This window comes from Amycolatopsis sp. NPDC049688 (assembly GCF_040674975.1).
GTDB lineage: Bacteria > Actinomycetota > Actinomycetes > Mycobacteriales > Pseudonocardiaceae > Amycolatopsis.
This window is the reverse complement of the sequence record NZ_JBFANY010000011.1, coordinates 163,557-220,683: the sequence shown is the minus strand read 5'-3', so window position 1 is coordinate 220,683 and position 57,127 is coordinate 163,557. Positions and strand designations below refer to the sequence as shown.

Here is a 57,127-nt window from a genome sequence, read left to right as displayed (position 1 = left end):
TGTCTTCCGTGACCTGCGGGCCGAACCCCTCCGGGCCGTCGATCGTGACGCGGTAGGTGATCCGCGTGCCGCCGTCGACGTCGGTCAGCTCGTGCTCGAACCGCAGGTGCACGTCCGGCAGCACGGTCTCGTCGGTGAAGCTCCGGCCCTCGGTGACCTCGGTCAGGGTGAACGGGATCGGCGGCATGCCGTCCATCGTCATGGTGCCGCTGGTGCCGACGGCGAACGGACCGTCGATGACGACCGACCGGACGCCGGCGTCCCACTCCGGCCAGCGGCTCGTGTCGGCCCAGAGCGGCCAGATCGCGGCGGCGGGGGCGGCGGACGTCTCGCTGTGCTCGTACTCGTAAAGTGCCATGCGAGCAGACTATATGCGCGCTTACTAAAAGCGCAAGCGGCCTGGCGGCCGGAGGGTGGTCAGTTCGCCGAGCGCAGCTTGTCGTAGTAGGCGACGCAGTCCGCGTACACCGGGAGCAGCCCCTGGTCGACGGCTTCGGCGAGGGTCGGCGCGTTCCGGTCCTTGTCGGACAGGATCGGCTCGACGTCGGTGGGCCAAGGCAGGTCCAGCGCGGGATCGAGCGGCGTGATGCCGTGCTCGCCGGTGGGGTTGTACGGCTCCGAGCAGAAGTACGACATCACGGTGTCGTCTTCCAGGGCGGCGAAGCCGTGCCCGAGACCCTCCGCGAGGTACATCGCGCGGAACTCGCGCGAGTCGAGCACGACCGCGTCCCACTGCCCGAAGGTCGGCGAGCCGACGCGGAGGTCGACGACGATGTCGAGCAGCGAGCCGCGCGGGCAGTAGATGTACTTGGCCTGGCCGGGCGGGGTGTCGGCGAAGTGGAGGCCGCGGATCGTGCCGCGCCGGGACACGCTGTGGTTCGCCTGGCCGAGCCGCAGCGGGTGGCCGGCCGCCGCGCGGAAGACGTCGTCCTGGAACGGGGCGACGAACAGGCCCCGGTCGTCGGGGAACGCCCGGGGGGAGAACTCGTAGGCGTCCGGGACGCGCAGCCGGCGGAATTGCATGGCGTCACCTTATCGGGCGCCCTACAAAACCGGACGGACGTCTTGGGAATTGCCGGGGAAACGGCGCCGGTGTGACATCAACCGCACCGAGGGGTCACCCGCGGCACGGGACCTGTCACAATGGCGGGACCGCCGCGTCCGCGGCCATCGCCAGACCCACGGCACCGATGGCCGACGTGACGCCTCGCCGACAGGCCGGCGCTACCGCGCTGGGCTGCCGTGCCGGGATTCCCCCACGGTTTCCCCCTTGAGGACCGTGGTCCCAGCCCGCATGCCCAGGAGAAATTCCAGTGACCCACGTCCGAACCGCGAGTTCCGTCATTCCCACTGGACGAATGACGGAAACGACGACAGGAAACCCCATGACCGACCCCACCGGCACTGTCGCGCCGGTCACCGACGAAGAGATCTTCACCGGGCACGAGGGCGGCAAGCTCTCGGTGGCGGCCACCCGCCCCATTTCCAGCCCGCGTGACCTTTCGATCGCGTACACCCCGGGTGTGGCGAAGGTGAGCCGCGCGATCGCCGAAGACGCGGCCAAGGCCAAGCGCTACACGTGGGCGGACCGGCTGGTCGTCGTGGTCAGCGACGGGACGGCGGTGCTCGGCCTCGGCGACATCGGCGCGAGCGCGTCGCTGCCGGTCATGGAGGGCAAGTCGGTCCTCTTCAAGACCTTCGGCGGGCTCGACTCGATCCCGCTGGTGCTGGACACCACCGACGTCGACGAGATCGTCGAGACGCTGGTGCGGCTGCGGCCGTCGTTCGGCGCGGTCAACCTGGAGGACGTCTCCGCGCCGCGGTGCTTCGAGCTGGAGGACAAGCTCAAGGAGGCGCTCGACTGCCCGGTCATGCACGACGACCAGCACGGCACGGCGATCGTCACGCTGGCCGCGCTGCGCGGGGCGAACCTGGTCCTCGACCGGGCCATCGCCGACCAGCGGGTCGTGGTCTCCGGCGCCGGTGCGGCCGGCGTGGCCTGCGCGAAGATCCTCCAGGAGGCGGGCATCGGGGACGTCACCGTCCTCGACTCCCGCGGCATCATCCACCCGGGCCGGGACGGCCTGAACCCGGTCAAGCAGCGGCTGGCGGCGACGACGAACAAGGCCGGGCTCCGCGGCGGCCTGGCCGAGGCGCTGGAAGGCGCCGACGTGTTCCTCGGCCTGTCCGGCGCGACCATCGACGAGTCCCTGCTGGGCCGGATGGCGGGCGGCGGCATCGTGTTCGCACTGTCCAACCCGGACCCGGAAGTTCACCCGGAGGTGGCGGCCCGCTACGCGTCGATCGTGGCGACCGGGCGGAGCGACTTCCCGAACCAGATCAACAACGTGCTGGCGTTCCCGGGCGTCTTCCGCGGCGCGCTCGACTCGGGCGCGCGGGCGATCACGGAGAACATGAAGCTGGCCGCGGCCGAGGCGATCGTCTCGGTGGCCATGGACGACCTGGGCCCGGACCGGATCGTCCCGTCGCCGCTCGACCCGCGCGTGGCCCCCGAGGTCGCGGCCGCGGTGGCCAAGGCCGCCGAAGCCGACGGCGTCACGGCCTGACTGCCCTGCCGCGGCCGGTCGTGAGTGGTCAGGCGAGTTCTAACTCGTCTGAACACTCACGAGGGCCGCGGCAGGCTCAGGGACGCAGCAGGTCGGGCAGGCGGTGGCGGGGGACGTCGACCAGGCGCAGGTCCGTCAGGTCCTCGGGGACGTCGAGGGCGACGTTCGCCAGGCGGGCGTGGGCGCGGGTGAGGATCTCGTCCTGGTGCTCCACCGCGTCCGCCACCACCACCGCGTGGCGGTTGTCCGGTGTGCTTCGCAGGTAGCGCAGCGTGTACTTACTCCGGATGAGGTCCGCGAGGGCCGTCTGCGACCGCTCGTCCGCGAGGTCCGGGTGCGCGTTGGGGACCAGCAGCGCCAGGCGCCGGGCGTTCGTGCCCAGCAGCGTCCGCAGCAGCCACGGGCCGGGGTCGCCCGAGAGGTCCATCGCGATCGCGTCGCCCTCGGGGCCGGAGATCGACCAGTCCACCGGCCGCGACTCCAGCGCCAGCCCGCCGGAAACCGCGATCTCCTTCAGCTTCTCCAGCAGCGCCGGTTTCGTCCCGGCCGCCTCCACCGACTGCGGCCCGTGCGTGTAGATCGCCTTGCCGCCGCGCATCTTCTTGGCCTTCGCCGTCGGCTGGCAGACGTACAGGTCCGCCGCGCTGCCGATCGCCTGCGCGCCGAAGTAGCGGTTGAAGCCCGGCAGGATCGCCTCGAACGTCAGCCCCAGCGTGGCCAGCGAGCGCTGCACCTGCGCGCCCAGCGCCGGGTGGCGCGGGCTGTAGCCGTAGGCCAGCAGCAGCCGTCCTTCGCTCGGCTCGCGCAGCGCCTGCACCCCGCGCGCCGCGAACAGCCCCATGCCTTCGGGCGTGTACGGCGGATCGCTGAACACCAGGTCGAACCGGCCCGCGAAGGCCGGTGGGAGGCCGACGCGCAGGTCCGCGTGCGCCGTCGCGATCCCGCGCTCGCCGCGGTCGTCCAGGTAGGCGAGCACGCGCTCGTCGAGGTCGACGACGGTCAGCGACGCCGCCGGGCAGACCGCCCGCACCGCCAGCGACGTCAGGTCGTGGTCGCCGAGGAACAGCAGCCGCGCCGAGGCGAGGTCGTACTGCGCGTCGAGCCACAGGGCCCGGCGCAGCACGGTCTCCGGCGTCGCCTGCACGTGGTCGAGCGCGGCCAGCGGCGACGGCACCTCGGCCACCCACTCGGCGACCTTCGGCAGCAGCTCGTGCGCCGCGACGGCTTCGTCCAGCGGGTCGGCGTAGCGGGGCGCGCGGTACTGCAGGTACGACGCCGCGACGCCGGGGGCGATGCGCAGGCGGTCGCCGCTGCGGTCCAGGTCGTCGCCGAGGGCGGTGAGGACGGCCTCCACGCTGCGCCGCGGGGCCGTCGACAGCCGGACCAGCTCACCGAGGTCGTGGTCGCCGGTGCGCAGCAGGTCGAGGACGCGGTACAGCGGGCGGACGCCGACGCCGTGGGCGGCGAGGACGTCGTCGAGGGCGTTCACGGACTCCGAGCCTAGTGGTCACCTGCCGGAACAGCGTGCCAACCACCGCGTACTCGGCTACGGTCGAACCGACCGGGACATGGGGAGTGGCAGTGACCATCGAATTCCGCGACGTGACCAAGCAGTATCCGGATGGGACGGTCGCCGTCGACAAGCTGAACCTGACGGTCGAGGACGGCACGATCACCGTGTTCGTCGGCCCGTCCGGCTGCGGCAAGACGACGTCGCTGCGGATGATCAACCGGATGGTCGAGCCGACCGGCGGGCAGGTGCTGCTGGACGGCAAGGACGTCGCCGAGGGCGACCCGGCGCTGCTGCGCCGCGGCATCGGTTACGTCATCCAGCACGCCGGGCTCTTCCCTCACCGGACGGTGCTGGACAACATCGCCACCGTGCCGCTGCTTTCGGGCTGGGACAAGGGAAAGGCGCGCAAGCGGGCCGCCGAGCTGCTGGAGATCATCGGCCTGCCGCTCGAGCTCGGCAAGCGGTACCCGGCGCAGCTTTCGGGTGGCCAGCAGCAGCGCGTCGGCGTCGCCCGTGCGCTCGCCGCGGACTCGCCGGTGCTGCTGATGGACGAGCCGTTCTCCGCGGTCGACCCGGTGGTGCGCGAGGGCCTGCAGGACGAGCTGCTGCGGCTGCAGTCGCAGCTGGGCAAGACGATCGTGTTCGTCACCCACGACATCGACGAGGCCGTCCGGCTCGGCGACAAGGTGGCGGTGATGCGCGTCGGCGGCAGGCTGGCCCAGTACGGCACGCCCGCCGACGTCCTGCGTCACCCGGTGGACGACTTCGTCGCCTCCTTCGTCGGCCGGGACCGCGGCTACCGCGGGCTTTCGTTCCTCTCCGCCGAAGGCGTCGAGGTCAAGGAACTGGAGCTGGTCGAGATCGGCGCCGCGGTGTCCGCGAGCGACGGCTGGCGGCTCGCCGTCAACGCCGACAAGCACCCCCGCGGCTGGCTGCCGCCGAACTCCACTGTGGACGGCCCGCTCGCCGAAGACGACCTCGTGGCCGGCGGTTCACTGTGGATCCGGGGCACGCCGATCCGCGGTGCGCTCGACGCGGCGCTGTCGTCGCCCGCCAGCCTCGGCGTCGTCGTCGACGACGACCACCGCGTGCTCGGTGCCGTGGTCGCGCGGCAGGTCCTGGACGTGATCGAGGCGACCCCGCAGGCGTCATGAGCTTCTTCGACGAGCTCGGGCGGTACCTGAGCAGCGCGAACACGCGCGCCGAGATCCTCGGTGACCTGGGCGACCACGTGTACCTCGCGCTGCTTCCGCTGGTGCTCGGCATCGTCCTGGCCATCGCCGCGGGCTGGCTCGGCCACCGCTGGCCGCCCGCCCGCCAGGCGCTGACGGTACTGGCGAACCTGCTCTACACGATTCCGTCGCTCGCGCTGTTCGTCGTCATCCCCGGCCTGATCGGGTCGAAGATCCTCGACAGCGTCAACGTCGTCGTCGCGCTGACCATCTACACGACGGCGCTGCTGGTCCGCCCGGTGCTCGACGCCCTCGACGCGGTGCCGCCGCCGGTGATCGCCGCCGCGACCGCCGTCGGGTACAAGCCGCTGCGCCGGTTCTTCGCCGTCGAGCTGCCGCTGTCGGTGCCGGTGCTGGCGGCCGGCGTGCGGGTCGCGTCGGTCAGCAACATCAGCCTGGTCAGCGTGGGCGCGCTGATCGGCACCGGCGGCCTCGGCGTGCTGTTCACCGACGGCTTCCAGCGCGAGTACTTCTCGCCGATCGTGGCCGGCATCGTACTGACGCTGCTGCTGGCGCTGGTCGTCGACCTCGTCCTGGTCGGCATCCGGAACCTCCTGACACCGTGGGAACGGGTGAGCGCCGCATGATCACCGATCTCCTGCACTGGTTCGGCGACCCGGCGCACTGGTCCGGGCCCGACGGCATCCCGCAGCGGCTGCTGGAACACCTGGGCTACACCGCACTGTCGCTGGTGATCGCGCTGGTCGTCGCGGTCCCCTTGGGACTGTTCGTCGGCCACACGGGACGCGGTGGCGTCGCGCTGGTCAGCGTGGGCAACGCCATCCGCGCGCTGCCGACGCTGGGGCTCGTCACGTTCCTGTTCCTGCTCTTCACCGAAAGCGTCACCTCGACGATCATCGGGCTCGTCGTGCTGGCCGTGCCGCCGATCCTGGCCGGGACGTACGCCGGGCTGCAGGCGACCGACCACGGCGTGGTCGACGCCGCCGAGGGCGTCGGGATGACCGGCTGGCAGCGGCTGTGGCAGGTCGAGGTGCCGATCTCGCTGCCGCTGGTGCTGGGCGGCATCCGCAACGCCGTGCTCCAGCTCGTGGCGACCGCCGCGGTGGCCGCCTACGTCGGACTCGGTGGCCTGGGCCGGTTCCTGCTCGACGGACTGGCCATTTTGGACTACGCCGAGGTCGTCGCGGGCGCGTTGCTGACGACGTTGCTGGCCGTCGTCCTGGACCTGCTGTTCGCGGGGCTGAACCGCGCCCTGGTGCCGCGGGGCGTGCGGCTCGCCGCAGCGGCGAAGAAGGTGACCGCGTGAAACGGCTGGTCCTCCTGGTGGTTCTGGTGCTGGCGGCCGGGTGTGGCAACCCGCTCGCGGGTGGCGGTGAGGGCGGCGCGACCGGCGACATCATCATCGGCGCGTCCGACGTCGGGGAAAGCCTGCTGCTGGCCCAGATCTACGCCGGCGCGCTGCGGGACGCCGGTGCCGCGAACGTGACCGTGCGGCCGCCGGTGGGCAGCCGCGAGGTCGTCGTCAAGGCGCTGCAGGACAAGTCGCTGTCGGTGGTGCCGGACTACAGCGGGAACCTGTTGCGGTACTTCGACAAGGACACCACGGCGACGAAGCCGCAGGACGTCTACGCGCAGCTGCGGCAGAAGCTCCCCGCCGGCTTCGAGGTGCTGGACCAGGCGCCGGCCGAGGACAAGGACCTGCTCGTCGTCGGCCCGCAGCTGGCGGCTTCCGGCGTGAAGACGTTCTCGGACCTGGGCCCGCGCTGTCGCGAGCTGGTGTTCGGCGGTCCGGGGCAGTGGAGCAGCCGCTGGAAGGACAAGATCAAGGCGCTGTACGGCTGCGAGTTCAAGGAGATCCGCACGACCGACACCGGCGGCCCGGTGACGGTGGCCGCGCTGAAGTCCGGGGACGTGCAGGTGGCCGACCTGTTCAGCACGTCGTCGACGATCGCCGCGAACGGGTTCGTGCCGCTGGTCGACGACAAGAACATGTTCCCGGCGCAGAACATCGTGCCGCTGGTGGCCCGCGGGACGCTGTCGCCCGCCGAAACGGCCGCGTTGAACCGCGTTTCGGCGGCGCTGACCACCGAGCAGCTCACGCGGCTCAACGTCGAATTCACCGAGGAGAAGCGGAACCCCCTCGACATCGCCGAGGACTTCCTCGCCCGCAACCACCTCAAGTCCTAGGCTCGTACCGGTCGAACACCGTCTCCAGCACCCCCTCGCCGCGGGTGAGCCCCGGCAGGCGCCGCTGTAGGCCGTGCACTTCGGCGGCCGGGAGGTCGCCTTCGATGCGCGCCTCCGGTCCGTCCAAATTGGTCTGTTTCGGGATCCCGCGCACGCGGGCGACGGCCTGGGTGACGGCGCTGATCGTGTCGGCCGGGACGTCGAGGGTGAACCGGTGGATCGGTTCGCACTCCACCGTCCCGGCCCGGTCCAGGGCTTCCCGGAGCACGATCGGCGTCAGGTCGCGGAAGTCGCCGGCGGTGCTCGACATGCTCTTGTCGAACGTGCCGTGGGAGTGGCTTTGCCTGGCGTAGTAACCCGAGTGCGTCATGGTGACCGCGCACGCCGGGATCGACCAGCTCGCCAGCGTCGCCCGCACGGTCTCTTCGACGGCGCGGAAGAACGCCGCCGGCATGGAGCCCGGCTCGACCGCCAGCCCGAACGTGACGCCGCTGTCGGCCGGTTCGACGCGGAGGCCGACGGTGGCGAGGAAGGGGTCCGCGTCCTCGCCGATCAGCCGGACGGATTCGCCGGTGCCGGTCACCCGCTGGACGTGGATCGTGGTCGTTTCGCCGAACTCGACGTCGACGCCGTATTCGTCGGCGAGCGTCGCCTGGATGACCTCTTTCTGGACTTCGCCGTACAGGGAAAGGAGGATTTCCGAGCCGTCGACCTGCAGCCCGATCAGCGGGTCCTGTTCGGCGAGCTGGGCGAGCGCCGCGTGGAGCGCACCCTTGTCGCCGCCGGTCGTCACGACGGTCCGGAGCGTCGGCGGCGCGAACTGCCGCCCGGCCGACGCCGGGGGCTCGCCGATCGCGTCGCCGATCCGGGCGTCGAGGCCGGTGACGCGGGCGATCCGGCCGGCGGTGACCCGGTCGCGCCGGACGGCCTTGCCCTGCTCGAAGACGTGGATCGCGGTGACCTTGCCCGCCGGGAGCTTCTGCCGGACGCGCAGTGTGCCGGAGAACACGCGGACCAGCACCGCTTTCCGCTTGTCCACTTTGAACACCGTGCCGGACAGCGGGCCGCCGGAGTCCTCTTCGGACTTCGGCAGCAGGTCCACGACGGCCGCGCGGAGTTCGTCGACACCGTCGCCGGTGAGCGCCGAACCCTCGAACACGGGAGCGGGCGGCAGTTTGCGGGCGATCTCGGCCCGGACACGGCCGGGGTCGGCGCCGCGGCGGTCGGTCTTGTTGACGAAGACGACCGCCGGGATGCCGAGCCGGTCCAGTGCCCTGGCGAGCACGCGCGTCTGCGCCTGGACGCCTTCGACGGCCGAGACGACGAGCACGGCGCCGTCGAGCACGCTGAGCACCCGTTCCACCTCGGCGATGAAGTCCGGGTGGCCGGGGGTGTCGATGAGGTTGACGGTGGTGGCGCCGATCGCGAACGAGACGACGGCGGACTTGATGGTGATCCCGCGGGCGCGTTCGAGCGCGAGCGTGTCGGTCTGCGTGGTGCCGTCGTCGACGCGGCCCAGCCGGTCGATCACGCCGGCGGCCAGCAGCAGCCGCTCGGTGAGGGTGGTCTTACCGGCGTCGACGTGCGCGAGAATACCCAGGTTGAGTGTCGGCAACGAGCTTCATGTCCTCGGTGTAGGCGGTTTCGGCCAACGGGAAGAACACGAAAGCTCGGCGCATGATCACTCCAGGGGGTCGGGTCGGTTTCAAGTGAAGCAGACACCGGCACATGCGGCAACCGGTTAACGATCCACGGCCAGGCGGACGCCGAGGCCGATGAAGATGCCCCCGGTGGCGACCTCGATCCGGCGCTGGTTCTTCTTCCGCCGGACCCACCCGCCGACGCGGCCGGCCAGGACGCCGACCGCGCCGTCGACAAGGAACTCGAAAACGATCATGATCGCGCCGAGGACGGCGAACTGCAGCCAGACGTGCCCCCGCGCGGGGTCGACGAACTGCGGGAGGAAGGCGATGGTGAAGGTGACCATCTTCGGGTTGAGCAGGTTGGTGAGCAGGCCGCTGAGGTAGGCGCGGTCACTCCGGCGTTCGACGAGCGGCTTGCGGTTGCGGATGGCCTGGATGCCCAGATAAATGAGGTAGGCGGCGCCGACGATCCGCACGACGGTGAAGGCGACAGGGACGGCGGCGAAGAGCGCGGCGAGCCCGGCCGCGGCGACGGCGACGTGGATCGCTTCGCTGGTGGCGACTCCGGCCGTGGCGAGCAGGCCGGCCTTCGGGCCCCCGCGCATGCCGCAGCCGAGGATGAAGAGCATGTCCGGCCCCGGCGTGACCATCGCGACGGCGGTGGTCACGAGGAAGGCCAGGAGGAGGTGCTGGTCGACCGGCATGGCCCGATCCTCACACGCCGGCCGCGCCGCACGAACTCCTTTTCCGCCCTCAGCCCCGCACGGCCGCCGCGACGCGGGCCGCGTCCTCGATGCCCCGCTCCGGCGGCTCCTCCGGCAGGGGCAGCAGCACCACCGAGCCGCTGCCGGCTTCGTGCAGGGAACGGACCGCGGCCGCGCAGGTGTCCAGGTCGCCGCAGACGGCCAGGCGGTCGATCCACTCCGGGCGCAGGCCGGCCGCCAGCTCGTCCACTGTGGACGTCGAATCCATCAGGGCGAGCAGGTCCGCGGCGAACGGCAGGCCTTCCACCTGGACGCGCGAGCCCGGGTTCAGGGACTCCGCGACGGTGGTGCGGGCCCGCTCGCGGTCACCGAGGGCCAGCCAGTTGTAGGTGACCAGGGCGTGCGGGCCGGTGGCCGCGATGCCCGCCAGCGCCGTCCGGACGAACTCGGGCGGGGACGGCTCGGCCAGGATCGTCCCGTCCGCCGAGGTCCCGGCCACCGCCAGTGACTTCGGCCGGCGGACCCCGGCCAGGACCGGGGGCACGGTCTTCGGCGGGAACACGAGCTCGACCGCGTCCAGCTCGACGTGCCGGCCGCGCATCGAGACCCGGTCGCCGGCCAGGAGCCGGCGGACCGCCACCAGCGTCTCGTCCAGCGCCGCCAGCGGGGACGCCGGGTACGCCCCGATCTGCCGCATCCACGACGCGACGCCGTGGCCGAGCCCGCCGATCAGCCGGCCCGGGTGCAGTTCCGCGAGGGCGGCCAGCTCCATCGCCGCGATCGCCGGGTTGCGCGCCACCGCCGGCAGGACGCCGATGCCGACCTTGATGGTCGAGGTCACCGCCAGTGCGGTCGCGACGGTGGCGATGCCCGCGGCCCAGAAGCAGTCCTCGACCAGCCAGACTTCGTCGAGACCGGCGTCTTCGGCCTGTCGTGCCAGCTCGATCAGCTTGGCCGGCGGCTGCTCGCGGTTGATCCGGACACCCACGGACGAGGTCGGTGCGTACACGCGCGGCTCCTGTTTCAGATCCGGGAGAACGCGGGCGCGTACTCGAAGGCGCCCGCCTGGGTGGACTGGTACGCGGCGAGCGTCCGCGCCTGGAAGTGCGGGCCCCACGCCGGGTCCGGTGCGGTGATCGACAGGTCCGACGCCGTGACGAAGCCGAACCGTGAGTAGTAGGCGGGGTTGCCGAGGAGGACGACCAGGCCGTGGCCGAGCGCATCCGCGGCGCCGAGTACGGCGTGCATCAGCGCGGAGCCGACGCCGTCGCGTTGGTGCGCCGGAAGCACTCCGAGCGGCCCGAGGCCGACGGCGGTGGTGGTGTCCTCGCCGAGGCGGGCCCGGCTGCAGCAGACGTGCCCGACGACTTCGCTGTCGCGGACGGCGACGAGGGAGAGGGCGTTGATGAGGTCGCCGTCGGCGCGGAGTTCGTCGACGAGCGGGGCTTCGACCGGAGGGTCGTTTCCGTCGCGGCGGAAGGCTTCGCTGTGGACGGCGTGGATCGCGGCCTGGTCGGCGGGGGTCTCCCGGCGGATCAGCATGATCGTCACCTTGCCCCGAACCGGCGGGCGGGGGCAATCGGGTTTGGGCTGCGCCCCCGGTTCCACGCTACCGGAGGGCACCGACAGTTTCGGGCCCGGAACGGCGAAGGCCCCCGCACCAGGAGCGCGGGGGCCTTCGCCGTGGTCAAGCGATCAGTCGAACGCCTTCGCGATCAGGGCCTTCTGCTCCACCTCGTGCACCTTCGACGAACCCGCCGACGGGGCCGCCATCGGGCGGCGGGAGACGACCTGCAGGCCCGAGAGGACCTCCGGGAACTTCCGGGGCAGGTTCAGGCCGAAGAACGGCCACGCGCCCTGGTTCTCCGGCTCCTCCTGGACCCACGCGACCTGCGACGCGTTCGTGTAGCGCTCCAGGGCGGCCAGCAGCTTCTTCTTCGGCAGCGGGTAGTACTGCTCGATCCGGACGATCGCGACGTCGTCGGCCTCGCGCTTCGCCCGCTCCGCCACCAGCTCCCAGTACAGCTTCCCGGAGGTCAGCAGGACCTTGCGGATCTTCGCCGGGTCCGGCGTGACGTCGTCGATGACCGACATGAAGCGGCTTTCGCCGGTGAAGTCGGCGACCGCCGAGGTCGCGGCCTTGTTGCGCAGCATCGACTTCGGCGTGAAGACCACCAGCGGGCGCTGGATGCCGTCGAGGGCGTGGCGGCGCAGCAGGTGGAAGTAGTTCGCCGGGGTGGACGGGACCGCCACCGTCATCGAGCCCTCCGCGCACAGCGAGAGGAACCGCTCGATGCGGCCGGACGTGTGGTCCGGGCCCTGGCCCTCGTGGCCGTGCGGCAGCAGCAGCACGACGTCCGAACGCTGGCCCCACTTGGCCTCGCCCGAGGAGATGTACTCGTCGATGACCGTCTGGGCACCGTTGACGAAGTCGCCGAACTGCGCTTCCCACATCACCAGCGCCTCGGAGTTCGCCACCGAGTAGCCGTACTCGAAGCCGACGGCCGCGTACTCCGACAGCGCCGAGTCGTAGATCATCACGCGGCCCTGGCCGTCGGCCAGGTTCTGCAGCGGGGCGTACTCCTGGCCGGTCTTGCGGTCGATGAACACCGAGTGCCGCTGGGTGAACGTGCCGCGGCGGGAGTCCTGGCCGGACAGCCGGACCAGCCGGCCCTCCATCGCCAGCGACCCGAAGGCCAGCAGCTCGCCGAACGCCCAGTCGATGTCGCCCTCGCGGGACATCTTGTGGCGGCGCTCCATCACCGGCTTGACGCGCGGGTGCGGCGTGAAGCCGTCGGGCACCTGGACGAACGCGTCGCCGATGCGCTCGATGACCTCGGTGGCGACCGACGTCTTGACCTTGGCCGGCACCTGCTGCTCCTCCTCGACGGAGGGGCTGGCCTTCGCCGGGTGCTTCTCCAGCTCGCGGACCTCGTTGAAGACGTGCTCCAGCTGGCTGGAGAAGTCGCGCAGCGCGGCCTCGGCCTCCTCGACGGAGATGTCGCCGCGGCCGATCAGCGACTCGGTGTAGGTCTTCCGGACCGAGCGCTTCGTGTCGATGATGTCGTACATCGCCGGCTGCGTCATCGACGGGTCGTCGCCCTCGTTGTGCCCGCGGCGGCGGTAGCAGATGAGGTCGATGACGACGTCCTTGTGGAACGCCTGCCGGTACTCGACGGCCAGCTTGGCCACCCAGTGCGCGGCCTCGGGGTCGTCGCCGTTCACGTGGAAGATCGGCGAGCCGATCATCTTCGCGACGTCGGTGGCGTACTGGCTCGAGCGGGAGTGCTCCGGCGCGGTCGTGAAGCCGACCTGGTTGTTGACGATGACGTGCACGGTGCCGCCGGTGCGGTACCCGCGCAGCAGCGCCAGGTTCAGCGTCTCGGCCACGACGCCCTGGCCCGCGAAGGCCGCGTCGCCGTGCATCAGGACCGGCAGCACGGTGTAGCCCTCGCCGCCCTTGTCGAGGATGTCCTGCTTCGCGCGGACGATGCCCTCGAGCACCGGGTCGACCGTCTCCAGGTGGGACGGGTTCGCGGTCAGCGACACCTTCGTCTCGCCGTCGCCGAACATCCGGAAGTACTTGCCCTCGGCGCCGAGGTGGTACTTCACGTCACCGGAGCCGTGCGCCTGACCCGGGTCGAGGTTGCCCTCGAACTCCTGGAAGATCTGGCTGATCGGCTTGCCGACGATGTTGGCCAGCACGTTGAGGCGGCCACGGTGCGGCATGCCGATGACGACCTCGTCGAGCTCGTGCTCGGCCGCCTTGTCGAGGATGGTGTCGAGCAGCGGGATCGCCGTCTCGCCGCCTTCGAGGGAGAACCGCTTCTGGCCGACGTACTTGGTCTGCAGGAACGTCTCGAACGCCTCGGCGGCGTTCAGCTTCGAGAGCACGTACTTCTGGACCGCGGGGTCCGGCTTCTCGTGCGGGATCTCGACGCGCTCCTGGATCCAGCGGCGCTCCTCGGGGTCGAGGATGTGGGTGTACTCGATGCCGACCGTGCGGCAGTAGGAGTTGCGCAGCACGCCCAGGATGTCGCGCAGCTTCATCCGCTCCTGGCCGGCGAAGCCGCCGACCGGGAACTCGCGGTCGAGGTCCCAGAGCGTCAGGCCGTGGGACAGGACGTCCAGGTCGGCGTGGCTGCGCTGGCGGTAGTTCAGCGGGTCGGTGTCGGCCATCAGGTGGCCGCGCATCCGGAACGCGTCGATCAGCTCGATCACGCGGGCGGTCTTGTCGACCGGGCCGTCCGGGATGTCGGCGACCCAGCGGATCGGCTCGTACGGCAGGCGCAGGCTGGTGAAGACGTCGTCGTAGAAGCCGTCCTCGCCGAGCAGCAGCTGGTGGATGCGCTTGAGGAACTCGCCGGACTCCGCGCCCTGGATGATGCGGTGGTCGTAGGTCGAGGTCAGCGTCATGATCTTGCTGATGCCGAGGTCGACCAGGGTCTTCTCGCTGGTGCCCTCGAACGCGGCCGGGTACTGCATGGCGCCGACGCCGATGATGGCGCCCTGGCCGGCCTGCAGCCGCGGCACCGAGTGGTTGGTGCCGATGCCGCCCGGGTTGGTCAGCGAGATCGTGGTGCCGGAGAAGTCGTCGGCGGTCAGCTTGTTGTTGCGGGCCTTCTTGACGATGTCCTCGTAGGCCTGCCAGAACTGCAGGAACGTCATGTCCTCGACGTTCTTGACCGAGGCCACGACGAGGTTGCGCGACCCGTCCTTGCCCTTCATGTCGATGGCGAGCCCGAAGTTGACGTGCTCCGGCGTGATCGCGAACGGCTTGCCGTCGATCTGCTGGTAGTGCCGGTTCATGTTCGGGTAGTCCTTCAGCGCCCGCACCATGGCGTAGCCGATGAGGTGCGTGAAGGAGATCTTGCCGCCGCGGGTGCGCTTGAGGTGGTTGTTGATGACGATGCGGTTGTCCGCCATCAGCTTCGCCGGGACCGCGCGCACGCTGGTCGCGGTGGGGACGCTCAGCGAGGCGTCCATGTTCTTGGCGATGGCCGCCGCGGCGCCGCGCAGCTGCTTCGACTCCGGCTCTTCCTTCTTCGCCTCGGCCTTGGGCTCGGCCTTCGCGGCCGCCGGCTTCGGCGCGGCCTTGGCCGGCGCCTTGGCGGCGGGGGCCGGCTTGGCGGGCGCGGCCTGCTTGGCCGCCGACTCCGCGTTCTGCACGGCCTTGGCCGACGGCTGCGTCGCCTGGCCGTTGGTGGCCGGCTTGGCGTCGGCCTGCTGCTGCCGAGCGTTGTCCGCCTTGGCCTGCGCGTTCTGCGTCGGCTTGAAGTCCGCGAAGAAGTCGTGCCAGGCGGCATCGACTGAGGAAGGGTCGGCGAGGAACTGGTCGTACATCTCTTCGACCAGCCACTCGTTGGGGCCGAACTGTGACGCAGGGCTGCTGCTGGACACGGCTGGGGCTCGCCTCTATCCGTCTCGATCTCGATCTTGAATCCGCTGATGCGCCTACCAGGCTAACCCCCTCGGTGACCGCGATGTGATGGAACCGGCCTGTGTGAGGCGTGGCGCACTAGGGTATCGGTCACTGACTCGATCAAGATGTGCTAAGGGAACCTTAAGCGCTGGACCCGGTACAGCGTTCCCGGGCTCTTCCGGCCGCCTTCGTCCGCCGGCCGCCGGGCGTTCACCGCGGCGGGTTCCACTGGACGCCATGTGGCTGGTCGAATGTCCTTCGTACTGGGACCAGGGCCTGGTCAGGCCGCTGGTCACCGAGTCCGGCGCGGTCGTCCTGCGGTGTGACTCCTGCTCCGCCGTCTGGCCGACGCTGGCCGACTTCGAAGAGATGGAATGGGTCGAGCCCGACGAGCCGGACTGGCTGGTCGGGGCGGGGGTCCACGTCCGGCCGGGGACGGTCCGGTGGGCGTCCCGGCCCGACGTCGAGGCGGCCGGGATGGGCTCCCTGAAGTGGCGGGCGCTGCCTTAGCCGAACTCGTACGGCGGTTCGTGGGGGACGAGCTTGACGGCCAGGTGGAGCCGGTCGGTGGCCAGCAGCCCGGCGATGTCGCGCATCACCGGTGTGACGTCGGTGATGCCGGAGATCCACTCGCCGGCGAGGTCGCCGGCGAGCCGGACCGCCTGGAAGTTCAGCGCCGTGTGGTCGAGATCTCGCTCCGGGACCCACTCGGTGTCCGCCGCGAGCATCCGCTCGAAACCCTCGCGGGTGATGTCGACGGCCAGGATGCGCTCGTGCCCCGGCTTGCGGCCGTTGCCGCTTTCCCAGGCCGCGAGGCGGAACGACGGTGTGAGCCACTTGGCCGCGGCCGGTTCGAAGGTCTGCTTCTCGAGCGCGGCATCGGCGACGGCGGGCGAGCAGGCCAGATAGACCCGGACGGTCGTCTCGGTCTGCGCCGCCCGGACCTGCCGGTCGGGAACGCGCTTCTCCTCGAACATGCCCGCCATGCTCCCAGTGCGGCCTGCGCCTGGCCACGAACTTTCGGTGGTCAGCCCAAGGCCCACAACCTCGCGTAGTGGCCGTCGGCGGCCAAGAGTTCCTCGTGGGTTCCCGTTTCCACGATGCGGCCGTGGTCCAGCACCACGATGCGGTCCGCGCGGGCCGCCGTGGCGAGGCGGTGGGCGACCACGAACGTCGTGCGGCGGCGGGCGACCGTCTCCGTGGCGCGCAGGACCGCTGCCTCCGTCGACGGGTCCAGGGCCGCCGTGGCCTCGTCGAGCAGCAGCACGTCCGGGTCCACCAGCTCCGCCCTGGCCAGCGCCACCAGCTGCCGCTGGCCCGCCGACAGCGACCGGCCGCGTTCACCCACCGGCTGCAGGAAACCCGACGGCAGGGCCGCGACGCCGTCGAGCGCGCCCACCGCCCGGACCGCCGCCTCGACCTCCGCGTCCGACGCCGACGGGCGGCCGTAGCGGACGTTGTCGGCCACCGTGCCCGAGAACAGGTGCGCCTCCTGCGGCACCACACCCATCCGGCGCCGCATCCCGGCCAGCTCGTACTCGCGGACGTCCGTGCCGTCGATCCGGACCTCGCCGCCGGTGACGTCGTAGTAGCGCGCCACCAGCTTCACCGCCGTCGACTTCCCGGCCCCGGTCGCGCCGACCAGCGCGATCGTCTCGCCGGCCGCGACGTCCAGCGAGAACTCCGCCAGCGCCGGCGTCTCGGCACCGGCGTAGGCGAAGTCGACGTCCTTGAACGACACTTCGCCGCGGAGCCGGGAAGGCACCTCGACCGGCTTCTCCGCCGCCGGCACCGACGTCGGCGTCCGCAGCAGGTCGCCGATCCGGTTCAGGCCGACGCTCGCCTGCTGGTAGCCGTCGAACACCGCCGACAGCTGCTGGATCGGCGAGAAGAACTGCTGCAGGTACAGCAGGAACGCGAGCAGCACACCGGCCGACAGCGTGCCCGCCGAGACGCGGTTCGCGCCCGCCACCAGCACCGTCGTCGTCGCCAGGTCCGACAGCAGCGCCACCAGCGGGAAGTACGTCGCCACGTACCGCTGGGCCCGCAGCCGCGAGCGCCGGTAGTCGTCGCTGCGCGAAGCGAACGCTTCCGCGGAGCGGTCTTCGCGCGTGTACGCCTGCGCGACGCGCAACCCGCTGACGTTCTCCTGCATGTCGGCGTTCACGACGCTGACCCGCTCGCGGGCCTCGTTGTACGCCTTCGACGCCGACCGCCGGAAGATCACCGTGGCCACCGCCAGCACCGGCACCATCGCCAGCGCGTACAGCGCCAGCCCGGCGTCGGTGACCAGCAGCGCGCCGGTGATCCCGGCCAGGGTCAGCGCGCTGACCACCGCGGTGGCCAGCCCGGTCTGCAGGAACGTCGAGAGCGCGTCGACGTCCGTCGTCATCCGGGTCATGATCTTCCCGGACAGCTCCCGCTCGTAGTAGTCGAGCCCGAGCCGCTGCAGGTGCGCGTAGCTGCGGACGCGCAGCGCGTACAGCACGGTCTCACCCACCCGGGAAGTCAGCCGCGTCTGCGCGAACACCACCAGCCAGTCGGCCGCGATGACCGCGGCGCCGATCCCGGCGGCCAGCCAGATCATCCACTCGACACCCGCGCGGACGCCGTGGTCGACGCCGAACTGGTACAGCCCCGGCAGCGCGATCGACGCCAGCGCGTCCGCCGCCACCAGCGCGATCACCAGGGCCAGGGGCCCGCGGACCGGCCGCAGCAGCCCGCCCAGCCGGAACTTCGGGTCCGGCGCGGTGACGTCCACGCCGGGCAGGCGCGGCTCGTCGACGGCCGGCGGGAGCCTGCGCACGCCCTCGATCAGCTCCGGCGTCGGCGGCACGTCCAAGCCGCCGCCTCCGCCGACGAACCCGCTGCTGTTCGGGTCGCCGCTGCGCATCCGCGCGGCGTCGGCCAGTGCGTCGACCTCGTCCCGGCTCTCGTCCCGCGGCCACAGCGACGACGTGACCCCGTCCTGGCCGCAGTCGAGGCCCTCGCAGCGGTGCTTCTCTTCGACGTCGTCGCCCGGGCCCGCCACCAGCTCGCGGAACAGCGGGCAGCGCGCCATCAGCTCGGCCTCGGTGCCGACGTCGACGACGCGGCCTTCGTCCAGCACCGCGATCCGGTCGGCCAGCGCCAGGGTCGACCGCCGGTGCGCGATCAGCAGGGTGGTCCGGCTCTCGGTGACCGACCGCAGCGTGTCGTGGATCGCTGCCTCGGTGACGGTGTCGATGGCCGAGGTCGCGTCGTCGAGGACGAGGATGCGCGGGTCGGTGATCAGCGCCCTGGCCAGCCCGAGCCGCTGCCGCTGCCCGCCCGAGAGCGTGAGCCCGCGCTCGCCGACCAGCGTGTCGTAACCCTCGGGCAGCGCGCGGATGAAGCCGTCCGCCTCCGCGGCCCTGGCGGCGGCGACGATTTCCTCCTCGCTCGCGTCCGGGCGGCCGTAGGCGATGTTCTCCCGGATCGACGAGGAGAACAGGAACGCCTCTTCGAACACGACCCCGATCGCCTGCCGCAGCTGCCGCAGCGGGACGTCCCGGACGTCGAGGCCGCCGACCCGCACCGCGCCCGCGTGCACGTCGTAGAACCGGGGGAGCAGCAGCGAGATCGTCGACTTCCCGGAGCCGGCGGTGCCGACCAGCGCCAGGGTCTCGCCCGGGTGCGCGGTGACCGAAAGGCCGTCCAGCACCGGCTCGGTGCGGGTGTAGCCGAACCGGACGCCGTCGAGCTCGACCCCGAGCGGCCCGTCCGGCAGCGGCCGCGCGTCCGGCGCGTCGACGACCTCCGGCTGTGCGTCGATCAGCTCGTACACGCGCTCGGCGCCGGCGCGGGTCAGCTGGGCCTGCACGACCAGGCCGGACAGCATCCGCGCCGGGCCGATCAGCGTCGCCAGGTAGGTCGCGAAGGCGAGGAAGGTGCCGAGGGTGATGGACCCGTTCAGCGCCAGGACACCGCCGATGCCGAGCACGGCCACCTGGCCAGCGGCCGGCAGGGCGGCGGTGGTCGCCGCCGGGACCGCGGACAGCTTCGCCGCGCGAAGCCGCTCGCCGAACAGCTTGCGCGCGGTCGCCTCCAGCTTCGAGACTTCCCGCGTCTCCTGGCCGAAGCCCTTGACCACGCGGACGCCGGTGACGGTCTCTTCGACCTGCTGCGCGACATCGGCCGCGCGCTGCTGCGCCGACCACGTCGCCGGGAAGAGGCGCTTGCGGCTGCGCGTCACGATGATGCCGACCGCGGGCGTGACGACCAGCGCGATCAACGTCAGCACCGGCGACAGCCACAGCATCGCGCCGAACGACAGCAGCGCGAAGACCACCGAGCCGAACGACAACGGGACCTGCATCAGGATGCCGGTCACCAGCTGCAGGTCGGAGATCGCGCGCGAGGCGACCTGGCCCGTGCGCAGCGCGTCCTGCTTGCCGCCGTCCAGCCGCGAAACGGCGTTGAAGACCCGCTGGCGCAGGTCGTGCTGGACGTCGAGGGCGAGTTTCCCGCCCAGGTACCGGCGCGCGAACGCGGTGCCGAACGCGACCAGCTGCAGCGTCACCAGGAACACGGCGATCCCGGGCAGCCCGCCGGTCCGCCCCGCCACCGCGTCGTCCACCGCCGAGCGCACCAGCAGCGGGCTCGCGGCCTGCACGCCGACGCCGAGCGCGGCGGCCAGCAGCGACAGCACGACGAGCACGCGGTGCTCCCACGCCGCGGCGGACAGCCGGCGGATCCAGCCGGCCGTCTCGGCGGGTGGGAGCTCTTGACGGGAGCGGGGCGGAGCGATGGTCACGTTGTCACACTAAGCGCCACCACCGACAAAATATTTCCCCGAATGCGGAGAAGGCCACCTCGAGCTGCTCGAGGTGGCCTTCGACGACAGCGGGACTACGTGATGTCGCGCTTCTGGTTGCCCGCCCAGCCGAGCCCGAAGAACAGCATCGTCCACGCGAAGAAGATCAGCGCCGACGCCCACCACGAGATCACGCCCGGCGCACCCGCCGCGAGCTGCAGGCCGAGCGCCGACCAGTGGTCGACCCCGCCGGGCAGGTTCAGCGAGTTGATCCCGAACGCGTCCGCCGCGATCCCGCCCACGATCCCGTTGGCGGTGCCGTTCGGCAGGATCCCGCCCAGGATGTCGGCGGGCCCCCAGAGGGCGATGACCAGCACGTTCTCCACGATCAGGAACCACACCAGGAACAGCACCACGGCCAGCGGCACGTTGCGCAGCACCGCGCCGAACCCGATGCCGAACAACGTCACCAGCACCGACGCCAGCACCGTCCCGCCGAGCGCGGCCAGCCACTGCCCGGCCGACGGCCAGCGCCCGGAGTCGACCGACGCCATCACCGCGATCGCCGAGACACCGAAGCTCACCAGGCCGTAGATGGCGCCCCACGCCACGTAGGTGAGCATCTTCGCGGTCAGCGCCGCGATCCGGTTCGGCGCGGTCAGGAACGTCGTCGTGATCGTCTTGCTGCGGTACTCACCCGCCAGCGCGAACACCCCGAACAGGCCGGGGATCAGCTGCGCGATGTTCACGCCGTGCGCGAACGCCAGCAACCCGACCGGCAGCTTGCTCGCGTCCAGGCCCACCGCACCCGCGACCTCACGGGCGTCGCTCGACCCGATGAAGTCCGCGAAGTCGTTCGTGATCTTGCCCCACACGAACGTCAGCCAGAACGCCACCAGCGCCAGCGGGATCAGCAGCACCCACCACGTGTTCAGCGAAAGCGTCTTGCGGAACTCCGCCTTGACCAGATTCCCCATCACCGCTGCGGCCCTCCCCAGTACTGCTGTTGCTGCTGCGGACCCGACGGCGGGTACTGCTGCGGCGGATACCCGGGTGGCGGCCCCTGGTACTGCTGCGGCGGCGGATACCCGGGCGGGCCACCGGCGTACTGACCCTGCGTCAGCTGGAAGAACATCCGCTCCAGATCCGCGTGCTCCTCCTGCATCCCGTACACCGCGATCCCGGCCTTGGCGGCCAGGTCACCGATCTGCTGCACACTCGACCCGGCGACCGCCACCCGGCCGTCCGGCGTGGGCGACACCTGCTGGATCCCCTGCTCCTGCAACGCCTTCACCAGCGCCGCCGGATCCGCCGGCTGCACCAGCACCCGCGACTGCTGGCCCCGCCGCAGCTGCTCCAGCGGACCGTAGTACCGCGTCACACCCTGGCTGATGATCACCACCTGGTCGATCAGCTGCTCGACCTCGTTCAGCAGGTGACTCGACACCAGCACCGTCCGCCGCTGCTCCCGCGCGTAGGAGCGCAGGAAGTTCCGCAGCCACAGGATGCCCTCGGGATCGAGACCGTTCGTCGGCTCGTCCAGCACCAGCACCTGCGGGTCGCCCAGCAACGCCGTCGCCAGCGCCAGCCGCTGCCGCATGCCCAACGAGAAGCCGCCCGCCTTCCGGTCCGCGGCACTGCCCAGCCCCACCAGGCCCAGCACCTCGTCCGCCCGCCGGTCCGGCACCCCGATCGCCGCGGCGTACACCCGCAGGTGGTTGCGCGCCGTCCGGCCCGGGTGGAAGCCCTCGTTCTCCAGCACCGACCCCACCACCCGCGCCGGGTTCCCCAGCTGCGAGTGCGGCCGCCCGTTGATCGTCGCCACGCCCGACGTCGGCGTCACCAACCCCAGCAACATCCGCAACGTCGTCGTCTTGCCGGCGCCGTTCGGCCCCAGGAACCCCGTCACCGAACCCGGTTCGACCGTGAAGCTCAGATCCTGCACGGCGTTCACTGCGCCGAACCGCTTGCTCAGGTTCTGCACCACAATCCGGCCACTGCCGTCGTGCATACCATCCCCTAACGTTCCCGCTGATGGGGCGTCATCCTGCCCTACCCGCCCCGCCCGCGCGCACGGAACGCCCGAACCCGCCGAGAGCGACCTTCGTCACGTTCCGCTACCGGCGAGTACCGGCGCCGGCGTCCTGACCAGAGGGTTCAGCGGCGGCCGCAGATCAACTCGGTAAAGAATTCGTGCGACTTGCCCACCCGGTGGAGCAAACTCCGCCGATCCCCTCTAAGCTAGGACCCGGCGGCCCGCTCCCAGTGACCCCCAGGCTGGTTGAGCGGGTCGCCCCTTTTCGTCCCGGTGTCCCGCGGTTCGCCGACATCTTCGACCCATTGCTGTGCTTTCCCTGTGGCGTGGACGTTCGCCCCAAAAGAGGAGAGCGGGCCCCTGCCGCGTCGCGACAGGAGCCCGCTCGGGGAAAGTGGCTTCTCTGGTCAGGCCAGAACCGTGGCCAGGTCGGTGTGGGGGAGGTCGTGGGCGACCGCCACCGGCGCGTTCGTCAGGGCTCCCGCGTGCGTGTTGAGGCCCTTCGCCAGAGCTGCGTCGTTCTGCAGCGCTGCCTTCCAGCCGTGCTCCGCCAGCTGGACCGCGTACGGGAGCGTGACGTTGGTGAGGCCGTACGTCGACGTGCGCGGGACCGCTCCCGGCATGTTCGCCACGCAGTAGAAGACCGACTCGTGGACCGTGTACGTCGGGTCGTCGTGCGTGGTGGGGCGCGAGTCCGCGAAGCAGCCGCCCTGGTCGATCGCGATGTCCACCAGGACACTGCCCGGCTTCATGCGGGCCACCAGTTCGTTCGAGACCAGCTTGGGGGCCTTGGCGCCCGGGACCAGCACCGCGCCGATCACCAGGTCCGCCTGCAGCACCGCTTCCTCCACCGACAGGCGGTTCGACGTCACCGTGCGGATGCGGCCGCCGAAGTCGTGGTCGATCTGGCGGAGGCGGTCCACGTTCGTGTCCAGGATCTCGACGTCCGAGCCCAGGCCCAGCGCCACCCGGGCGGCGTTGAGGCCCGCCACGCCGCCGCCGATGACGACCACCCGCGCCGGGTGCACGCCGGGGATGCCGCCGGGCAGCACGCCACGGCCACCGCTCGGCTTCATCAGCGAGAACGCGCCCACCTGCGGGGCCAGCCGGCCCGCCACCTCGGACATCGGGGCGAGCAGCGGCAACGCACCGGACGCCGTCTGCACCGTCTCGTAGGCGATCGCCGTGGTGCCGGCGGCCAGCAGCGCGTCGGTCAGCGGACGGTCGGCGGCGATGTGCAGGTAGGTGAACAGCACCTGGTCGGCGCGCAGCCGGGGGTACTCCTCGGCGATCGGCTCCTTCACCTTGAGGACGAGCTCGCCCTCGGCCCACGTCTCGTCGGCGGTCGCGAGGATCTTCGCGCCGGCGGCGACGTACTCCTCGTCGGTGATCGACGAGCCCACCCCGGCGCCGGTCTCGACGAAGACGTCGTGCCCGCGGCCGACCAGCTCGTGGACCCCGGCCGGGGTCAGCGCGACCCGGTATTCGTGCTTCTTGATTTCACGGGGAACGGCGATACGCACGGTCGGCCTCCTGGGTCGGTCTGCGTCCGGACTTCACAGCGGTGCTGGCCCTCACGGTGAACCACCCGGACGGCGGTGTCATCGTGCTGCCCGGACAGATCTTTGCGGGATTCGTGGTGCTCGGCGGACAAAACCCTTGACCTCGACTGCACTTGAAGTAGCACGGTCGGCGCATGCGTGCAGTGTGGTTGCGGGAGTTCGGTGGTCCGGAAGTGCTCGTCCCGGGGGAGGCGCCGGACCCGGTCGCCGGGCCGGGCCAGGTGGTGGTGGAGGTCGCGTTCGCGAACACCACGTTCGTCGAGACGCAGTTCCGGGCGGGCGCGCCGGGGCCGTTCCGGGCCGCGCTGCCGGTGATCCCGGGCAACGGCGTCGGCGGGGTGATCAGCGCGGTCGGCGCGGGGGTGGACCCGGGGCTGGCGGGACAGCGCGTGGTCACGGCGACCGGCGGGTCCGGCGGCTACGCCGAGCGCGTCGCGGTGGACGCGGCGGCGGTGTTCCCGGTGCCGCCCGCGCTGGACCTCGACGCGGCGGTGGCGGTGCTCGCGGACGGCCGGACCGCGACCGGCTTGGTGCATGCCACCAGCGTGCGCCCGGGTGATCGAGTCCTGGTCGAAGCGGCGGCGGGCGGCGTCGGCGGTCTGCTGGTCCAGCTGGCGAAGGCGGCGGGCGCGACGGTGATCGGCGCGGCGGGCGGCCCGGCGAAGGTGGCTCGGGTGCAGGGCGCCGACTCGGTCGTCGACTACCTGCAGCCGGACTGGCCGTCGGCGGTCGGCGAGCTGGACGTCGTGTTCGACGGCGTCGGCGGCGCGATCGGCACGGCGGCGTTCGGCCTGCTGCGCCCGGGTGGCCGGATGGCGGTCTACGGCCTGGCCGGCGGATCGTGGGCCGAAGTGTCCGAAGAGGACGCCGCGGCGCGGGACATCACGCTGGTGCGGTCGATCGGCAGCCCGGAGCGGATGCGCGCGTTCACGGAGTCGGCGCTGGCGGAGGCGGCGGCGGGCCGCCTGGTGCCCCTGATCGGCCAGCGGTTCCCCCTGGAGAAGGCCGCCGACGCCCACGCGGCGATCGAGTCCCGCACCACGGTGGGCAAGACGCTGCTGGTCCCATGATCGAGGTGGCGGAGTTCCTCGCCCGGCCACTGGTGGCGCGGGTGGCCACGGACGGCCCGACGGTCCGCCCCACGTGGTACCTCTGGGAGGACGGCGCGTTCTGGATCCTCAGCGGCCCCTGGTCCCGCCTCCCGGACCGGATCCGCGCCCGCCCACGGATCGCGCTCACGGTGGACGTGTGCGAACTCGACACGGGGGTGGTCCAGCAGATCGTGGCGAGCGGCAACGCAACCCTGCGCCCGTTCGATGTCGAGCGCGGGCGGCGGAAGCTGGTGCGGTACCTGGGGGCGGACGAGCAGCGGTGGGACCCGCGGTTCCGCGAGTATCTGCGCGGAAATCCGGGAACGGTGTGGGTGCACTTGCGACCGTCCCGGCTCGTCGCGACTGACCTCAGCTACCGGGTGCGGTGAAGGCCCGCGGCGAGGGTTTTCGGGCGCCGGCCCCGCATCACCGCGCCCCACCCATCCCTGGGGGACGAGCCCCGCTCAGTCTATCGGTGATCGCCGACAATTCCGGCGATCCGAGGGGCGCGGGGCCGGATTCATCCACAATCTCCGAGGGGTGTGGACAACCGGGGGTGCGCGGACGGAAAGGGGGGGAAGTGCGCAGGAATTCGCTGCTGGGGAAGGGGGCAGGGATGGCGCGCCGGGGGAGCTGCTCGGGAGGTTGGGCTGGGGAAACTGCGCAGGAAGGTCGCGCGGAGAAGTTGGGCAGGAAGGTCGCCTGGGGAAGCTGCGCAGAAGGTCGCCCGGCGAAGCCTCGCAGCGATGTCGCGCGGGAAACCGCACAGAAACGACAACCCGACATCCGGCAGGACTGCAGCCCGCCGCACGCCCTTCGACAGCCCGCAAACACAAAAGCCGTGAAGGCCACCTCGAAACCGAGATGGCCTTCACGGACTTCGCCGCGGGAGCGGGCGTCAGGCGCGGTACGCCGTCCAGGAGTTCTGCATCCGCGTGGCCTGGCCCGCGGTGAACTCGTACATGCAGCTGTCGTAGCTGTAGTCCATGAAGTTGTGCACCGGGTCCTTGCCCGTCGACGTGCAGGTGTCCTTGTTCGTCGGGCACCCGGACGTCGCCGTCGCTTCGGCCGGGGTGTCCGACACGTAGTCGCCCGAACCGGAGCAGCCGCCCTGGAACGTGTGGTAGAGGCCCATCCAGTGGCCGACCTCGTGGGTGGCCGTGTCGCCCTCGTTGTAGTTCGTCGCCGACCGGCCGGGCAGTGACTCGTCGAGGATGACCACGCCGTCCAGCTTCGGCTGGGAGCTGTAGTTCGACGGGAACGTCGCCCAGCCGAGCAGGTCGTCGCCGAGGTTGGCGGTGTAGATGTTCAGCGCGTTCTTGCCGCCCTTGCGCAGCGCGTTCTTCATGTTGCGCTCGGCCGACGTGCCGTCGGTGATGCCGTTGTACCAGGTGGAGTTGTTCGTGTAGTCGGTGCTGACGAGCGAGAAGCTGAAGCCGCTCGACGCGTACGCGTTGTTCAGGACCGAGATCTGCTTGCTGATGGTCGATGCCGGCAGGTTGCCGGTCGAGCCGCTGGTGATCACGTGGAAGTACACCGGGATCGAGACCGCGGCGGCCTGGGCGGTGCGGGCCGTGCGCTTGCCGGCGAGCTTGCTCTGCATGTCCGCCTCGATGCGGGCCGCCTCGGCCGGGGACACCGTGTCGGCGTGGCCGTCCTTGCCGCGGTCCGCGGCGTGGGCGGGGGTGAAGCAGTCGCCGCTCGGCGCCGCGACGGCGCTCCCGGCTCCTGCGGCCGGGACGACCAGCGCGACCAGGGAGAGCGCGGACACCGCACCCAGCTTGACGGCCCGACCGAACCGCTCCGAACTGCTCATGGGCGAACTCCTCTTGCAACGACCCGGCTACCCGGGGTGGTGAGGAGAAAAATGCGCCACGCGATCTTCGGAATCCACCGTCTTTCGGCGGGAAAAGACACTCCGGACGATCGGCGCGATCCATGCGGAGTAACGCATAGTTCGCGGACTGGGCCGAATGGCCCATCAGCTCCAGCGCACGGCGACGAGCTGGGTGAGCAGGGCCAGCCGGACGTCGGGGTCGTCGAGGTCCAGCGGCACCAGTTCGAGGAGCTTCCGCATCCGGTACCGCAGGGTGTTCGGGTGGATCCGCAGCTCCCGCGCCGCCGCCCTCGGGTCGCCGGGATGCCGCAGCCACTCGTACAGCGTCTCGACGTAGCCGGCCCGGCCCGTCTCGTCGTGCGCGCGCAACGCGCTCAGCGGGCCGAGGTCGGTGACCCTCGCCGCGGCCGCCGCCGTCGCGCCGCGGTGCAGCGTCAACGCCGTCCAGGCTTCGTCGAAGGCGATCACGCGCTCGTCGAGGAGTTCGGCGCGCAGCAGGCCGAGGGCTTCGTCGGCCTGGGTGCGCGACACCGAGAGGTCGCCGATCTCGCCGGGAGCGCCCGCCGCGGCGCGCAGAGCGCCGGTGCGACGGGACGGTCCCGTCCCGACGAGAGCGTCCCGAAGTTCCGCCCAGCCGCCGGGGCCCGGCCGGTCCGGCACCACGGCGTAGAGCAGCCCGGCGAGCTCGGTCGCCACCGGCCGGCGGCCGATGCCCTGGGAGATCCGTTCGAGCATGGCCAGCCGCAGCCCCTCGGCGTCGCGCCCGTCGCCGCCGGTGACCTCGATGACGACCACGCGGTGCGGCTCGTCGGACAGGTCCAGCTCCGCCATCGCCTTGCGCGGGTTCGCCCGGCCTTCGAGCACGGCGCGCAGCAGCTCGGCCGACGCGCGGCGCTGCGCGTCGGTGTGCGCGCGGCGCCGCAGCAGGTGCAGCGCGACGACCGGGGCCGCGTCGGCGAACGCGGCCGCGCGCTCGTCGGACACCGGCCCGGCGACCACCGCCCACATCGACCCGAGCAGCTCGCCGCCCATCCGGATCGGCACGATCAGCCGCGGCAGCGTGCCGTCGCGCTGGGCCGGAACGAAGATCGTCTGCCGCCCGCGGGACAGTTCGCGGAACACCCCGCGCGACCGGAACCGCGCGAGGACGTCGTCGGGGATGCGCCGGCCCATGATCGTGGCGACGCGCGCGGGGTCGGTCAGGTCCTGGCGCGCGGAGTAGGCGAGCACGCGCGAGTTGGTGTCCTCGATGGTCACCGGCGCGTCGACGACGCTCGCGACGGCGTCGGCCAGCCGGAACAGGTCGCCGGAGCCGGGGTCGAGGTCCTCCGACTCGTCGGCGAGGGCGTCCAGGACGGTCCGCAGCAGCCAGACGAGCTGCGCCCACGACGTCGCCGCATGCACCTGGATCAGCGCGACGCCGCTGGCCTTCGCGGCTCGTTTGACCGCCGGCTTCGCGGCCAGCGGCGGCTTGAACAGCACGGCGGCGGCGCCCTGCCCGGCGCTCTGCTTCACCAGCTCGGCGGCGTCTTCGGGACTGGTCGTCGCGACGCCCAGCACGAGGTCGCCGGCGGCCAGGGTGATCGCCCCGCCGGGTTCGGCGATGACGACGTCGGCGACGGCGGGCGAGTCTTCGGGCAGCTGGAGCGCGTGGAGCAGCGTCGGCCCGACCCGGTCGACCACGCTGCGCACCGAAACCACTCGCTCATTGTCGCCGAGGAACGGGTCGGCGGCTCGGTAGGGTGGCGGCGTGAGCGACGCCCGGCGGATCGTGGAAAGCGGTTACGACCGCGTGGCGGAGCGGTACCTCGAATGGAGCGCGCGGATCCCCGACGATCCGCGGCTGCGGTTCCTGGCCGAGCTGACCGGGCGCCTCGACGGCGGCGCCCGCGTCCTCGACCTCGGCTGCGGCGCCGGAGTGCCGTGCACCGCGGCGCTCGCCGGGGAGCACGACGTCCTCGGCGTCGACGTCTCGGCGGCGCAACTGGACCTGGCGCGGCGCAACGTCCCCGGCGCGCGGTTCGAGCGGGCCGACATGACCGGACTGTCCTTTCCGGACGGCAGCTTCGACGCGGTGACGGCGTTCTACTCGGTGCTGCACGTGCCGCGGGAGGAACAGGGCGCGCTCTTCACGCGGATCGCCGCCTGGCTGCGCCCCGGCGGCTGGTTCCTGGCCGCGCTCGGGTGCAGCGGGGCGGACGGCGTCGAGGCGGCGTGGCTGGGCGCGCCGATGTTCTTCAGCAGCCACGCCCCGGCGGAGAACCGGCGGCTGCTCACCGCGGCCGGGTTCACGCTCGAAGTGGACGAGCCGGTGACGATGCAGGAACCGGAAGGGCCGGCGACCTTCCACTGGGTGCTCGGCCGGCGCTGAGGGGCGGGGCCTGCCGGGGCGGCGGCGGGCGGACGGGCTGCCCCGGCAGGCGTTCAGGGGGCGGAGCTCCCGGCTCTCGACCGCCCGGCGCCCCTGGCGAGTGAAGGCCGGGATCGGATATCGCTCACTGCGCTCCTGGGTATCGGGAAATGCCGGACCCGATGATCGGTTGCGGGTCCGGAGAGGGGCCGACTCTATGACATCCGTGCGGGGGTTCCCAGCCCGTTCCCCCATTTTCCGCAATAGTGGAAAACTCTTGCCGTGGACGCCGGGGAACCGAAAACAAACCGTCCGGTGGGCCATCCCGGAACAGCGCGGGGTCGCAGTTTCCCTTGTCGGGCCCGGTGTCGGCGGGGCCGGGGCGTATGGCATCCTCTCGCGACCGACCGGATGGGTATCGCCGGGGAAAGTGCGAGGTGGCCGGCTTGTGCGGACGTGACGTGGCGGAATGGCAGAAGATGATCGAGGCGGGCAAGGCGATTCTGATCGCCCGCGCGGTCGCGGACCGGACGGCTTCCTACGGCGAATTCGCCGCCGCGTTGTGCCGGCGCACCGGGGCCGCCGGATTCGACTTCACCACCGGCGCGGGCCGGGCGAGCATGGCCTGCCTGGTCGACCGCATCTCCGAAGCCGGGTTCGAGGAATCGGGCGGCCGGCTGCTCGGTGCGCTCGTCCGGAACCTCGGCGCCGACGACGCCGGACCCGGCTTCTACCGGCTGGCGAGCAGCCGGGGCTTCGCGGTGCCGCGCACCCGCGGCGGGCGCCGGCTGTTCTGGGCCCAGCACGTGCGGGAGCTGCACGAGCACTTCGCCGGGAGCGGCCGGCGCTCCGCGACGGGATGAGCGAGCCGGCGCGGCAGGCATGCCGCGCCGGCTCCGGGGTGCAGAGCTAGCGGGACAGCACCGCCGTCAGGACTCGCGTCAGCTCACCGGCCGGGTCTTCGACCGGTTCCCGCGCGCGCCACGCGACGATCCCGTCGGGACGGACCAGTACCGTCCCGCCCGTCGAGAGGCCGTACCGCGCGGCGAACACGGCGTCGTCGAGCACGTGGCAGTCGAGGTGGACGCCCAGCTCCGCCGCGACGTCCTCGGCGGCGGGCCGCCACCGCGTCCCGTCGGCGGCGCACAGCAGCACCCACGAACGCCCGAGCAGGTCCACGGTGGATTCCAGCCCGGGCGCGCGGAACCCAGGCCGCCCGGTCGGCGCGTGCACGTCCTCGACGCGCTCGCCGTCGTCCGGGTCTTCCGCGAGCACCGCCGTCGAGCGGTAGCGGAACGCCAGCAGGATGCCCAGCGGGTCCTCGGGCTTCGACAGTCCCGAGACGTCGAGCTCGGGGTGCATCCGCGCCTTCATGTTGTGCAGCGAGGTGTCGATGACCATCTGCGCGATCGGCCGGCGCTCGGCTTCGTAGGTGTCGAGCAGTCCTTCGCCCGCCTCGCCGCGCAGGACTGCGGCGAGTTTCCACGCGATGTCCGCGGCGTCGCCGATGGCGGTGTTGCCGCCCATCCCGCCGGTCGGCGGCGTCACCTTCGCCGCGTCGCCGACCAGGAAGACCCGCCCGGACCGGAACCGGTCGGCGAGCCGGGCGGCGATCTCCCACGAGCCGGTCCAGACGATCTCCGGCGTCAGTTCGGGCAGGTCGGTGGCGGCGCGGATCATCGCGACCAGCCGCTCCGGCGGGAAGTCGGCCGGCCGTTCGCCGCGTTCCGGGTGGTAGTCCGGCGCGAAGACGTACCGGTGGGGTACGTCGGTGTTGACCAGCGCGGCGGTGAAGTCCGGGTGCTGCAGGTAGAAGAGGTCGGTGACGCCCGCGAGGACGCGGTCGCCGAGGTCGGCGTCGAACACGACGCCGAGGCAGTGGCTCAGCGCGTCCGGTCCCGTGGTCCCGATGCCGAGCCGTTGCCGGATGCCGCTGCGGCCGCCGTCGGCGGCGACGACGTAGTCCGCGCGCACCACCGTCTCCTCGCCGGAGTCGCGGTGGCGCAGCGTCGCGGTGACGCCGTCGCCGTCCTGGGCCAGGCCGGTCAGTTCGGTCCGGAACCGCACCCGCGCCCCCGCTTTTTCCGCGTGCGCCAGCAGGATCGGCTCCACGACGTCCTGGCCGGCCATGCCGGCGGGCAGTGTCGTCGCGGCCGAGACGTCGAACTCGCTGCCGTCCTCGACGATCCGGTGCAGCACCCGCCCGGCCAGGCTGGTCGCGACGGTGATCCGCAGCCCCTGCGACGCGCGCGTGCTCGCCGCCCGCACCTCGTGGTCGATTCCCGCCCAGTGGAACAACTCCATCGTGCGCCAGTTCTGCCCGGCGGCGCGCGAGTGGACCGACGTCCCGGCGTGCCGCTCGACGGTCAGCACGTCCACTCCCGCTTGCGCCAGGAACAACGACGCCGACAACCCGCCCAGCCCGGCCCCGACGATCAATACCTGTACCCGCTCGGTCACGACTACCTCCCTGCCTGTGAATCTCCCCATATAAATATCTTAGACACAGAGAGATTTCCTTGGCAAGGCGAGGGGTATCCCAGGACGTGGGAGCTGTTGGGTGGGCCGTTCGGCGCAAGTAGCTTCGGCCGGGCAGACCCTCCATGAAACCCCTTGAGCCGCAAGGAGAACCGATGAGCGCGGACGACACCTCGGCGTGGTCCTTCGAGACCAGGCAGATCCACGCGGGCGCCGCGCCGGACCCGGCCACGGGTGCTCGCGCGACGCCGATCTACCAGACGACGTCGTACGTCTTCCGCGACAGCCAGCACGGCGCCGACCTGTTCAGCCTCGCCGAGCCCGGCAACATCTACACGCGGATCATGAACCCCACCCAGGACGTGCTGGAGCAGCGCGTCGCCGCGCTGGAAGGCGGCGTCGCGGCGCTGGCGTTCGCGTCCGGCTCGGCCGCGACCACGGCGGCGATCCTGAACCTGGCCGGCGCGGGCGACCACTTCGTCTCGAGCCCGTCGCTCTACGGCGGGACCTACAACCTGTTCCACTACACGCTGCCGAAGCTCGGCATCGAGGTCACGTTCATCGACGACCAGGACGACCTCGACCAGTGGCGCGCCGCCGTGCGGCCGAACACGAAGTTCTTCTTCGGCGAGACGCTCGCCAACCCCGGCAGCAACGTCCTCGACATCCGCGCGGTCGCTGACGTCGCGCACGAAGCCGGCGTCCCGCTGCTGGTCGACAACACCATCCCGACGCCGTACCTGGTGCGCCCGATCGAGCATGGCGCGGACGTCGTCATCCATTCGGCGACGAAGTACCTCGGCGGCCACGGCACGACCATCGCCGGCGTGCTGGTCGACGGCGGCACGTTCGACTTCGGCCAGGACCCCGCGAAGTTCCCGGGCTTCAACGAGCCGGACCCCAGCTACCACGGCCTCAAGTACTGGGAGGCGCTCGGCCCGGGCGCGTTCGCCGCGAAAGCACGCGTCCAGCTGCTACGCGACACCGGCGCGGCGATCGCGCCGCTGAACAGCTTCCTGATCCTGCAGGGCATCGAGACGCTGTCGCTGCGCATCGAGCGGCACGTGCAGAACGCGCAGGCGCTGGCCGAGTGGCTCGAGCAGCGCGACGAGGTCGAAAAGGTGTACTACGCCGGCCTGCCGTCGGGCCCGTTCCACGCGGCGGCGCAGAAGTACCTGCCGCGCGGCGCGGGCGCGGTGCTGTCGTTCGACCTGCGCGGCGGCGTAGAGGCGGGCCGGAAGTTCGTCGACGGCACCGAGCTGCACAGCCAGCTGGTGAACCTCGGCGACGTCCGCAGCCTGATCGTGCACCCGGCGTCGACCACGCACAGCCAGCTCACGCCGGAAGAGCAGCTGGCCAGCGGCGTCACGCCGGGACTGGTCCGGCTCGCCGTCGGGCTGGAAGGGATCGAGGACCTCAAGGCCGACCTGGAAGCCGGATTCCGGGCGGCCAAGGCGGAACTGTGACGGCTGCGCCCGTCACCGGCGCCTGGCGGATCGGGGATCCGCCGGGCCGCCGGAAGTTCGTCACCGGCCCCGGCGCGTTCGCGCTGGAGGCCGGTGGCGTCCTGCCGGAGTTAACGATCGCTTACGAAACTTGGGGGTCACTGAACTCCGGTGCGTCCAACGCGGTCCTCGTCGAGCACGCGCTGACCGGCGACAGCCACGCGGCCGGCCCCGCCGAGCCGGGCCACCCCGGCGCGGGCTGGTGGGACGGGCTGATCGGGCCGGGCAAGGCTCTGGACACGAACGAGTACTTCGTCGTGGTCCCGAACGTGCTGGGCGGCTGCCAGGGGTCGACCGGGCCGTCGTCGCCGGACCCGGACGGGACGCCGTGGGGCAGCCGCTTCCCGGTGGTGACGGTGCGGGACCAGGTCGCCGCCGAGGCGCTGCTGGCGGACGCGCTGGGTATCTCGCGCTGGGCGGCCGTCCTCGGCGGCTCCATGGGCGGGATGCGCGCGCTGGAGTGGGCGGTGTCGCTGCCCTCGCGGGTGGCTGCGGTGCTGGTGCTGGCGTCGGCCGCGCGGGCGTCGGCCGAGCAGATCGCGTGGGCGTCGCCGCAGCTGCACGCGATCCGCAGCGACCCGTCCTTCCACGGTGGTGACTACTACGCAGCCTCGGAAGGCCCCTTCCGGGGGCTCGGCGTCGCGCGGCGGATCGCGCACGTCACCTACCGCAGCGAGCCCGAGCTGGCCCAGCGTTTCGGCCGGGCCCACCAGGGCACGGAGGACCCGCTGCGCGGCGGCCGGTTCGCCGTCGAGTCCTATTTGGACCACCACGCGGAGAAGCTGGCGCGCCGCTTCGACGCGAACAGCTACCTGGTGCTGACGGAGTCGATGAACACCCACGACGTCGGCCGCGGCCGCGGTGGCGTTGCTGCGGCGCTGGGCCGGGTGACCGCTCGATCAGTGATAGGGGGCGTCGACAGCGACCGGCTCTACCCGCTGTACCAGTCGGCGGAGATCGCGGCCGGGATCGCGGGGGCGCCGGAGCCGTCGGTGGTGACGTCGCCGTACGGCCACGATTCGTTCCTGATCGAAACCGGGCAGATCGCGGCCCTGGTGAAGCAGCTGCTGGGCTGATTGCCGCGATCGGGCGGTTCAGGGGCCCCTAGTCGGAGACGGCTTCGGAGATCCAGGGCGCCACCGGCAGGTCGCGGTCCAGGCACTCCACCGAAAGGCGGATCGTCCAGCGCAGCGCCTGCAGGACGAGGCTGTCGACCTCGTCCGGTGCCGCGTTCGCGAGGGCGATCTCGACCTGCTCCTGGGCGGCTTCGGTGTTGCCGTGCACTTCCGCGAGCAGCGTGCGGACCGCGGTCCGCACCGGCGGGTCGGCCTGGTCGATCGAGACCTCTTCGCCGTCTTCGTCGAAGACCTGGACCTTCACCGGGGCGCTGCCGCCGTCGCCGAGGGTGGACACCATCGCGCTGCACTCGCCGAAGAGCAGCAGCATGAGGGCCTTCGTCTCGTCCGCGCGGGCCTGCGGCTCGGCGGCCGACGGGGCGACCTCGCCCAGCGCTTCGGCGTCGTCGCCGAGGCTCAGCGCGGTCAACGCGCGCTGGGCCTTCTCGACGAGCCGGCGCTCCTGCTCGCTCCAATCCGGGTCCACGTGCCCCATCAAACACCAGCGACGGCCCTCGTGGGGATACCTTGATCCGCGGGTGGTCATCCCGCCGCGCGGAGGGCACCCAGCGCGAGCCGGCAGAGCAGTTCGGCGAGTTCACCGTCACCGAGATGGCGGTTGTACGGCGTCGAGTTGATCAACCCGAACACGGCGTGTGCCGCCGACCGCGCCTCCAGTTCTCCCAGCTCCGGAAGCGCTTCGCGGATCACGCGCACCCACACCTCGACGTACTGCCGCTGCAGCGCGCGTACCTGCTTGCGGTCGGCGTCGGTGAGGTTCGCGAGGTTGCGCTCCTGAACGGTGATCAGGGACGGGTGCGCGAGCGCGAAGCCGACGTGGAAGGCCACGAGCCCGGCCAGCGTGTCGTCCGGATCGACCGGCCGGCTCGCCCACGCGGTACCGCCGTCGAGCAGGTAGCGGCTGATCGAGTTCAGCATCTCGCCGAGGATCGCGTCCTTGCTGCGGAAGTGCCGGTAGAGAGCGGGCCCGGAGATGCCGACGGCGGCCCCGATGTCGTCGATGCCGACACCGTGGAAGCCGTGGTGGGCGAACAGTTCGGCAGCCGCGGCCAGGATCTGTTCGCGTCTGTTCGCCTTCTCGCCGTTCACGAGAGGGGTGAAGTTGGCCGGCATCCAGCCATATTAGAGCGGCAGGTTAGCGAGCGCTAACAGCCCGCGTGTCGCGGTCGCGGTGGCGGGAGTGTGCGGTGCTGTCGTCGCCCGGCCACGCGGGAGCCGTTGCTGCGTGGGCCGGAGGACTGGTGTCACTCCCTCGAAAGGGCTGTTAACCCGCGCTGACCGGCGTTTCATCCTTCCGGTGTGGGCCGAGTGGGTACCTACCAGGAACTAGGGGTTCCTCGTGGGGCTTCCACCTGCTGTGCTATTTGCGTCGGCCCTGTCACAAAGGAGTGACCCATGGCTGTTCCCACCCGTAAGTTCCGGCGATCCCTCCTACGGTTGAGTACGGCCCTGGGGGCCGTTGTCCTTGCTTCTCTCGGCGTCACGGGCCTCGCCCAGGCCGCCGGGACCGTCTACGCCGCGGTCGGCGACTCCTACTCCTCGGGAGTCGGAGCCGGCAGCTACGGCAGTTCCGGGAGCTGCTACCGCAGTTCGAAGGCCTATCCGCAGCTGTGGGCCAACGCCCACAGCGGAACCTCGTTCACGTTCCTGGCCTGCTCCGGCGCCCGCACCGGCGACGTCATCAACCAGGCGAACTCGATCCCCGCCTCGGCCACGCTCGTCACGGTGACCGTCGGCGGGAACGACGCCGGGTTCAGCGACGTGATCCAGACCTGCACGCTGGGCAGTGACTCCGACTGCGTGAACCGCGTGAACACGGCGAAGACCTACGTCGCCAACACGCTGCCGCCGTTGCTGACCAACACCTACAACGCGATCAAGGCCAAGGCGCCGGGCGCGCAGCTCGTCGTCCTGTCCTACCCGCGCTTCTACACCGTGCCCGGCTCCTGCTGGGTCGGGCTGAGCGACACCAAGCGCACCGCGATCAACTCGGGCGCCGACGCGCTCGCGTCGGTCATCCAGCAGCGCGCGGGGGCGGCCGGGGCGACCTTCGTCGACGTCCGGCCCTCGTTCGTCGGCCACAACATCTGCTCCTCGGCCGACGACTACCTGCACAGCCTCACCTGGCCGGTGATCGAGTCCTATCACCCGACCGTGGCTGGCCAGTCCGGCGGCTACTACGCCCCGCTGCGCGCGGCGATCGGCTGAGCTGTCCCGCCGAAGGCCACCCCGGTCCGCCGGGGTGGCCTTTTCCGCATTCCAGCGACTGGACACCCCCGTTAGCGGTCGCTAACATCGAGCCGGAGGTTAACGACCGCTAACGTCGAGGGAGCCCATGGACACGCCGGCACTGGGGACTGCGGCGTCCCCGGACAGCGAGGCTTACGCCCGCAACGCGACATCGCACGCGGAGCTGGTCGAGGACCTCCGCAAACGTTTGGCGAGCGCCCGGCTCGGCGGCCCCGAGAAGGCGCGCACGCGGCACGTCGAGCGCGGCAAGCTGCTCCCGCGCGACCGCGTCGACACCCTGCTCGACCCGGGCTCGCCGTTCCTCGAGCTCTCGCCGCTCGCGGCCAACGGCCTGTACGACGACGAAGCCCCGTCCGCCGGGATCATCACCGGGGTCGGGCGGGTCTCGGGCCGGGAATGCGTGGTCGTCGCCAACGACGCCACGGTCAAGGGCGGCACCTACTACCCCATGACGGTGAAGAAGCACCTGCGCGCCCAGGAGGTCGCGCTGCACAACAACCTGCCGTGCGTCTACCTGGTGGACTCCGGCGGCGCGTTCCTGCCCAGGCAGGACGAGGTCTTCCCGGATCGTGAACACTTCGGCCGGATCTTCTACAACCAGGCGACGATGTCCGCGCGCGGCATCCCGCAGATCGCCGCGGTGCTCGGCTCGTGCACCGCGGGTGGCGCGTACGTCCCGGCGATGAGCGACGAGGCCGTCATCGTCCGGAACCAGGGCACGATCTTCCTCGGCGGCCCGCCGCTGGTGAAGGCGGCGACCGGCGAGGTCGTGACGGCCGAGGAGCTGGGCGGCGGGGACGTCCACGCGCGCCAGTCCGGCGTCACCGACCACCTGGCCGACGACGACGCGCACGCCCTGCGGATCGTTCGCTCGATCGTGTCGACGCTCGGGCCGCGCGCGCCGCGGCCGTGGGACGTCGTCCCCACCGAGGCGCCCGCGGTCGACCCGGCGGAGCTGTACGGCGTGGTGCCCACCGACCCGCGCGTGCCCTACGACGTCCGCGAGGTGATCGCCCGGATCGTCGACGGCAGCCGGTTCGGCGAGTTCAAGAAGGAGTACGGCGCCACGCTGGTCACCGGGTTCGCCCGGATCCACGGCCACCCGGTCGGCATCGTCGCGAACAACGGCGTCCTGTTCGCCGAGTCCGCGATGAAGGGCGCGCACTTCATCGAACTGTGCGACAAGCGTTCGATCCCGCTGCTGTTCCTGCAGAACATCACCGGCTTCATGGTCGGGCGCGCGTACGAGGCCGGCGGCATCGCCAAGCACGGCGCGAAGATGGTCACCGCGGTGGCGTGCGCGCGGGTCCCGAAGTTAACGGTCGTTATCGGCGGCTCGTTCGGCGCCGGCAACTACTCGATGTGCGGCCGGGCGTACTCGCCGCGGTTCCTCTGGATGTGGCCGAACGCGCGCATCTCGGTGATGGGCGGCGAGCAGGCGGCGTCGGTGCTGTCGACCGTCCGCCGTGACGCCATCGAGGCCCGCGGCGGCGAATGGTCCACCGAGGACGAAGAGGCGTTCAAGGACCCGATCCGCGAGCAGTACGAGGCGCAGGGCAGCCCGTACTACTCCACCGCGCGGCTGTGGGACGACGGCGTCATCGACCCCGCGGACACCCGCACGGTCCTCGGCCTCGCCCTCTCGGCGGCGGCGAACGCCCCCCTAGATGAAGTCAACTACGGCGTCTTCCGGATGTGATGATGTTCGATTCAGTGCTGGTCGCCAATCGGGGCGAGATCGCGGTCCGGGTCATCCGCACCCTGCGGGCGCTCGGCATCCGCGCGGTCGCGGTGTACAGCGACGCGGACGCCGAGGCCCGGCACGTCCGCGAGGCGCACACGGCGGTGCGCATCGGACCGGCGGAGGCGGCGAAGAGCTATCTGAACATCCCGGCCATCGTCGACGCCGCGGTGTCGTCCGGGGCGCAGGCCGTGCACCCCGGCTACGGCTTCCTCGCGGAGAACGCCGAGTTCGCGCGCGCCTGCGAGGCCGCCGGGCTCGTGTTCATCGGCCCGCCGGTGGCCGCGATCGAGGCCATGGGCGACAAGATCCGCGCCAAGGCGACGGTCTCGAAGGCCGGTGTCCCGGTCGTGCCGGGTGCGTCCGATGTGGACATCCCGGACGGTGGTTTCGCGGAAGCCGCCGCGAAGGTGGGCTACCCGCTGCTGCTCAAGCCGTCCGCCGGCGGTGGCGGCAAGGGCATGCGGCTCGTGCACGCGCCCGAGGAGCTGGACGCGGCGATCGAGTCCGCGCGGCGCGAGGCCAAGGGGTCCTTCGGCGACGACACGCTGCTGATGGAACGGTTCGTCACCACGCCGCGGCACATCGAGATCCAGGTGCTCGCCGACACGCACGGCACTGTCCTGCACCTCGGCGAGCGCGAGTGCAGCCTGCAGCGGCGCCACCAGAAGATCATCGAGGAAGCGCCGTCGGTGCTGCTCGACGAGGCCACCCGCGAGAAGATGGGCTCGGCGGCGGCCGAGGCCGCGCGCTCGGTCGGGTACGTCGGCGCGGGCACCGTCGAGTTCATCATGTCGGCGAAGAACCCCGACGAGTTCTTCTTCATGGAGATGAACACCCGGCTGCAGGTCGAGCACCCGGTCACCGAGCTGGTCACCGGCCTCGACCTGGTCGAGTGGCAGGTCCGGGTCGCGGCCGGGGAACGGCTCACGCTCGACCAGGACGACGTCGTCCTCAATGGACACGCCGTCGAAGCGCGGGTGTACGCCGAAGATCCGGCGCGCGGGTTCATCCCGACCGGCGGGACGGTCCTGGCGGTGCACGAACCGGCCGGCGACGGCGTCCGCGTCGACTCGTGGATGACGCCGGGTGCGGTCGTCGGCTCGAACTACGACCCGATGCTGGCCAAGGTCATCGCCTGGGGCCCGGATCGCGCGTCAGCGCTGCACCGGCTCGACCTGGCGCTGGCCGACACGGCGTTGCTGGGCGTCGGCACGAACACCGCGTTCCTGCGCGCGCTGCTCGCCGACGCCGACGTCCGCGCCGGCCGGCTCGACACCGAACTCGTCGACCGGCGGCTGGCCGACCTCGTTTCCCCGGACGTGCCCGCGGAGTTCTTCGTCGCGGCCGCCCTGGACCGGTTCCTGGAGCTGCAGCCGGCGGGACCGGTCGTGGACCCGTGGGACGTGCCGGACGGCTGGCGGATGGGCGGCTCCGGCGGGGTGACGTTCCGCCTGAAATCAGGCCCGGCCCGGGCGGTGGTCCGGGTGCAGGGCACGCCGTCCGACGCGACGGTCTTCGTCGGGGACGACGAACCGGTGCGGGTTTCGGCCCGGCGCGACGGAGACGTCCTCGAGATCCGGCACGCCGGCGGGTTCCACCGCTACCGCCAGGCTTGCGCTCCCGACAGGACGGTCTGGCTGTCCCGTGACGGGCTCAGTTTTCCCTTCGGGGAGCAGGAGTTCGTGCTGGCGTCCCGCGGTGAGGCCGCCGGCGCGGGCCCGGTCACCAGCCCGATGCCGGGCACGGTGCTCGTGGTGAAGGTCGCGGCGGGAGACGTCGTGAAGGCCGGGACGCCGCTGCTGGTCGTCGAGGCGATGAAGATGGAGCACACGGTCACCGCGCCGATCGACGGCGTGGTCAGCGAACTCCCGGTCCGGACCGGCCAGCAGGTCGCCCTGGACGAAACCCTTGCCGTAGTCACCCCTCAAGAGGAGCAGCAGTGATCGACTTCCGCCTGGACGAGGAGTACGACTCGCTCCGCAAGACCGTCGAGGACTTCGCGCACGCCGAAGTCGCCCCGGTGATCGGCGAGCTGTACGAGAAGGAAGAGTTCCCGTACGCGATCGTCGCGAAGATGGGCGAGATGGGCCTGTTCGGCCTGCCGTTCCCCGAGGAGTTCGGCGGCATGGGCGGCGACTACTTCGCGCTGTGCCTGGCGCTGGAGGAGCTGGCCCGGGTCGACTCGTCGGTCGCGATCACGCTGGAGGCGGGCGTTTCCCTCGGCGCGATGCCGATCTTCCGCTTCGGAACGCAGGAGCAGAAGGAGAAGTGGCTGCCTTCGCTCTGCGAAGGTACCGCGTTGGGCGGATTCGGCCTGACCGAGCCGGGTGGCGGCTCGGACGCCGGGGCGACCCGCACGCGGGCCACTTTGGACGGTGACGAGTGGATCGTCAACGGTAGCAAGGCGTTCATCACGAACTCGGGCACGGACATCACCCGTTTCGTCACGGCCACCGCCGTCACCGACGTGATGGAGAACGGCCGCAAGGAGATCTCGGCGATCCTCATCCCGTCCGGCACGCCGGGCTTCGCGGTGGCGCCCAAGTACTCGAAGGTCGGCTGGAACTGCTCCGACACCCATGAACTGTCCTTTTCGGACGTCCGGGTTCCGGCGGAGAACCTCGTCGGTGTGCGCGGCCGCGGGTACGCGCAGTTCCTGTCCATTCTGGACGAAGGCCGGGTCGCGATCGCCGCGGTGTCGGTGGGCCTGGCGCAGGGCTGCGTGGACGAATGCCTCAAGTACGTGAAGGACCGGGTCGCGTTCGGCAAGCGGATCGGGGAGTACCAGGCGATCCAGTTCAAGATCGCCGACATGGAGGTCCGCACGCACACCGCACGCCTGGCGTACTACCAGGCGGCGTCGAAGATGCTGCGCGGCGAGCCGTTCAAGAAAGAGGCGTCGATCGCGAAGCTGGTGGCGTCCAACGCGGCCATGGACAACGCGCGCGACGCCACCCAGATCTTCGGCGGCTACGGGTTCATGAACGAATTCCCGGTGGGCCGCTTCTACCGCGACGCGAAGATCCTGGAGATCGGCGAGGGCACCAGCGAGGTCCAGAAGATGCTGATCTCGCGCCACCTCGGCGTCGCCTGACAGCAGCGAGGGGCACCTCCGGCGGAGGTGCCCCTCGGGCGGCTACTGCGGCTGTTGCTGTTGTTGCTGCTGCTTCTTGTCCTCCTCGGCCCACGCGGCTTCGGCCTGCATCTGGATGTCGGTGAGACCGCGGTCGACCTGCACGATGTCCTTGCCCGCCCAGCCGACGAAGTTCTTCGAACTCTTGGCGTCGGAAAGCGCCTTCAGCATCGGGTAGTAGTCCGGGTGCTTGGCCTTCAGCCAGTCGTCGACGAACTTCATCTTCTTGTAGCTGTCGCCGAACTTCGTCTTCAGCCAGTCCTCGTGCTTCTTGATCGTCGAGATGTCGTGGTCGCTCAGGTGCGACTTCGGCGGCGTCGGCTTCGGCGGCTCCGGGGGCTTCGGCAGCGGCCGGGAGAAGTTGGGCGTGGTGCCGTCGCCCGGCGGACGCGTGCTCGGCGCGGCGCCGCCGCCCGGGTTGTCGTGGGTGATCGCGGTGCCCGGCGGGGGCAGCGGCCGCGAGAAGTTCGGGGTCGTGCCGTCGCCCGGAGGCCGGGTACTGGGTGTCGCACCGCCACCGCCCGGGCCGTCGTGGGTGACCGCGGTGCCCGGAGGCTTCGGCAGCGGCCGGGAGAAGTTCGGGACGCCGCCGCCGTGCGGCGGCAGGTTGCTCAGCTCGTGCCCCGCGCTGGAGGAAGAGCCCGGCTTCCCCTTGACCAGCTTCGAAAGCCCGGTGAGCCGGCCCAGCGTGCGGCCGGCGTAGGCGACGACCTTGGCGAGCTTCGCCATCATCGCCGCGACCTGCACCGAGACGGTCGCGACGCACTTGGTCACCCCGACGGCGATCGACGCGCCGAAGGTGGGGATGGCGAGCGCGAGCGCGATCAGCATCGTGGAGATGATGTCACCGAGGATCGTCGTGATGATGTCGCGCAGCAGTGCGCGGACCGCGCCGATCAGCGCGCCGGTGGTCTCGACCATGTAGCCGGCGACGTCGGCTGCCTTGGCGTTGGCGTCGATCCAGCCCTTCCGGTCGTTGATCGACTTGAGGAAGCTGTCGTAACCCTTGCCCTGCCACTGGGTGATCGTCGCCTTGAGCGTCTTGTCGAGCTCTTCGCCGGTGTTGCGCAGGCTTTCGCCGATCTTGTGCAGCTCGTTGGCGACCTTCGTGACCTCGGACGGGTTGCCCGCGACCTGGTCCAGCGGCCACTTCAGGAACGAGACGTGCTCGATCAGCCAGCCCAGCCCCGCGGCGATGAGCTTCGCCAGCGGGTCCATGGCGAACGCGACGGTGTCGAGGACGGCGCTGATGACGTTGATGCCCAGTTCGACGCTGACGGCCGCGAGGTCGCCGCCGTGTTCGGTCTGGACCTTGCCGATCGAGTCGCCGACCTGCTTCCAGCTGTCGAAGACGCCGGCGCCGGTCGTGGAGTTCGACGCCGTGATGGGAACGGTCACTTGCCCAGCTCCGTCTCGAAGGTGCTCAAACCCTGTGCCGTGTTCGAGTCGTGGGTCGTGTACGTGTCGGCGGCCTTCTTCAGGTCCTCGGCGGACTTGCCGATGTCGCCCACGAGGTTCTTGATCTCGCCGGTGATCACGCCCATCGTGATGCGCGAGGGCACGGCGAGCACCTGCGCGAGCAGGATGCCGAACGCGGCGTTGTCGAACCCGTTGGCGGCCTGCATCCGGTTCGCGGCGTCCTGCACCGCCGGCTGCGTCTTGCCCGACAGGAACTCGCTGAACTTGTGCAGCTCGGCCGGGTCGACCGAGAAACCTGCTCCGGAAACCACTGGTCCTCCTCCGTCCTACCAGGGGTTGCTTTCGCCGTCGTCCTCGTCCGGCGCGGGCCGGGGACGACGACGCGGCTGGCCGTGCTGCTGCGGCGGCGGGCCGGCCGGCGGCGGCCGGTGCGGAGGCGGGGGCGCGGGTGGCCGGTCCTCGGCTTCCTGCTCCGGCATGAAGACTTCGCTCTTGCCCGCGGGCGGCGTTCCCGGTTCCGGTTCGGGGGCCGGCAGGAACTCGTCAAGCAGTTCGCGGGCGGCCGAGCTCTCGCCGACCATGCCGCTGAACGCGTCGGCGACCTCGGCCGAGACCTTCTGCTGCGCCCGGCCGATCAGCTGCAGCACCTGGGCGGAAAGGGCTTGCGGGGGCCGTTCGTACGCGCGGGGGCCGAACCGGAGGTCCTGCAGCACGCCGCTCGGGCCCACGGTCACCGTGACCGCCCCGTCCGGCGACTGCACGGTGGCGACGGCGGAGCGCAGCTTCTCCTGCGCGGCCGCGGCTTTCGCCTGGATTTCCTCGAGTTCGACGGTGAACGCGGCCAGCGGATCGCCGGCGGCTCCTGACTGTGTCACGTTGTCCTCGTCGCGAGAGAGGTGGGGAACGGGAGAAGTCAATCAGCGCTGCCTGAACTCCGGATGACACGGAACGAGCCACCGGCTGAACGAGGTCGCCGCCACCTGCTGGACACCAATACTTATACCGGTATAGTTATCGACATGGTCGAGATCAAAACCGAAGCCGAACTGGCGGTCATGCGCGAAGCCGGGCGGGTCGTGGCGAAGACGCTGGACACGGTCAAGGAGGCCGCCGCGATCGGCGTCTCCCTGCGCGAGCTGGACGAGATCGCCGCGCAGGTGATCAGCGAAGCCGGCGCCAAGCCGTCGTTCCTGCACTACCAGCCGCGGTCCGCGCCCACGCCCTACCCGAACGTCATCTGCATCAGCGTCAACGACGTCGTGGTGCACGGCATCCCGACGGCGTACCGCATCCAGGACGGCGACCTCGTCAGCATCGACTGCGGCGCGATCGTCGACGGCTGGAACGGCGACGCCGCGATCAGCTTCGTCGTCGGCACCGCCGACCCCGCTGATCTATCACTGATAGAGGCGACCGAGCGCGCGCTCGCGGCCGGCATCGCCGCCGCGCAGCCGGGAGCCAAGCTCGGCGACATCTCGTACGCGATCGGCGCCGCCGGCCGCGCGTCCGGTCACGGCATGCTCGAGGACCACGGCGGCCACGGCATCGGCCGCGCGATGCACGAAGACCCGCACCTGCCGAACGAGGGGCGCGCGGGCCGCGGGATGCGGCTCAAGCCGGGGCTTGCGCTGGCGATCGAGCCGATGCTGACCCGGGGTGGCGACGCCTACCGGCACGCCGAGGACGGCTGGTCGCTGCTCACCGTCGACGGCAGCCGCGCCGCGCACGTCGAGCACACCATCGCCATCACCGAAGACGGCCCGCGGGTGCTCACCGTGCGGTAGACAGGGCGGATGGACAACATCGTCATCCGGTCGGGTGATTCTGGGGACGCTGACACGCTGCTGCGCTTCTTCGACGAAGCCGTGGAATGGCTCGTGGCGCGCGGCAGCGCGAACCAGTGGGGGACCGAACCGTGGAGCCGTGTCCCCCAGCGCGTCGAGCGGGTCAAGACGATGGCCGCGGACCCGGGGCTGCGCATCGCGGTCGTCGACGGCGAGCCCGCCGGCGCATTGATCGTCTCGGAGGACCACGACCCGCACGTCCCGGCAGTTAACGAGCGTGAACTGTATGTCCGATTGCTGATCACGTCCCGGCGGTTCGCCGGGCGGCGCGTCGGCGGGCGCCTCGTCGAGTACGCGCTCGACGAGGCGCGGCGCCGCGGCATCGACCTCGTGCGCGTCGACTGCTGGGCCGGCGGCGACGGCGAACTGCAGCGGTACTACGAGAGTCAGGGGTTCTCCCCGACCGTGCAGTTCACCGTCGACGACTGGGTCGGCCAGGTGCTGGAGCAACGCGTGGGGTAGCGCGACGCGGCGAGACGGGCGACACTGTTGACGCGGTGCCAACAGACGAAGGAGTCGCCATGGCCGAGGAACTCGCGGGCAAGGTCGTCGTCATCACCGGCGGCGGGCAGGGGATCGGCGCGGCGACCGCGTCGGCGCTGTCCCGGCTGGGTGCCAAGGTGGTGATCGGCGACCTCGACCAGGTCCGGGCCGAAAAGACCGCCGGCGAGCTGGGCGCGGACGCGCTGCCGCTGGACGTCACCGACATCCGCGGCTTCACGGAGTTCCTCGACGAGGTCGAACGCCGGCACGGCCGGATCGACGTGCTGATCAACAACGCCGGCATCATGCCGCTCGGCGAGCTCGAGGCGGAGTCCGACGCGATGACCCGGCGCCAGCTGGAGATCAACCTGCACGCCGTCATCCACGGCACCCGCGAGGCGGTGCGGCGGATGCGGCCGCGGCGCAGCGGGCACATCGTCAACATCGCGTCGTTCGCGGGCAAGGCCGGCTTCCCCGGCGCGGCGACCTACTGCGCCACCAAGCACGCCGTCGTCGGGCTGTCCGAAGCGGTGCACCTGGAGCTGCACGGCAGCGGCGTGCACGTCTCCTGCGTGATGCCGGCGATCGTGCGGACGGAGCTGGCGAGCGGCCTCGGCGAAGCGAAGCTGTTCAAGTCTTCGCGGCCGGAAGATGTGGCCGACGCCATCGTATCCACGCTGCGCAAGCCTCGTTTCGACGTCTACGTGCCCCGTTCGGTGGGCACTATGGGCAAGCTCACCCGGCTGTTCCCGCGGCGGTTCGGCGAAGGGCTCTCGCGGGCGCTCAAGGCGGACCGGCTTTTGGCTTCAGCGGCCCATTCCCCGGCTCGCGCGGCGTACGAAGCGCGGGCGGCGGACAGTGCCCCGGGAGCGGGCACGGAGTAACTCGGACGGCCTAGCGACCGTCCGAATTGGACGTGCTTGCCGGGTGCTCGCGGGCGGGACGCTGTTGAGTCCGCCCGCTTCGCCCGGCAAGATTGCCTCCGAGTCCGGTTCAGGAGGCACGAGGAAATGGCTTCACCACCCGCACGGCTGGCCGCCGCGGCGTCGAACGTGGTCGGCAAGGTGCTGCACGGCGGCGTCGCCGACCTGCGCCCGATGCCGCGGGTGCTGATCGACCAGGGTCCCAACCGGTCGCTGTACCGGATGACGCACAGCAGCCGCCCGGTGTCCGGGCCGCCGATCCTGCTCGTGCCGCCGCTGGCCGCGCCGGCGATCTGCTTCGACCTGCGCCGCGGCTGCAGTCTGCTCGAGCACCTGGTCGAGGGCGGCCGCAACGCCTACCTGGTCGACTACGGCATGGTCGCGTTCTCCGACCGCCGCCTGGGTATCGAGCACTGGATCGACGAGGTGCTGCCGCGCGCGATCCGGCGCGTGAGCGCGGACGCCGGCGGTCAGGCCGTGCACCTGGTGTCGTGGTCGCTGGGCGGGATCTTCTCGCTGCTGGTGAACGCCGACCAGCCGGACCTCCCGATCGCGTCGATCACCGCGATCGGCTCACCGGTGGACTTCACGGCGATCCCGATCGTGGCCCCGTTCCGCCCCCTGGTCGACCTGACGAACGGCCACCTGCTGACCCCGATCTACCGAGCGTTCGGCGGCGCACCGTCCTATTTGGTCAGCCGCGTGTTCCGCGCGACGGGCATCAGCAAGGAAATCACGAAGCCCCTGGCGATCCTGAAGAACCTGGACGACCGCGACTACCTCGCCCAGATCGAGGCGGTCGACCACTTCATGAGCAACATGTACGCCTACCCCGGCCGCACGTTCGGCCAGCTGTACCACCGGTTGTTCCGCACGAACGACCTGGCGGAGGGCAAGGTGGACCTGAACGGCCGCATCATCTCGCTGTCCTCGGTCCGCGTGCCGACACTGGTGGTGGCGGGCGAGAACGACACGATCGCCCCACGCCCGTCGGTGGAGCGAGTGGTGGAGCTCCTGGACAAGGCCCCGGAGGTCCGCTTCAAAACGGCCCCGGGCGGCCACCTGGGCGTCCTGACCGGCCGCAAGGCCCGGGGGACGACGTGGCGGTACCTGGACGAGTTCCTGGACGACCAGATCTCTTGAAAACGCTGAAGGGCCACCCCGGCCGGGGTGACCCTTCAGCGGTTCTCACTTCAGTTCTGCGCTCGACTTCCCGAGAATCCGGCGAGCCACGATCAGCTGCTGAATCTGCTGGGTCCCCTCGAAGATGTCCAGAATCTTCGCGTCCCGCGCCCATTTCTCCAGCAGCGACTCTTCGCTGTACGCCCCGGTCAGCTCGACGCACTTCAGCGCGATCTCCACCACCGACCGCCCCGCCTTGGCCTTCGCCATCGATGCCTGCAGGGAGTTCGGCTTGCGGTTGTCCGCCATCCACGCCGATTCCAGCGTCAGCAGGTACGCCGACTCGTAGTCCGCCTCCAGGCGGAGGAACTCCGCCGCGGCCGCGTGCTGGCTGTTCGCCGGGCGGTCGTAGTCGATCGTGACGCCGGCGGACGTCAAGATCGCGCGTGTCTCGTCGAGGGCCGCGCGGGCCACGCCGATCGCCATGGCTGCCACGAGGGGACGGGTGTTGTCGAACGTCTGCATGACGCCCGCGAAACCCTTCTTCGTGTCGATCTCCGGCGTGCCCAGCAGGTTCTCGCGAGGGACCCGGCAGTTCTCGAAACGCAGCACCGCCGTGTCGGACGCGCGGATGCCGAGCTTGTGCTCGGTGCGCACCACCTCGAAGCCCGGCGTGCCCTTCTCCACCACGAACGACTTGATCGCCGCACGGCCCTTGGACTTGTCCAGTGTCGCCCAGACGACCACCGCGTCCGCGCGCTCGCCCGAGGTCACGAAGATCTTCTCGCCGTTGAGCACGTAGTGGTCGCCGTCGAGGCGGGCCGTCGTGCTGACCGCCGCCGAGTCCGAGCCGAAGCCCGGCTCGGTGATCGCCATCGCCGCCCACATGCCGGAAAACCGTTCGAGCTGCTCGTCCGTGGCCACCGAGCTGATCGCCGCGTTGCCGAGGCCCTGCCGCGGCATCGACAGCAGCAGGCCGACGTCACCCCAGCACATCTCGATCGTGCCGAGGACGACGTTCAGGTTCGCGCCGTTGCGGTTGCCCTTCTCCTCCTTGTCGGAGCCGGAGCGCCGCACACCCGCCGCGCCCGCGCCGCCCTCGCCGGAGGAGTTGAGGCCGTCGAGCAGCGCCGCGAACATGTCGAGCTCGCTCGGGTACGTGTGTTCCGCGCGGTCGTACTTGCGCGAGATCGGCCGGAACACCTCGGCCGCGGCCTGGTACGCCTGGTTGATCAGCGCGCCGGCCTTCTTCGGAACTTCCAGGTTGATCATCGTTAACGCCCTTTCGGAGCCTAGAGAAGGACGGCGCCTTCCATGACGCCGATGGCGCGCAGGTCCCGGTACCAGCGCTCGACCGGGTGCTCCTTGACGAAGCCGTGCCCGCCGAGCAGCTGCACGCCCGCGCTGCCGATCTGCATGCCCTTGTCCGTGGCCAGCTTCCTGGCCAGCGCGACCTCGCGGGCGTAGGACTTGCCCTGCTCGGCCCGCGCCGCCGCGCGCAGCGTCACCAGGCGCAGGCCCTCCAGCTCGATCGCGATGTCCGCGACGGAGAACGCGACCGCCTGCCGGTGGCTGATCGGCTCGCCGAACGCCACCCGCTCGTTGACGTAGGGGACGACGTAGTCGAGGACGGCCTTCGCGGTCCCGGCGGCCAGCGCGGCCCAGCCGAGCCGCGACAGGCGCACGACCTCGGCGAAGACGTCCGCCTTCCCGCCACCGAGCAGCGCGCCCGCCGGCAGCGCCACCTTCTCCAGGTGCAGCCGGCCCGTCGCGGCGCCGCGCAGGCCCATCGCCGGCTCGGTCTCGATCGACACGCCGGCGTTCGACGACTCTACGAGGAACAGGGCCGGCCCGCGGCCTTCCAGGTCGGCCGACACGATGAACAGTTCCGCCTGCGTCGCCCGCGGGACCAGCGTCTTGACGCCGTCGAGCTGGTAACCCTTCGGCGTGCGGCGCGCCTTCGCTGCCGGCTTGAAGGGGTCGTAGAGCGCTTTCTGCTCCTGCAGGGCCAGCGCCGCGGCCGGCACGTGCTCGCCGGTGAACGCCGGCAGGTAGTCGGCCTGCTGCTGCTCGTCGCCCCAGCTGACCAGCGCGGTGCTCACCGCGGACGGGGCGAGCACGGCGACCGCGAGGCCGAGGTCGCCGTGCGCAAGCGCTTCCGCGACCAGCGCGTTGGTCACCACCGAGCGTTCCGTGCCGACGCCGCCGAGCTCCTCGGGGATGCCGACCAGGCTGATGCCCAGCTCGGCGGCCCGGGCCAGCAGCCCTTCGGGCGCCTCGAGTTTCGCGTCGGCGTCCGCGGCGGCCGGGCGCAGCTGCTCGGCGGCGAACTCCGTCACCGTCTCCACGATGAGCTGCTGGTCCTCGGTCGGTGTGAGGTCGAACAGCCCGGTGTCGGCGGCCGGCGCGAGCCGGGCCGGTTTGCCCAGCTTCTGCACCGACTTGAACGACCGGGTCGCCGCGCCCGCGACGCGGAAGCCGTTGCGGGTGCCCGCGGTGACCAGGTCCTCGAGGGGCTTGCGCAGCCCGGCTCGATCGACGACCTTGCTCCCGGCCAGCCGGGTCAGCGCGGACAGGCCCCAGCCCATCGCGTCCCGTTTCCTTGGCGCAGCCATGTGGCCCTCCATCCCGTTACCTACTCGCGAGTAGGTTAACCCGGGAGGCGGGATCGCGCCAGTGCGGGTCCGGTCACGAATGCGCGGTGTGCACCTGCCGGCGCCATTCGGCGAAGCGCAGCCGTTCGAACGCGATGAGCCCAAGCACCAGCCCCGCGACGATCAGCAGCAGTACGGCGGCCGGCACGTGCTCCAGCAACGGCGTCGCCGCGACCAGCAGCACGCCGACGACCAGCCGCTGGACGTTCCAGCTGCCGAGGTTGCGCTTGCGCAGGGAGCTCAGCGCGATCAGGTAGAGGGCGAGGCCGCCGGTCAGCGTCCAGATCGGCACGCCGTGCAGGGCTTCGCCGGGTGTGTGGTGCTCGCTGTCGGCGAGGTAGAGGAACGCCTTCTTCAGGCCGAGGGCGACCAGCACGATCCCGGCGATCAGCGGCAGGTGCAGGAAGGTGTAGGAATCGGTGGCGAGCTTCGCGCGTTCGACGCCGGTCGCGCGCGTGAGCCGGTGCTCGGAGACGCGCGCGACGACGTCGAAGTAGGTCCACCACATCCCCGCGGCCAGCGCGAGCCCGCACACTGCGCCGCCGGCGACCAGCCACGACATCGGCAGCGCCCCGATCCCGATGCCGATCGCCACGATCGACTCGCCCAGCGCGATGATCACGATCAGCCCGAACCGCTCGGCGAAGTGCGCGGGCGCGTTGAGCCGCCAGCCGTCGGGCCCGGCGAAGTAGACGTTGAGGTAGTCGACGGCCAAGGCGACGACCCACAGCCCCAGCTGCCACGGCCCGCTGAGGAACTCGGCCACGGCGAGCAGCGCGACGCTCGGCAGCAACCCGACGAACATCTTGAGCAGAACCCGCCGCAGTCCCGGATCGTCTTTCGCGGCGCCCAGGTAGGCGACGAGGTGCAACAGCCGCACGAGCGCGTAGCAGGCGACGAACAGCGCGGGCGCGAACAACCCGCCGGGGTGGTCGGTGAAGGCTTCGGGAATGGTCAGCGACACCAGGAACATCACGGCCATGGCCCCGAACATCGCCAGCCGCGCGATCCCGTGGTCGACGTGGATGGTGTTCCCCAGCCAGGCATAACTGCACCAGCACCACCACAGGACGGCGAGCATGGCCAGCCCCTGCCCGACCCCGGCCGGGCTCAGGTGGTCGGCCATCAGCTGGGTGGTCTGGGTGATGGCGTAGACGAAGACCAGGTCGAAGAACAGCTCGATGGTCGAGACGCGGTGGTCCTCATCCGCGCTCACCAGGTGCAGGCGTCTCGTGGGCACGACGAATTATGGATGAAGCAAGGTCGGGACGGTCCCGTTTCGGCGTAACCGGTCAGACGACGCCGAGGACGGTCCGGAGCAACGTCGTCAGCTCGGCCTCGAAGTTCGGGCGGGCAGCCACGCGGCGCGTCCGGGCCAGGTCGTTAGCGATCGTCAACGCTGCGTGGACGGTGATTTTCGCTTCGCGCGCGGGCAGCTCCGGACGTGCCGCCGACAGCAACGTCACCCACTGGCCCACGTAGTCGCGTTGCACTCGCAGCAGGTCTGCCTTGTCGCGGTCCGGCATCGTCACGCGGTCCGCCGAGAACGACACCAGCAGCTCCGGCGTGTTAACGATCGTTTGCACGTACGACGCCGCCAAGCGCTGCAGTGCTGTGCGTTCGTCCGAAGCCCGGAGGGCTTGCTCCGCCGCCAGCGCCAGCCTGTCCGCCGCGCGGTGGCCGATGGCGACCATCAGTGCCGCCTTGCTGGGGAAGTGGCGGTAGACGCTCGGGCCCGCGATGCCCGCCGCCGCTCCGATGTCCTCCATGCTCACGTCGTGGAAGCCGCGCTGGGCGAACAGCGCCGTCGCCTCTGCCAGGACCTGCTCACGACGTGATGGCGTGCCCAGGCTCAGCGCCGGAGTCGACGGCTCGGCGGAGGGCGCCGGAAGTGTGGCGTTCAGCACATCCCAGGCCAGCTCCACCAGCAGCGCAGCGAACCGGCGGCGCGCCAACGACGTGTGGTGGACCGACACGCTCCCGAACACCGATAGAGCCGCCCAGCACAGCAGCTCTGCGTCCTCGGCCGGCAGCTCTGGGCGCTGCACGAGCAGCACCTTCGACCATGCCGTCAGCGCCAGCGTCGACCGGCGGGCGATCTCCCGCTGGTCCTCCTTTGGCAGGTGACGCCCTTCCCAGCGCCACAGCGCCGCGATCTCGCGGCGTTCGACAGCCTGCGTCGCGAGCCGGCCGAGGAGATCTTTCAGCTGGTCGGCGGGGGGAACCGCGTCCGACAGCGCGTCCGCCGTCGCCGCTTCCAGGTCCTCGAAGCCGCTCAGGACGACGTACGCCAGGATCGCCTGCTTGTCCGCGAAGTGGCGGTACAACGCCGGCCCGGTGACGCCGGCCGCGTCCGCGATGTCCTTGATGCCGACGCCGGGGAAGCCCCGTGCGCGGAACAGCTCCGCCGCCACCGCGGCCAGCTGGGCCTTGCGGTCGCGGGGGCGCGTGCTGCGTTCGACGTCGGTCATGGTGAGTGAACGATAGCGGCTCATGGCACACCTGCAACCCATTGACACCATGGGGTTATCCGACGATATGTTAATGGGCATTAGCCCTACTGGCCGGTATAGTCGGCCGTGACACGGCCAGGTACGACGTCGTTCCGACACGCTCGCGAGGAGTAGTTCAGTGAGTAGCGAGGCCTACATCTACGAGGCGATCCGCACGCCTCGCGGCAAGAACAAGGGCGGTGCCCTGCACGGCACCAAGCCGGTCGACCTGGTGGTCGGCCTGATCAACGAACTGAAGGTCCGCCACTCGAACCTCGACCCGAAGGCGATCGACGACATCGTCCTGGGCGTCGTCTCCCCGGTCGGCGAGCAGGGTGCCGTCATCGCGCGCACCGCCGCGCTGAACGCGGGCCTGCCCGAGACCGTCGCCGGCGTGCAGCTCAACCGCTTCTGCGCCTCCGGCCTGGAGGCCACCAACACCGCCGCGCAGAAGGTCCGCTCCGGCTGGGACAACCTGATCATCGCCGGCGGCGTCGAGTCGATGTCGCGCGTGCCGATGGGCTCCGACGGCGGCGCGCTGTTCATGGACCCGGCCACCGCGTACGACAACTACATCGTCCCGCAGGGCACCGGCGCCGACCTGATCGCGACCATCGAGGGCTTCTCCCGCGAGGACGTCGACCGCTGGGCCGTCCGCTCGCAGGACCGCGCCGAGGCCGCCTGGTCCGGCGGGTACTTCGCCAAGTCCGTCGTGCCGGTCAAGGACATCAACGGCGTCACCGTCCTGGACCACGACGAGCACCGCCGTCCCGGCTCCACCGTCGAGAGCCTCGGCAAGCTCAAGCCCGCCTTCGCCGGCATCGGCGAGCTGGGCGGCTTCGACGCCGTCGCGCTGCAGAAGTACCACTCGGTCGAGAAGATCAACCACGTCCACACCGGCGGCAACTCCTCCGGCATCGTCGACGGCGCCGCGCTCGTGCTCGTCGGCTCCGAGCAGGTCGGCAAGACCTTCGGGCTGACCCCGCGCGCCCGGATCGTGGCGACCGCGTCGATCGGCTCCGAGCCGACGATCATGCTCACCGGCCCCACGCCGGCCACCGAAAAGGTGCTGAAGACCGCGGGCCTCAAGCCCGAGGACATCGACCTGTGGGAGCTCAACGAGGCCTTCGCCTCCGTCGTGCTCAAGTGGATCAAGGACCTGCACCTCGACGAGGAGAAGGTCAACGTCAACGGCGGCGCGATCGCCATGGGCCACCCGCTCGGCGCCACCGGCGCGATGCTGGTCGGCACCGTGGTCGACGAGCTGGAACGCCGCCAGGCGCGCCGCGCCCTGGTGACCCTGTGCATCGGCGGCGGCATGGGCGTCGCGACCATCATCGAGCGGGTGTGAGGACCACTGTGTCTAACCAAAACGTGGCTGAAAGCAAGACCATCCGCTGGGAGCAGGACGAAGACGGCATCGTCACCCTGACCCTGGACGACCCGAACCAGTCGGCGAACACGATGAACGCCGACTTCCGCGAGTCGCTCGGCGTCACGGTCGACCGCCTGGAGGCCGAAAAGGACTCCATCACCGGCGTCGTCATCACCTCCGCGAAGAAGACGTTCTTCGCCGGCGGCGACCTGAACGACCTCATCCAGGCCAAGCCCGAGCACGCGGTCGAGCTGACCGAGGGCAGCACCCTGATGAAGGGGCAGATGCGCCGCATCGAGCAGCTCGGCAAGCCGGTCGTCGCGGCGATCAACGGCGCCGCGCTCGGCGGTGGCCTGGAGATCGCGCTGGCGACGCACCACCGCATCGCCGCCGACGTCAAGGGCAGCCAGATCGGCCTGCCCGAGGTGACGCTGGGCCTGCTGCCCGGCGGCGGTGGCGTGGTCCGCACCGTGCGCCTGCTCGGCATCCAGAGCGCGTTGCTGAACGTCCTGCTGCAGGGGCAGCGACACCGTCCGGCCAAGGCGCTGGAACTCGGCCTGGTGCACGAGCTCGTCGGCACGGTCGAGGAGCTCGTCCCCGCCGCGAAGGCGTGGATCAAGGCGAACCCCGAGGGCGGCGTCCAGCCGTGGGACGTCAAGGGCTACAAGATCCCGGGCGGCACCCCGTCCAACCCGAGCTTCGCGGCCAACCTGCCGGCGTTCCCGGCGAACCTGCGCAAGCAGATCAAGGGCGCGAACATGCCGGCGCCGCGGGCGATCCTGGCCGCCGCGATCGAGGGCGCGCAGGTCGACTTCGACACCGCGATCCAGATCGAGACGCGTTACTTCATCCACCTCGCCACCGGCCAGGTCTCGAAGAACATGACGAAGGCGTTCTTCTTCGACCTGCAGACCATCAACTCGGGCGGCTCGCGGCCGGACGGCTTCGAGAAGTACACCGCTCGCAAGGTGGGTGTCATCGGCGCGGGCATGATGGGCGCGGCGATCGCGTACGTCTCGGCGAAGGCCGGCATCGACGTCGTCCTCAAGGACGTCTCGCAGGAGGCGGCCGAGAAGGGCAAGGGCTACGCGGAGAAGCTGGAGCAGAAGGCGCTTTCGCGCGGCAAGACCACGCAGGAGAAGTCGGACGCGCTGCTGGCGCGCATCAAGCCGACCGCCGACCCGGCCGACTTCGCGGGCGTCGACTTCGTCATCGAGGCCGTGTTCGAGAGCGTCGAGCTGAAGCACAAGGTGTTCGGCGAGATCGAGAGCATCGTCAACGCCGACGCGGTCCTGGGCTCCAACACCTCGACGCTGCCGATCACCACCCTCGCCGAGGGCGTGCAGCGCACCGAGGACTTCATCGGGATCCACTTCTTCTCGCCGGTGGACAAGATGCCGCTGGTCGAGATCATCTGCGGCGAGAAGACGTCGCCGGCGACGCTGGCGAAGGTCTTCGACTACACGCTGCAGATCAAGAAGACCCCGATCGTCGTCAACGACAGCCGCGGCTTCTTCACCTCGCGCGTGATCGGCACCTTTATCAACGAGGCCGTCGCCGCGCTGGGCGAGGGCGTCGAGCCGGCGTCGATCGAGCAGGCGGGTTCGCAGGCCGGCTACCCGGCGCCGCCGCTGCAGCTGATGGACGAGCTGACGCTGACGCTCCCGCGCAAGATCCGCAAGGAGACGCGCGAGGCGGTCGAGGCCGCGGGCGGCACGTGGAAGGCGCACGCGTCGGAGACCGTGATCGACCGGATGGTCGAGGAGTTCGACCGCAAGGGCCGCTCGACGGGCGCGGGCTTCTACGAGTACGACTCCGAAGGCAAGCGCACCGGCCTGTGGCCGGGCCTGCGCGACGCGTTCAAGTCCGGCTCCGCGGAGGTTCCGTTCGAGGACCTCAAGGAGCGGATGCTGTTCGCCGAGGCGCTCGAGACCGTGAAGTGCTTCGACGAGGGCGTGCTGACGTCGGTGGCCGACGCCAACATCGGCTCGATCTTCGGCATCGGCTTCCCGGCGTGGACCGGCGGTGTCATCCAGTACATCAACCAGTACGAGGGTGGCCTGCAGGGCTTCGTCGACCGGGCCCGCGAGCTGGCCGCCCGCTACGGCGACCACTTCGAGCCGCCGGCTTCGCTCGTGGAGAAGGCCGCCAAGGGCGAGATCTACGAATAAGCAGTTCCTTTCCGTGAAGGCCACCTCGAGTTCTTCGGGGTGGCCTTCACGGCTTTCAGAGCGCGACCGCCACCTCGGCGTGGCTGACGTGGTCGTCCCAGCGGCTCAGCGCGCGCCGAGCGTCCTCCTCCAGGACGGCGTCCTCGTAGCTCTCGCCGGCGAAGCCGCGTACGGCGTCGAGGTCGGTGAAGAACGTGATCGAGGTGAACTCGACCTCGTCGCGGACCGGGCGGCGCAGCAATCGGGCGCCTTCGAAGCCGGGCACGTGACGGAGATGCTGCGCCACCGCGGTCGCGTAATGCCGCTCGTAGTCGTCGGCCGTCGCGACGGGCGCCCAGCCGCGCCAGGTGCGTGCGATCATCCTCGGCCCCCATCCGTCGAGAGGCTCGACGGTACTCGTTGATCCGGAGCAGCGGCTGCACTTCGGTACTGGCCGGGATTGCTCCGCGCCCGGCGCCGGATTTTCATGGCCGCGCCCGGAGTATTTGCCGCGCGCCGAAATGTCCGGCAGTTTGTCCGCTTGCGTTCGCCCGCAGGCCACTTAACGCGCGTTAACCTCCGCCTATGCGCCGTCCCGTCACGGTGGCACTGGCCGCCGCCCTGCTTGCCTCGACGTTGACAACGATGTCAGCCGCCGCCGATCTCAGCCCCGCCGACTTCGTCGACCCGCTCATCGGCTCCGCGGGCGACGGCAACACCTACCCCGGTGCTACCGCGCCCTTCGGGATGCTGGCCTGGAGCCCTACCAGCACCCGCGGCGACCAGACGTCGACCGGTGCCGCCAACGGCTACCAGTACGACACCACCCGCATCCGCGGCTTCAGCCTCACCCACGTCAACGGCGCCGGCTGCAACCCGGGCGCCGCCGGGGACATCCCGATCCTGCCTTTCGCCGGCGACGTCACCTCCTCGCCGACCGCCGACACCACCGACGCCGTCTACGCGAGCAACTTCAGCCACGCCGACGAAGCCGCGACGCCGGGACGGTACCGTCTCGGCCTGCAGAACGGCGTCACGACGGACGCGGCGGCGACCGAACGCACCGCGATCGCCACCCTGCACTACCCGAAGGACAAGCCCGCGTCCCTGCTCTTCCGCACCTCGAACTCGCTCAACGGCAGCGAAGACGCCGAGACCCACCTCGATCCCGCGAACCGCGTGGTGACCGGGTCCGTGCTCACCGGCGCCTTCTGCGGCCGCCGCGCGAACGGCGGCGTCAACAACCGCAAGTCCTACTACCGGCTGTACTTCACCGCGCGGTTCGACCAGCCCTTCGCCGGCACCGGGACGTGGAAGGACGCGACGCTGCAGCCCGGCGGCCTCGACCAGACCGGCGGCGAAGGCTACGCGACCGGCAAGGACCGCGCCGGCCGCGGCTCGGGCGGGTACGTCACCTTCGCTCCCGGCAGCAACGTCACCATGCGGATCGCGATCTCCTACGTCTCCCTCGAAGGCGCCGAACGCAACCTGCGGGCCGAGCAATCGGGCAGGTCCACGGTGGAGAGCATCGCCGCGAAGAC

The 57,127-nt window shown here is 70.9% G+C and carries 49 protein-coding genes (2 of these 49 only partly in view); 23 read left to right on the top strand and 26 right to left on the bottom strand.

Annotated features, from left to right (window positions below):
* Both AB0J55_RS30810 and rfbC read right to left on the bottom strand, forming a co-directional pair.
* Positions 1-358: the 5' portion of an SRPBCC family protein gene (locus AB0J55_RS30810; protein ID WP_364256176.1), read on the bottom strand. It extends 56 nt beyond the left edge of the window; only the first 358 of its 414 coding nucleotides appear in the window; it begins with the start codon at positions 356-358; its stop codon lies beyond the left edge, outside the window.
* Positions 359-417: 59 nt separating this feature from the next.
* Positions 418-1,023, bottom strand: coding sequence for a dTDP-4-dehydrorhamnose 3,5-epimerase (gene rfbC, locus AB0J55_RS30805; RefSeq protein ID WP_364256173.1), 606 nt, complete (start codon positions 1,021-1,023; stop codon positions 418-420).
* 362 nt (positions 1,024-1,385) lie between these two features.
* Here rfbC and AB0J55_RS30800 point away from each other — a divergent pair, with 362 nt between their 5' ends.
* Positions 1,386-2,567, top strand: coding sequence for an NADP-dependent malic enzyme (locus tag AB0J55_RS30800; protein ID WP_364256170.1), 1,182 nt, complete (start codon positions 1,386-1,388; stop codon positions 2,565-2,567).
* Between the two features lie 76 nt (positions 2,568-2,643).
* On the opposite strand, the gene AB0J55_RS30795 is transcribed toward AB0J55_RS30800, so the two are convergent.
* A complete protein-coding gene (locus tag AB0J55_RS30795) occupies positions 2,644-4,056 on the bottom strand; it encodes a bis-aminopropyl spermidine synthase family protein (protein WP_364256167.1) in 1,413 nt (470 codons plus the stop codon).
* 92 nt (positions 4,057-4,148) lie between these two features.
* Between AB0J55_RS30795 and AB0J55_RS30790 the strand changes: the two genes are divergently transcribed.
* Genes AB0J55_RS30790 through AB0J55_RS30775 form a run of 4 tightly spaced genes read left to right on the top strand, consistent with a single transcriptional unit; the run spans position 4,149 to position 7,460 of the window.
* A complete protein-coding gene (locus AB0J55_RS30790) occupies positions 4,149-5,234 on the top strand; it encodes an ATP-binding cassette domain-containing protein (protein WP_364256164.1) in 1,086 nt (361 codons plus the stop codon).
* Positions 5,231-5,899 (top strand): ABC transporter permease subunit, encoded by a 669-nt coding sequence (locus AB0J55_RS30785; RefSeq protein ID WP_364256161.1) that lies wholly within the window; start codon positions 5,231-5,233, stop codon positions 5,897-5,899. The genes AB0J55_RS30790 and AB0J55_RS30785 overlap by 4 nt, the downstream gene beginning before the upstream one ends.
* Positions 5,896-6,579 carry an ABC transporter permease subunit gene (locus tag AB0J55_RS30780; protein WP_364256158.1) on the top strand — a complete coding sequence of 228 codons (684 nt, stop codon included), beginning with the start codon at positions 5,896-5,898 and terminating at the stop codon, positions 6,577-6,579. The genes AB0J55_RS30785 and AB0J55_RS30780 overlap by 4 nt, the downstream gene beginning before the upstream one ends.
* On the top strand, positions 6,576-7,460 hold the full coding sequence (locus AB0J55_RS30775) for an ABC transporter substrate-binding protein (protein ID WP_364256155.1): 885 nt from the start codon (positions 6,576-6,578) through the stop codon (positions 7,458-7,460). Before AB0J55_RS30780 ends, AB0J55_RS30775 begins: the two co-directional genes overlap by 4 nt.
* Here the strand turns inward: AB0J55_RS30775 and AB0J55_RS30770 are convergent.
* The 5 genes from AB0J55_RS30770 to AB0J55_RS30750 form a co-directional block, all read right to left on the bottom strand.
* Complete coding sequence (locus AB0J55_RS30770) at positions 7,450-9,075, bottom strand: GTP-binding protein (protein ID WP_364256152.1); 1,626 nt, start codon at positions 9,073-9,075, stop codon at positions 7,450-7,452. The two genes, AB0J55_RS30775 and AB0J55_RS30770, sit on opposite strands and share 11 nt — an antisense overlap.
* Positions 9,076-9,201: 126 nt before the next feature.
* Positions 9,202-9,807 (bottom strand): LysE family translocator, encoded by a 606-nt coding sequence (locus tag AB0J55_RS30765; protein ID WP_364256150.1) that lies wholly within the window; start codon positions 9,805-9,807, stop codon positions 9,202-9,204.
* 49 nt (positions 9,808-9,856) lie between these two features.
* Positions 9,857-10,816, bottom strand: coding sequence for an LLM class flavin-dependent oxidoreductase (locus AB0J55_RS30760; protein WP_364256147.1), 960 nt, complete (start codon positions 10,814-10,816; stop codon positions 9,857-9,859).
* A 14-nt stretch (positions 10,817-10,830) separates the two neighbouring features.
* Entirely contained in the window at positions 10,831-11,349 is a 519-nt protein-coding gene (locus tag AB0J55_RS30755; RefSeq protein ID WP_364256144.1) for an N-acetyltransferase, read from the bottom strand.
* Between the two features lie 153 nt (positions 11,350-11,502).
* Positions 11,503-15,207 (bottom strand): multifunctional oxoglutarate decarboxylase/oxoglutarate dehydrogenase thiamine pyrophosphate-binding subunit/dihydrolipoyllysine-residue succinyltransferase subunit, encoded by a 3,705-nt coding sequence (locus AB0J55_RS30750; RefSeq protein WP_364256141.1) that lies wholly within the window; start codon positions 15,205-15,207, stop codon positions 11,503-11,505.
* Positions 15,208-15,466: 259 nt separating this feature from the next.
* On the opposite strand from AB0J55_RS30750, the gene AB0J55_RS30745 reads away from it, so the two are divergent.
* Complete coding sequence (locus AB0J55_RS30745) at positions 15,467-15,739, top strand: hypothetical protein (RefSeq protein WP_364256138.1); 273 nt, start codon at positions 15,467-15,469, stop codon at positions 15,737-15,739.
* Here AB0J55_RS30745 and AB0J55_RS30740 read toward each other — a convergent pair.
* The 5 genes from AB0J55_RS30740 to ald form a co-directional block, all read right to left on the bottom strand.
* The gene (locus AB0J55_RS30740; protein ID WP_364256135.1) at positions 15,736-16,206 is read right to left on the bottom strand and encodes a DUF4291 family protein; all 471 of its coding nucleotides are present in this window, start codon (positions 16,204-16,206) and stop codon (positions 15,736-15,738) included. The genes AB0J55_RS30745 and AB0J55_RS30740 overlap by 4 nt on opposite strands.
* Before the next feature lie 50 nt (positions 16,207-16,256).
* The gene (locus AB0J55_RS30735) at positions 16,257-20,003 is read right to left on the bottom strand and encodes an ABC transporter ATP-binding protein (protein WP_364256132.1); all 3,747 of its coding nucleotides are present in this window, start codon (positions 20,001-20,003) and stop codon (positions 16,257-16,259) included.
* Between the two features lie 95 nt (positions 20,004-20,098).
* Positions 20,099-20,980, bottom strand: a complete 882-nt coding sequence (locus AB0J55_RS30730; RefSeq protein ID WP_364256129.1) for an ABC transporter permease — start codon at positions 20,978-20,980, stop codon at positions 20,099-20,101.
* The gene (locus AB0J55_RS30725) at positions 20,980-22,014 is read right to left on the bottom strand and encodes an ABC transporter ATP-binding protein (RefSeq protein WP_364256126.1); all 1,035 of its coding nucleotides are present in this window, start codon (positions 22,012-22,014) and stop codon (positions 20,980-20,982) included. Before AB0J55_RS30725 ends, AB0J55_RS30730 begins: the two co-directional genes overlap by 1 nt.
* A 431-nt stretch (positions 22,015-22,445) precedes the next feature.
* Entirely contained in the window at positions 22,446-23,561 is a 1,116-nt protein-coding gene (gene ald / locus AB0J55_RS30720) for an alanine dehydrogenase (RefSeq protein WP_364256123.1), read from the bottom strand.
* 173 nt (positions 23,562-23,734) lie between these two features.
* Between ald and AB0J55_RS30715 the strand changes: the two genes are divergently transcribed.
* Together AB0J55_RS30715 and AB0J55_RS30710 are read left to right on the top strand one after the other, a co-directional pair.
* The gene (locus tag AB0J55_RS30715) at positions 23,735-24,670 is read left to right on the top strand and encodes a zinc-binding dehydrogenase (RefSeq protein ID WP_364256120.1); all 936 of its coding nucleotides are present in this window, start codon (positions 23,735-23,737) and stop codon (positions 24,668-24,670) included.
* Positions 24,667-25,080: a pyridoxamine 5'-phosphate oxidase family protein gene (locus AB0J55_RS30710; protein WP_364256117.1), complete on the top strand. Its 414-nt coding sequence runs from the start codon at positions 24,667-24,669 to the stop codon at positions 25,078-25,080. Before AB0J55_RS30715 ends, AB0J55_RS30710 begins: the two co-directional genes overlap by 4 nt.
* A gap of 509 nt (positions 25,081-25,589) precedes the next feature.
* Here the strand turns inward: AB0J55_RS30710 and AB0J55_RS30705 are convergent.
* Together AB0J55_RS30705 and AB0J55_RS30700 are read right to left on the bottom strand one after the other, a co-directional pair.
* Positions 25,590-26,507 (bottom strand): zinc metalloprotease, encoded by a 918-nt coding sequence (locus AB0J55_RS30705; protein WP_364256114.1) that lies wholly within the window; start codon positions 26,505-26,507, stop codon positions 25,590-25,592.
* A gap of 165 nt (positions 26,508-26,672) precedes the next feature.
* Complete coding sequence (locus tag AB0J55_RS30700; RefSeq protein WP_364256111.1) at positions 26,673-28,229, bottom strand: helix-turn-helix domain-containing protein; 1,557 nt, start codon at positions 28,227-28,229, stop codon at positions 26,673-26,675.
* Between the two features lie 49 nt (positions 28,230-28,278).
* Between AB0J55_RS30700 and AB0J55_RS30695 the strand changes: the two genes are divergently transcribed.
* Together AB0J55_RS30695 and AB0J55_RS30690 are read left to right on the top strand one after the other, a co-directional pair.
* A complete protein-coding gene (locus AB0J55_RS30695) occupies positions 28,279-28,899 on the top strand; it encodes a class I SAM-dependent methyltransferase (protein ID WP_364256108.1) in 621 nt (206 codons plus the stop codon).
* Positions 28,900-29,315: 416 nt separating this feature from the next.
* Entirely contained in the window at positions 29,316-29,741 is a 426-nt protein-coding gene (locus AB0J55_RS30690; RefSeq protein WP_364256105.1) for a hypothetical protein, read from the top strand.
* 46 nt (positions 29,742-29,787) lie between these two features.
* Here AB0J55_RS30690 and rdmE read toward each other — a convergent pair whose 3' ends face one another.
* On the bottom strand, positions 29,788-31,338 hold the full coding sequence (gene rdmE, locus AB0J55_RS30685; protein ID WP_364256102.1) for an aklavinone 12-hydroxylase RdmE: 1,551 nt from the start codon (positions 31,336-31,338) through the stop codon (positions 29,788-29,790).
* A gap of 173 nt (positions 31,339-31,511) precedes the next feature.
* Here rdmE and AB0J55_RS30680 point away from each other — a divergent pair, with 173 nt between their 5' ends.
* On the top strand, positions 31,512-32,822 hold the full coding sequence (locus AB0J55_RS30680) for a bifunctional o-acetylhomoserine/o-acetylserine sulfhydrylase (protein WP_364256099.1): 1,311 nt from the start codon (positions 31,512-31,514) through the stop codon (positions 32,820-32,822).
* On the top strand, positions 32,819-33,937 hold the full coding sequence (locus AB0J55_RS30675) for a homoserine O-acetyltransferase (protein ID WP_364256096.1): 1,119 nt from the start codon (positions 32,819-32,821) through the stop codon (positions 33,935-33,937). The genes AB0J55_RS30680 and AB0J55_RS30675 overlap by 4 nt, the downstream gene beginning before the upstream one ends.
* Before the next feature lie 28 nt (positions 33,938-33,965).
* Here the strand turns inward: AB0J55_RS30675 and AB0J55_RS30670 are convergent, their stop codons facing one another.
* Together AB0J55_RS30670 and AB0J55_RS30665 are read right to left on the bottom strand one after the other, a co-directional pair.
* The gene (locus AB0J55_RS30670; RefSeq protein WP_013229665.1) at positions 33,966-34,472 is read right to left on the bottom strand and encodes a hypothetical protein; all 507 of its coding nucleotides are present in this window, start codon (positions 34,470-34,472) and stop codon (positions 33,966-33,968) included.
* A 47-nt stretch (positions 34,473-34,519) separates the two neighbouring features.
* Positions 34,520-35,110 (bottom strand): TetR/AcrR family transcriptional regulator, encoded by a 591-nt coding sequence (locus AB0J55_RS30665; RefSeq protein WP_364256093.1) that lies wholly within the window; start codon positions 35,108-35,110, stop codon positions 34,520-34,522.
* A 324-nt stretch (positions 35,111-35,434) separates the two neighbouring features.
* On the opposite strand from AB0J55_RS30665, the gene AB0J55_RS30660 reads away from it, so the two are divergent.
* The 4 genes from AB0J55_RS30660 (at position 35,435) to AB0J55_RS30645 (ending at position 41,085) form a co-directional block, all read left to right on the top strand.
* Entirely contained in the window at positions 35,435-36,205 is a 771-nt protein-coding gene (locus AB0J55_RS30660) for an SGNH/GDSL hydrolase family protein (protein ID WP_364256090.1), read from the top strand.
* Positions 36,206-36,332: 127 nt separating this feature from the next.
* On the top strand, positions 36,333-37,946 hold the full coding sequence (locus AB0J55_RS30655) for a carboxyl transferase domain-containing protein (RefSeq protein ID WP_364256087.1): 1,614 nt from the start codon (positions 36,333-36,335) through the stop codon (positions 37,944-37,946).
* Positions 37,947-37,948: 2 nt separating this feature from the next.
* Positions 37,949-39,934, top strand: a complete 1,986-nt coding sequence (locus AB0J55_RS30650) for a biotin carboxylase N-terminal domain-containing protein (protein ID WP_364256084.1) — start codon at positions 37,949-37,951, stop codon at positions 39,932-39,934.
* Positions 39,931-41,085 carry an acyl-CoA dehydrogenase family protein gene (locus AB0J55_RS30645; protein WP_364256081.1) on the top strand — a complete coding sequence of 385 codons (1,155 nt, stop codon included), beginning with the start codon at positions 39,931-39,933 and terminating at the stop codon, positions 41,083-41,085. Before AB0J55_RS30650 ends, AB0J55_RS30645 begins: the two co-directional genes overlap by 4 nt.
* Before the next feature lie 42 nt (positions 41,086-41,127).
* On the opposite strand, the gene AB0J55_RS30640 is transcribed toward AB0J55_RS30645, so the two are convergent.
* Genes AB0J55_RS30640 through AB0J55_RS30630 form a run of 3 tightly spaced genes read right to left on the bottom strand, consistent with a single transcriptional unit; the run spans position 41,128 to position 43,418 of the window.
* A complete protein-coding gene (locus AB0J55_RS30640; RefSeq protein WP_364256078.1) occupies positions 41,128-42,522 on the bottom strand; it encodes a hypothetical protein in 1,395 nt (464 codons plus the stop codon).
* A complete protein-coding gene (locus AB0J55_RS30635; protein ID WP_364256075.1) occupies positions 42,519-42,854 on the bottom strand; it encodes a hypothetical protein in 336 nt (111 codons plus the stop codon). Before AB0J55_RS30635 ends, AB0J55_RS30640 begins: the two co-directional genes overlap by 4 nt.
* A gap of 15 nt (positions 42,855-42,869) precedes the next feature.
* On the bottom strand, positions 42,870-43,418 hold the full coding sequence (locus tag AB0J55_RS30630; RefSeq protein WP_364256072.1) for a YbaB/EbfC family nucleoid-associated protein: 549 nt from the start codon (positions 43,416-43,418) through the stop codon (positions 42,870-42,872).
* A 144-nt stretch (positions 43,419-43,562) separates the two neighbouring features.
* Here AB0J55_RS30630 and map point away from each other — a divergent pair, with 144 nt between their 5' ends.
* From map to AB0J55_RS30610, 4 genes are all read left to right on the top strand, one after another.
* Complete coding sequence (map, locus tag AB0J55_RS30625; RefSeq protein ID WP_364256069.1) at positions 43,563-44,327, top strand: type I methionyl aminopeptidase; 765 nt, start codon at positions 43,563-43,565, stop codon at positions 44,325-44,327.
* A gap of 9 nt (positions 44,328-44,336) precedes the next feature.
* On the top strand, positions 44,337-44,849 hold the full coding sequence (locus AB0J55_RS30620) for a GNAT family N-acetyltransferase (RefSeq protein ID WP_364256066.1): 513 nt from the start codon (positions 44,337-44,339) through the stop codon (positions 44,847-44,849).
* 59 nt (positions 44,850-44,908) lie between these two features.
* A complete protein-coding gene (locus AB0J55_RS30615) occupies positions 44,909-45,754 on the top strand; it encodes an SDR family oxidoreductase (protein WP_364256063.1) in 846 nt (281 codons plus the stop codon).
* 126 nt (positions 45,755-45,880) lie between these two features.
* Complete coding sequence (locus AB0J55_RS30610) at positions 45,881-46,936, top strand: alpha/beta hydrolase (protein WP_364256061.1); 1,056 nt, start codon at positions 45,881-45,883, stop codon at positions 46,934-46,936.
* Positions 46,937-46,981: 45 nt separating this feature from the next.
* Here AB0J55_RS30610 and AB0J55_RS30605 read toward each other — a convergent pair whose 3' ends face one another.
* The 4 genes from AB0J55_RS30605 to AB0J55_RS30590 all read right to left on the bottom strand — a co-directional run bounded on the left by AB0J55_RS30605 (position 46,982) and on the right by AB0J55_RS30590 (position 52,040).
* Positions 46,982-48,187 (bottom strand): acyl-CoA dehydrogenase family protein, encoded by a 1,206-nt coding sequence (locus AB0J55_RS30605; RefSeq protein ID WP_364256058.1) that lies wholly within the window; start codon positions 48,185-48,187, stop codon positions 46,982-46,984.
* 20 nt (positions 48,188-48,207) lie between these two features.
* Positions 48,208-49,503, bottom strand: coding sequence for an acyl-CoA dehydrogenase family protein (locus tag AB0J55_RS30600; RefSeq protein ID WP_364256325.1), 1,296 nt, complete (start codon positions 49,501-49,503; stop codon positions 48,208-48,210).
* A 100-nt stretch (positions 49,504-49,603) separates the two neighbouring features.
* On the bottom strand, positions 49,604-50,809 hold the full coding sequence (locus AB0J55_RS30595; RefSeq protein WP_364256055.1) for a low temperature requirement protein A: 1,206 nt from the start codon (positions 50,807-50,809) through the stop codon (positions 49,604-49,606).
* Positions 50,810-50,861: 52 nt separating this feature from the next.
* Complete coding sequence (locus AB0J55_RS30590; RefSeq protein ID WP_364256052.1) at positions 50,862-52,040, bottom strand: TetR/AcrR family transcriptional regulator; 1,179 nt, start codon at positions 52,038-52,040, stop codon at positions 50,862-50,864.
* Positions 52,041-52,200: 160 nt separating this feature from the next.
* On the opposite strand from AB0J55_RS30590, the gene AB0J55_RS30585 reads away from it, so the two are divergent.
* Together AB0J55_RS30585 and AB0J55_RS30580 are read left to right on the top strand one after the other, a co-directional pair.
* Positions 52,201-53,412, top strand: a complete 1,212-nt coding sequence (locus tag AB0J55_RS30585; protein ID WP_364256049.1) for an acetyl-CoA C-acetyltransferase — start codon at positions 52,201-52,203, stop codon at positions 53,410-53,412.
* 23 nt (positions 53,413-53,435) lie between these two features.
* Positions 53,436-55,607 carry a 3-hydroxyacyl-CoA dehydrogenase NAD-binding domain-containing protein gene (locus AB0J55_RS30580; protein WP_364256046.1) on the top strand — a complete coding sequence of 724 codons (2,172 nt, stop codon included), beginning with the start codon at positions 53,436-53,438 and terminating at the stop codon, positions 55,605-55,607.
* A gap of 55 nt (positions 55,608-55,662) precedes the next feature.
* Here AB0J55_RS30580 and AB0J55_RS30575 read toward each other — a convergent pair whose 3' ends face one another.
* The gene (locus tag AB0J55_RS30575) at positions 55,663-55,968 is read right to left on the bottom strand and encodes an antibiotic biosynthesis monooxygenase (RefSeq protein WP_364256044.1); all 306 of its coding nucleotides are present in this window, start codon (positions 55,966-55,968) and stop codon (positions 55,663-55,665) included.
* A 203-nt stretch (positions 55,969-56,171) separates the two neighbouring features.
* Between AB0J55_RS30575 and AB0J55_RS30570 the strand changes: the two genes are divergently transcribed.
* A protein-coding gene (locus AB0J55_RS30570) for a GH92 family glycosyl hydrolase (RefSeq protein ID WP_364256041.1) crosses the window boundary here: on the top strand, positions 56,172-57,127 show its start. The gene runs 1,381 nt beyond the window's last position; only the first 956 of its 2,337 coding nucleotides appear in the window; the start codon lies at positions 56,172-56,174; its stop codon lies beyond the right edge, outside the window.

Excerpts from the sequence above, each read along its gene's own strand:
- rfbC (WP_364256173.1), bottom strand. The coding sequence starts at position 1,023 with ATGCAATTCCGCCGGCTGCGCGTCCCGGACGCCTACGAGTTCTCCCCC.
- AB0J55_RS30800 (WP_364256170.1), top strand. The coding sequence starts at position 1,386 with ATGACCGACCCCACCGGCACTGTCGCGCCGGTCACCGACGAAGAGATC.
- AB0J55_RS30785 (WP_364256161.1), top strand. The coding sequence starts at position 5,231 with ATGAGCTTCTTCGACGAGCTCGGGCGGTACCTGAGCAGCGCGAACACG.
- AB0J55_RS30780 (WP_364256158.1), top strand. The coding sequence starts at position 5,896 with ATGATCACCGATCTCCTGCACTGGTTCGGCGACCCGGCGCACTGGTCC.
- AB0J55_RS30765 (WP_364256150.1), bottom strand. The coding sequence starts at position 9,807 with ATGCCGGTCGACCAGCACCTCCTCCTGGCCTTCCTCGTGACCACCGCC.
- AB0J55_RS30755 (WP_364256144.1), bottom strand. The coding sequence starts at position 11,349 with ATGCTGATCCGCCGGGAGACCCCCGCCGACCAGGCCGCGATCCACGCC.
- AB0J55_RS30745 (WP_364256138.1), top strand. The coding sequence starts at position 15,467 with ATGTGGCTGGTCGAATGTCCTTCGTACTGGGACCAGGGCCTGGTCAGG.
- AB0J55_RS30740 (WP_364256135.1), bottom strand. The coding sequence starts at position 16,206 with ATGTTCGAGGAGAAGCGCGTTCCCGACCGGCAGGTCCGGGCGGCGCAG.
- AB0J55_RS30730 (WP_364256129.1), bottom strand. The coding sequence starts at position 20,980 with ATGGGGAATCTGGTCAAGGCGGAGTTCCGCAAGACGCTTTCGCTGAAC.
- AB0J55_RS30725 (WP_364256126.1), bottom strand. The coding sequence starts at position 22,014 with ATGCACGACGGCAGTGGCCGGATTGTGGTGCAGAACCTGAGCAAGCGG.
- AB0J55_RS30715 (WP_364256120.1), top strand. The coding sequence starts at position 23,735 with ATGCGTGCAGTGTGGTTGCGGGAGTTCGGTGGTCCGGAAGTGCTCGTC.
- AB0J55_RS30710 (WP_364256117.1), top strand. The coding sequence starts at position 24,667 with ATGATCGAGGTGGCGGAGTTCCTCGCCCGGCCACTGGTGGCGCGGGTG.
- AB0J55_RS30705 (WP_364256114.1), bottom strand. The coding sequence starts at position 26,507 with ATGAGCAGTTCGGAGCGGTTCGGTCGGGCCGTCAAGCTGGGTGCGGTG.
- AB0J55_RS30680 (WP_364256099.1), top strand. The coding sequence starts at position 31,512 with ATGAGCGCGGACGACACCTCGGCGTGGTCCTTCGAGACCAGGCAGATC.
- AB0J55_RS30670 (WP_013229665.1), bottom strand. The coding sequence starts at position 34,472 with ATGGGGCACGTGGACCCGGATTGGAGCGAGCAGGAGCGCCGGCTCGTC.
- AB0J55_RS30665 (WP_364256093.1), bottom strand. The coding sequence starts at position 35,110 with ATGCCGGCCAACTTCACCCCTCTCGTGAACGGCGAGAAGGCGAACAGA.
- AB0J55_RS30655 (WP_364256087.1), top strand. The coding sequence starts at position 36,333 with ATGGACACGCCGGCACTGGGGACTGCGGCGTCCCCGGACAGCGAGGCT.
- AB0J55_RS30650 (WP_364256084.1), top strand. The coding sequence starts at position 37,949 with ATGTTCGATTCAGTGCTGGTCGCCAATCGGGGCGAGATCGCGGTCCGG.
- map (WP_364256069.1), top strand. The coding sequence starts at position 43,563 with ATGGTCGAGATCAAAACCGAAGCCGAACTGGCGGTCATGCGCGAAGCC.
- AB0J55_RS30620 (WP_364256066.1), top strand. The coding sequence starts at position 44,337 with ATGGACAACATCGTCATCCGGTCGGGTGATTCTGGGGACGCTGACACG.
- AB0J55_RS30615 (WP_364256063.1), top strand. The coding sequence starts at position 44,909 with ATGGCCGAGGAACTCGCGGGCAAGGTCGTCGTCATCACCGGCGGCGGG.
- AB0J55_RS30610 (WP_364256061.1), top strand. The coding sequence starts at position 45,881 with ATGGCTTCACCACCCGCACGGCTGGCCGCCGCGGCGTCGAACGTGGTC.
- AB0J55_RS30605 (WP_364256058.1), bottom strand. The coding sequence starts at position 48,187 with ATGATCAACCTGGAAGTTCCGAAGAAGGCCGGCGCGCTGATCAACCAG.
- AB0J55_RS30600 (WP_364256325.1), bottom strand. The coding sequence starts at position 49,503 with ATGGGCTGGGGCCTGTCCGCGCTGACCCGGCTGGCCGGGAGCAAGGTC.
- AB0J55_RS30590 (WP_364256052.1), bottom strand. The coding sequence starts at position 52,040 with ATGACCGACGTCGAACGCAGCACGCGCCCCCGCGACCGCAAGGCCCAG.
- AB0J55_RS30575 (WP_364256044.1), bottom strand. The coding sequence starts at position 55,968 with ATGATCGCACGCACCTGGCGCGGCTGGGCGCCCGTCGCGACGGCCGAC.